General features: G+C 72.1%; 37 protein-coding genes (1 of these 37 cut by a window edge). 17 read left to right on the top strand and 20 right to left on the bottom strand.

Translation table 11 applies throughout. The features are described 5' to 3' along the window. Positions 1-279 precede the first annotated feature (279 nt). From ABZ815_RS34675 to ABZ815_RS34665, 3 genes are all read left to right on the top strand, one after another. Positions 280-474: a hypothetical protein gene (locus tag ABZ815_RS34675; protein WP_357705417.1), complete on the top strand. Its 195-nt coding sequence runs from the start codon at positions 280-282 to the stop codon at positions 472-474. A 48-nt stretch (positions 475-522) separates the two neighbouring features. After that, positions 523-1,524, top strand: coding sequence for a non-homologous end-joining DNA ligase (gene ligD / locus ABZ815_RS34670; protein ID WP_357705416.1), 1,002 nt, complete (start codon positions 523-525; stop codon positions 1,522-1,524). Between the two features lie 87 nt (positions 1,525-1,611). Beyond that, the gene (locus ABZ815_RS34665; protein WP_357705415.1) at positions 1,612-3,075 is read left to right on the top strand and encodes a hypothetical protein; all 1,464 of its coding nucleotides are present in this window, start codon (positions 1,612-1,614) and stop codon (positions 3,073-3,075) included. Here ABZ815_RS34665 and ABZ815_RS34660 read toward each other — a convergent pair. Continuing rightward, on the bottom strand, positions 3,072-3,266 hold the full coding sequence (locus ABZ815_RS34660) for a hypothetical protein (protein WP_357705414.1): 195 nt from the start codon (positions 3,264-3,266) through the stop codon (positions 3,072-3,074). The genes ABZ815_RS34665 and ABZ815_RS34660 overlap by 4 nt on opposite strands. Positions 3,267-3,274: 8 nt before the next feature. Here ABZ815_RS34660 and ABZ815_RS34655 point away from each other — a divergent pair, with 8 nt between their 5' ends. The 3 genes from ABZ815_RS34655 (at position 3,275) to ybaK (ending at position 4,974) form a co-directional block, all read left to right on the top strand. Continuing rightward, positions 3,275-3,613, top strand: coding sequence for a hypothetical protein (locus tag ABZ815_RS34655; RefSeq protein ID WP_357705413.1), 339 nt, complete (start codon positions 3,275-3,277; stop codon positions 3,611-3,613). A 105-nt stretch (positions 3,614-3,718) separates the two neighbouring features. Continuing rightward, positions 3,719-4,456 (top strand): helix-turn-helix transcriptional regulator, encoded by a 738-nt coding sequence (locus ABZ815_RS34650; RefSeq protein ID WP_357705412.1) that lies wholly within the window; start codon positions 3,719-3,721, stop codon positions 4,454-4,456. A 62-nt stretch (positions 4,457-4,518) separates the two neighbouring features. Then, entirely contained in the window at positions 4,519-4,974 is a 456-nt protein-coding gene (ybaK, locus tag ABZ815_RS34645) for a Cys-tRNA(Pro) deacylase (RefSeq protein ID WP_357705423.1), read from the top strand. A 42-nt stretch (positions 4,975-5,016) separates the two neighbouring features. On the opposite strand, the gene ABZ815_RS34640 is transcribed toward ybaK, so the two are convergent. Both ABZ815_RS34640 and murA read right to left on the bottom strand, forming a co-directional pair. Next, on the bottom strand, positions 5,017-7,269 hold the full coding sequence (locus ABZ815_RS34640) for a transglycosylase domain-containing protein (RefSeq protein WP_357705411.1): 2,253 nt from the start codon (positions 7,267-7,269) through the stop codon (positions 5,017-5,019). A gap of 25 nt (positions 7,270-7,294) precedes the next feature. Beyond that, the gene (gene murA / locus ABZ815_RS34635) at positions 7,295-8,605 is read right to left on the bottom strand and encodes a UDP-N-acetylglucosamine 1-carboxyvinyltransferase (protein WP_357705410.1); all 1,311 of its coding nucleotides are present in this window, start codon (positions 8,603-8,605) and stop codon (positions 7,295-7,297) included. A 189-nt stretch (positions 8,606-8,794) separates the two neighbouring features. On the opposite strand from murA, the gene ABZ815_RS34630 reads away from it, so the two are divergent. After that, on the top strand, positions 8,795-9,181 hold the full coding sequence (locus tag ABZ815_RS34630; RefSeq protein ID WP_357705409.1) for a hypothetical protein: 387 nt from the start codon (positions 8,795-8,797) through the stop codon (positions 9,179-9,181). 13 nt (positions 9,182-9,194) lie between these two features. Here the strand turns inward: ABZ815_RS34630 and ABZ815_RS34625 are convergent, their stop codons facing one another. After that, positions 9,195-10,565 carry an amidase gene (locus tag ABZ815_RS34625; protein WP_357705408.1) on the bottom strand — a complete coding sequence of 457 codons (1,371 nt, stop codon included), beginning with the start codon at positions 10,563-10,565 and terminating at the stop codon, positions 9,195-9,197. Positions 10,566-10,672: 107 nt separating this feature from the next. Beyond that, complete coding sequence (gene dnaE / locus ABZ815_RS34620) at positions 10,673-14,200, bottom strand: DNA polymerase III subunit alpha (RefSeq protein WP_357705407.1); 3,528 nt, start codon at positions 14,198-14,200, stop codon at positions 10,673-10,675. A gap of 169 nt (positions 14,201-14,369) precedes the next feature. Here dnaE and ABZ815_RS34615 point away from each other — a divergent pair, with 169 nt between their 5' ends. Both ABZ815_RS34615 and ABZ815_RS34610 read left to right on the top strand, forming a co-directional pair. Continuing rightward, the gene (locus tag ABZ815_RS34615; RefSeq protein WP_357705406.1) at positions 14,370-15,734 is read left to right on the top strand and encodes an amino acid permease; all 1,365 of its coding nucleotides are present in this window, start codon (positions 14,370-14,372) and stop codon (positions 15,732-15,734) included. Between the two features lie 159 nt (positions 15,735-15,893). Then, the gene (locus ABZ815_RS34610; protein WP_357705405.1) at positions 15,894-16,976 is read left to right on the top strand and encodes an SGNH/GDSL hydrolase family protein; all 1,083 of its coding nucleotides are present in this window, start codon (positions 15,894-15,896) and stop codon (positions 16,974-16,976) included. 27 nt (positions 16,977-17,003) lie between these two features. Here the strand turns inward: ABZ815_RS34610 and ABZ815_RS34605 are convergent, their stop codons facing one another. Continuing rightward, positions 17,004-17,897 carry a chorismate mutase gene (locus tag ABZ815_RS34605; protein ID WP_357705404.1) on the bottom strand — a complete coding sequence of 298 codons (894 nt, stop codon included), beginning with the start codon at positions 17,895-17,897 and terminating at the stop codon, positions 17,004-17,006. 286 nt (positions 17,898-18,183) lie between these two features. Between ABZ815_RS34605 and ABZ815_RS34600 the strand changes: the two genes are divergently transcribed. The 6 genes from ABZ815_RS34600 to ABZ815_RS34575 are packed head-to-tail and all read left to right on the top strand — an operon-like array spanning position 18,184 to position 24,822. Further along, on the top strand, positions 18,184-19,968 hold the full coding sequence (locus ABZ815_RS34600; protein WP_357705403.1) for a serine/threonine-protein kinase: 1,785 nt from the start codon (positions 18,184-18,186) through the stop codon (positions 19,966-19,968). Between the two features lie 10 nt (positions 19,969-19,978). Then, entirely contained in the window at positions 19,979-21,703 is a 1,725-nt protein-coding gene (locus ABZ815_RS34595) for a protein kinase (protein WP_357705402.1), read from the top strand. After that, a complete protein-coding gene (locus tag ABZ815_RS34590) occupies positions 21,700-22,563 on the top strand; it encodes an AraC family transcriptional regulator (RefSeq protein WP_357705401.1) in 864 nt (287 codons plus the stop codon). The genes ABZ815_RS34595 and ABZ815_RS34590 overlap by 4 nt, the downstream gene beginning before the upstream one ends. Positions 22,564-22,573: 10 nt before the next feature. Then, on the top strand, positions 22,574-23,236 hold the full coding sequence (locus tag ABZ815_RS34585) for an AzlC family ABC transporter permease (RefSeq protein ID WP_357705400.1): 663 nt from the start codon (positions 22,574-22,576) through the stop codon (positions 23,234-23,236). Further along, positions 23,233-23,544, top strand: coding sequence for an AzlD domain-containing protein (locus ABZ815_RS34580; RefSeq protein ID WP_357705399.1), 312 nt, complete (start codon positions 23,233-23,235; stop codon positions 23,542-23,544). The genes ABZ815_RS34585 and ABZ815_RS34580 overlap by 4 nt, the downstream gene beginning before the upstream one ends. A gap of 9 nt (positions 23,545-23,553) precedes the next feature. Further along, positions 23,554-24,822 (top strand): protein kinase, encoded by a 1,269-nt coding sequence (locus ABZ815_RS34575; RefSeq protein WP_357705398.1) that lies wholly within the window; start codon positions 23,554-23,556, stop codon positions 24,820-24,822. 11 nt (positions 24,823-24,833) lie between these two features. Here ABZ815_RS34575 and ABZ815_RS34570 read toward each other — a convergent pair whose 3' ends face one another. From ABZ815_RS34570 to ABZ815_RS34560, 3 genes are read right to left on the bottom strand one after another with little or no spacing between them, the layout of a single operon-like run. Further along, complete coding sequence (locus tag ABZ815_RS34570; protein ID WP_357705397.1) at positions 24,834-25,763, bottom strand: RluA family pseudouridine synthase; 930 nt, start codon at positions 25,761-25,763, stop codon at positions 24,834-24,836. After that, the gene (lspA, locus tag ABZ815_RS34565) at positions 25,756-26,289 is read right to left on the bottom strand and encodes a signal peptidase II (protein WP_357705422.1); all 534 of its coding nucleotides are present in this window, start codon (positions 26,287-26,289) and stop codon (positions 25,756-25,758) included. The genes ABZ815_RS34570 and lspA overlap by 8 nt, the downstream gene beginning before the upstream one ends. Before the next feature lie 26 nt (positions 26,290-26,315). After that, positions 26,316-26,705 (bottom strand): TraR/DksA C4-type zinc finger protein, encoded by a 390-nt coding sequence (locus ABZ815_RS34560; protein WP_357705396.1) that lies wholly within the window; start codon positions 26,703-26,705, stop codon positions 26,316-26,318. Between the two features lie 437 nt (positions 26,706-27,142). Between ABZ815_RS34560 and ileS the strand changes: the two genes are divergently transcribed. After that, complete coding sequence (ileS, locus tag ABZ815_RS34555; RefSeq protein ID WP_357705395.1) at positions 27,143-30,283, top strand: isoleucine--tRNA ligase; 3,141 nt, start codon at positions 27,143-27,145, stop codon at positions 30,281-30,283. A 75-nt stretch (positions 30,284-30,358) separates the two neighbouring features. Next, a complete protein-coding gene (locus ABZ815_RS34550) occupies positions 30,359-31,042 on the top strand; it encodes an amino acid transporter (RefSeq protein ID WP_357705394.1) in 684 nt (227 codons plus the stop codon). Positions 31,043-31,178: 136 nt separating this feature from the next. On the opposite strand, the gene ABZ815_RS34545 is transcribed toward ABZ815_RS34550, so the two are convergent. The 11 genes from ABZ815_RS34545 to murD all read right to left on the bottom strand — a co-directional run. Then, the gene (locus ABZ815_RS34545; RefSeq protein ID WP_357705393.1) at positions 31,179-33,014 is read right to left on the bottom strand and encodes a hypothetical protein; all 1,836 of its coding nucleotides are present in this window, start codon (positions 33,012-33,014) and stop codon (positions 31,179-31,181) included. A gap of 41 nt (positions 33,015-33,055) precedes the next feature. Next, a complete protein-coding gene (locus ABZ815_RS34540) occupies positions 33,056-33,931 on the bottom strand; it encodes a DivIVA domain-containing protein (RefSeq protein ID WP_357705392.1) in 876 nt (291 codons plus the stop codon). Between the two features lie 107 nt (positions 33,932-34,038). Then, positions 34,039-34,332: a YggT family protein gene (locus ABZ815_RS34535; protein ID WP_125630468.1), complete on the bottom strand. Its 294-nt coding sequence runs from the start codon at positions 34,330-34,332 to the stop codon at positions 34,039-34,041. Positions 34,333-34,412: 80 nt separating this feature from the next. Continuing rightward, complete coding sequence (gene sepF / locus ABZ815_RS34530; RefSeq protein ID WP_357705391.1) at positions 34,413-34,913, bottom strand: cell division protein SepF; 501 nt, start codon at positions 34,911-34,913, stop codon at positions 34,413-34,415. A gap of 138 nt (positions 34,914-35,051) precedes the next feature. Beyond that, positions 35,052-35,744, bottom strand: coding sequence for a YggS family pyridoxal phosphate-dependent enzyme (locus ABZ815_RS34525; RefSeq protein ID WP_357705390.1), 693 nt, complete (start codon positions 35,742-35,744; stop codon positions 35,052-35,054). Between the two features lie 151 nt (positions 35,745-35,895). Continuing rightward, complete coding sequence (ftsZ, locus tag ABZ815_RS34520) at positions 35,896-37,404, bottom strand: cell division protein FtsZ (protein WP_357705389.1); 1,509 nt, start codon at positions 37,402-37,404, stop codon at positions 35,896-35,898. Between the two features lie 335 nt (positions 37,405-37,739). Further along, positions 37,740-38,402, bottom strand: a complete 663-nt coding sequence (locus ABZ815_RS34515; RefSeq protein WP_357705388.1) for an FtsQ-type POTRA domain-containing protein — start codon at positions 38,400-38,402, stop codon at positions 37,740-37,742. Positions 38,403-38,474: 72 nt separating this feature from the next. Further along, the gene (murC, locus tag ABZ815_RS34510; RefSeq protein WP_357705387.1) at positions 38,475-39,872 is read right to left on the bottom strand and encodes a UDP-N-acetylmuramate--L-alanine ligase; all 1,398 of its coding nucleotides are present in this window, start codon (positions 39,870-39,872) and stop codon (positions 38,475-38,477) included. After that, entirely contained in the window at positions 39,869-40,945 is a 1,077-nt protein-coding gene (murG, locus tag ABZ815_RS34505; RefSeq protein ID WP_357705386.1) for an undecaprenyldiphospho-muramoylpentapeptide beta-N-acetylglucosaminyltransferase, read from the bottom strand. The genes murC and murG overlap by 4 nt, the downstream gene beginning before the upstream one ends. Positions 40,946-40,957: 12 nt before the next feature. Then, positions 40,958-42,163, bottom strand: a complete 1,206-nt coding sequence (ftsW, locus tag ABZ815_RS34500; protein WP_357705421.1) for a putative lipid II flippase FtsW — start codon at positions 42,161-42,163, stop codon at positions 40,958-40,960. An 85-nt stretch (positions 42,164-42,248) separates the two neighbouring features. Continuing rightward, on the bottom strand, positions 42,249-43,183 hold the 3' portion of the coding sequence (gene murD / locus ABZ815_RS34495) for a UDP-N-acetylmuramoyl-L-alanine--D-glutamate ligase (protein ID WP_357705385.1). 436 nt of this gene lie beyond the right edge of the window; 935 of the gene's 1,371 nt are visible here — the last part of the coding sequence; the start codon falls outside the window, past its right edge; the stop codon is at positions 42,249-42,251.

Raw genomic sequence — 43,183 nt, 5'->3', positions numbered from 1 at the left:
GGCGTTCGCCGACGCCGCGCTCGCGGCCGCCAGAGCCCCGGACCGGGCCAAGCCGGGGCCGAGAGGCCGTGACCGCCACGGGGGCGCGACCACGGCCAGGGGAATGGCTTGGCCCCCTTCTGCCCGGATCGCCCGGTGTCTAACACGCTGCGGCAAAGAAAACTCTGGGTGAGTTAAAAATAATCTTGCGACTGTTTGCCCCGCTCGGCGCGGCGAAGGCTCATCGTCACGCCTTTCGCATTACATGTCCATTATGTCCACTCGCTTACGCTGGGCGGCATGGGACAGTGGCGAGCCCCCGGCGGCATCCTGGTGGAGGCGATCATTCTCGACGATCGTCCACTGCTGCGCGTCTCGCACCGCGTCAACGGCCGGACGTACCTGCGCGGCTACTGCAAGACCGTCTCCGAACTGGGCGAACACGGCGTGGACCTCGGCGAACTGGTGGAAGACACCGCGCTTGACCATTTGTAGACCCCGGTCCGCCACTGTCGATCAACCCCCCGGGGTACGGCAGAGTCCATGGTGCGGCTGCCGGCCTACGCGCCGATGATGGCCCAGCTGGGCACCCTGACCTCCGTCCAGGGCCCCGGGTGGGCGGTGGAGATGAAGTGGGACGGCGTCCGCGCGCTCGCCTACGTCGAAGGCGGCTCGGTCCGCCTGATGTCGCGCAACAACAAGGACATCACCCCCGCCTACCCCGAACTCCAGCTCATGGCCGGCTCCACCGGCCGGCACGCGGCCGTGATCGACGGCGAGATCGTCGCCTTCGACGAGACCGGACGGCCCAGCTTCGCCGCCCTCCAGCCCCGCATGCACCAGCGCAACCCCGCCACCGTCGCCGAGCTGACCCGCGCGGTGCCGGTGACGTTCATGGCCTTCGACATCCTGCACCTCGACGACGACAGCGTGATCGGCCGCCCCTACAGCGAACGCCGCGAGCTGCTGGAGAGCACCCTGCGGCCCGGCTTCCGCTGGGAGGTGCCCGTCTGGTTCGCCGACCACGCCGAGCGCGCCTTCGACTCCTCCCGCCAGCTCGGGCTCGAAGGCGTGGTGTGCAAGCGGCTCGGCTCCCCGTACCGGCCCGGCCGGCGCAGCGGCGAATGGACCAAGATCAAGAATGTCAGCGCCGCCGAGGTCGTGATCGGCGGCTGGCACCCCGGCGGCGGACGACGGTCGGGCATGATCGGCTCACTCCTGCTCGGCGCCCACGACCCACGCGGCCGCCTGCTCTACGTCGGCCACGTCGGCACCGGCTTCACCCAGCAGATGCTGCGCGACCTCCAGGACCTCCTCACCCCCCTGGAACGCCCCGACCCGCCCTTCGACGAGCCCGTCCCGCGCGAGCACGCCCGCCACGCGCACTGGGTCGAGCCCCGCGTCGTCGGCGAGGTCCAGTACGCCGAGGTCACCGGCGACGGCCGGCTGCGCCACCCCTCCTGGCGCGGCCTGCGCCCCGACCGCGATCCCGGAGAGGCGAGCACCGCCGAGTTCCTCCCCCCGGGGGACGCGGCGGCGGGCTGACCGCGACACGTCCCGCTTCACCACGGTAAGCGATGAAGTCGTGACTTACAGTGATCAGAATCGCTTCGGACTGATCAAGGGGACATCGTGTCGAAGACTCTGGTCACCACCCTGGCCACGCTCGCCGGCCTCTCGCTCACCGCCGCCCCCGCCACCGCCGAACCCCCGCCGCTCAAGGCCCACCCCCAAAGTCCCGGAGCGGCATCCTCCCCACTCATGCGTCCCGGACGCGCCGCCCGCTACTGGACGCCCGGCAAACAGGCCGGCGCCAACTCCGCCCCCCTCCCCCTCGGCGCCGACTCCCCCGGCACGTTCCCCGTCGACACCGGGGCCGCCGAGCGGCGCAGTGTGCCCGGCGCCAAACGCCTCACCCCCGGCGGCGACACCAACGGCTACGCCCGCGTGCGCCGGCCGTACACCGCCGGCGACAACAGCCGCGTCACCGGACGGCTGTTCTTCGTCAACGCCACCGGCCGCGACGACTCCTGCAGCGCCTCCGTCGTCCGCTCGGCCAGCAGGCTCCTCGTCATCACCGCCGCCCACTGCGTCTACAGCAGCCCCGACGGCTCGGCGACGGGCCACTGGCACACCAACTTCGCCTTCGTCCCCGCCTACGACGGCCGCGCCGCCACCACCGAGCAGCGCGAACCGTACGGCAGATGGGGCGGCCGGCGCGCCTGGAAGCCCGACGCCTACACCGGGCGGACCGGCGGCGACTGGAACTCCGTCTACGACGTCGCGCTCGTCGAGGTCGGCGGCAGGAAGCGCACCCTCCAGGACACCGTCGGCGCCCTCACCCCGCTGCGCAACGAGGGCGGCCGCTTCACCATCGCCACCTCCGGCTACCCCGGCGTGCTCGGCCGCCGCCCCTACGACGGCCGCGACCAGCTCTGGTGCCTGGGCCGCACCCGGCAGGCCCACGGCGAGGACACCGCCGGCGACATGCTCGCCGCCCGGCTGGCCGGACCCGGCGACCGCGCCGGGCGGATGGAGACCGACAACTGCCACATGGCCAAGGGCCACAGCGGCGGGCCATGGGTCGTGCGCGGCAGCAGCGACCTGGTCGGCGTCCTGTCGTCCGGCAAGGAGGACGGCGAGCCCGACGGCAACTCCGTCGCCACCGCGCTCAACGCGGAGGGCTACGGCGCCATCGTCGGCGAGGCCGACCCCCAGGGCGTCTACGACTCCCTCTCCCTCGACGCCGCCGGCCCCGCCGCGCCCGTCCGCCGGGGCGGCACCGCCACCGTCACCGCGACCGTCACCATGCGCGGGCTCATGGCCGCCGCCCAGGTGCCCGTCACCCTCACGCTCCCGGACGGCGCCACCCTGACCGCCGTCGCCGGCGCCTCCTGCCGCCACGGCGACCACCGGGCCGACTGCACGATCGACGTCATCCACCCCGGCCGCCCGGTGCGCATCACCGCCAAGGTCGCCGTCGACCGCGACGCCGACGCCGCCCTCCCGGTCACCATGCACGTCACCTCGACCCGCCTCGACCCCGCCCAGCGCGACAACTCCGCCGTCCTGCGCCTGCGCACCGCCACCGATTAGACGGGCTCCCGCAGCGTCCGCGCCAGCAGCCAGGCCAGCACCGGGAAGGCGACCAGGCAGGCCAGCGCCGTCCTGAGCGTGGTGGCCTCGGCGACCACGCCCACCAGCGGGCTCGTGGCGCCAGCACCACCCCGGCCACGGCGGGCACCGCCGCCGCGTACGCCACCCGCATCGGCCCGCCAGCCGGCCACCCAGCACCGTGCCCGCCGCCCCGCCCGCGAACAGCACGAACAACGCCACCGCGCCCGCCGCGCCGCCACCCACGTACAGGGCCACGAACGCGCTCAGGCCGACGTACACCACCGAACGGAAGACGATCACCAGCGTCAGCCGCGCGAACCCCGGCCAGTCGTCACGGCCCGCCACCCGCGACGCCACCCGCGCCCCGCCACCGCCGCCCGCCGGCGCCCGCACCGCCGGGAGCGTCAGCACCGCCCCCGCCACCGCCGGCGCCGCCAGCACGATCCCCGACACCGCCACGAAGCCGTACCCCCGCCCGGCCACCAGGAACGGCACCAGCGCCGGCACCGCGCCCTGATAGAAGTCCACGCACGCGTGCCCCGCCGCCAGCGACCGGATCCTGTTCACGCCTCCGATGATTTCCCGGGCCCGATCTGGCCTGCTTCCGATAAAATGCCAATCTATGCCGAATATCCGCCACACCCCCGTGGCGCCCACCGGCCGCCGCCCCCTGGCCCCCGGCACGGGCATCGACGCCCACCGGCACGACACCCACCAGATCGCCTACGCATGCGCCGGCATGGTCACCGTCACCACCGACGCCGGCACCTGGGTCGCCCCCGCCAACCGCGCGATCTGGATCCCCGCCGGCACCGTGCACGAACACCGCGCCCACGGCACCACCGACCTGCGCCTCATCGGCCTCACCGGCGACCCGGCCGGGCTGGCCCGGCCCGCCGTGCTCGCCGTCGGCCCGCTGCTGCGCGAGCTCATCATCGCCTGCACCGACGACGACGCCCCCGAGGGCGACGAACGCGAACGCCTGACGGCCGTCCTGCTCGACCGGCTCAGACGCGCCCCCGAGCAGCCCTTCCACGTGCCCGCCGCCCGCGACCCGCGCCTGGCCGCCGTATGCGCGGCCCTGCACGACGACCCCGCCGACGGGCGCACCCTGGCCACCCTCGCCGCCCGGGCCGGCACCAGCGAGCGCACCCTCGCCCGGCTGTGCCGCCGCGAGCTCGGCATGAGCTTCCCCCAGTGGCGCACCCAGCTCCGCCTGCACCACGCCCTGCTGCTGCTCGCCGACGGCCTGCCGGTGACCGTGGTCGCCCATCGCTGCGGCTGGGCCTCGGCCAGCGCGTTCATCGACGTCTTCCGGCGGGCGCTCGGGTACACGCCGGGCCGCGCCTTTACATTGTAGATTCGCTACAATCGTTCGACGTGAGCAAAACCAAAGGCAAGGGCGGCGGCACCCCGGCCACCATGGCGCTGACCAAGGCCAAGGCCGACTTCACGCTCCACCCCTACGATCACGACCCCAACGCCCAGGCCTACGGCGAGGAGGCGGCCGACGCGCTCGGCGTGCCCTACGAGCGCATCTTCAAGACGCTCGTCGCCGAGGTCGAGAGCGGCCTCGCGGTGGCGGTCGTGCCCGTGTCGGGCAAGCTCGACCTCAAGGCCCTGGCCTCGGCGCTGGGCGGCAAGCGGGCCGCCATGGCCGACGCGGCCAAGGTCGAGCGGGTGACCGGCTACGTGGTGGGCGGCATCAGCCCGCTCGGCCAGCGCAAACAGCTCCCGACCGTGGTCGACTCCTCGGCGCTCGACTTCGAGACGATCTACTTCTCGGCCGGCCGGCGCGGGCTCCAGATCGAGACCGCCCCCGACAACCTGATCACCCTCACCCGCGCGGCCACCGCCCCCATCGGCAAGACGGGCTGAGCGCCCCGCCGGCGGGGCACCGGGTGCGGTGGCGCGTACGGGCTACCGGGTGCGGTGGCGGGGACGGCGGAACGCCGGCTCGGGCGGGCCCTGCCCGAGCAGCCACTCGAACAGGCGACGGTGGTGCCGGAAGAACGCGCGCTCGCCCTGCCGCCTGTTCTTCTTCTTGTCCTCCTCCTGCGCCTCGGCCTCCTTCAGGCCCGGCGTGAACCCGCCGCCGAAGCGGCCCATGTCCGGCCCCGGGAAGCCTCTCGGCTCGGTGTTGCCGAGGGCCTGCTGCATCGACTCGACCCAGATCGGGCCCGGCAGCGACGCCCCCTGCACCGCGCCGTAGTACTGGTCGCCGATCTGCACCCCTTGCAGCGGGTAGCGGTAGGAGCCCCGGATGTCCCCCAGGCTCACCGCCGCCGCCAGGTCGGGCGTGTACCCGGCGAACCAGGCCGAGGTGTAGCCGTTGTTGGTGCCGGTCTTGCCGGCGGCCGGGCGGCCGATGCTCTGCCCCTGCATGGTGCCCTTGTCGAACACCCCGGACAGGACGTAGTTGACGGCGTCCGCGACCGGCCGCTCCATGACCTGCTCGCAGGACGGCGGCACGTGCGCCCGCCGGCCGCTGCGGTCGGTGATCTCCACGATCGCCAGCGGCCGGCAGTGCACGCCGCGCGCCGCGAACGTGGCGAAGGCCCCCGCGACCGTCACCGGGTCCATCTCGTTGACGCCCAGCGTGAACGTCGGCACCTCGCGCAGCGGCCCGCCGTCGGCCCGGACCGCGCCGAGGGCCCTGGCCGTCTTGACCACGTTGCAGAGCCCGACCTTGCGCTCCAGCATCATGTAGAAGATGTTGACCGACTTCCAGGTGCCGGTCTCGATGCTGTGCGGGCCGCCCGCGCCCTCGCCGCTGGCGTTGAGTATGCGCGTCTCGGGGTCGTTGACCGGGCGTCCGGCGCAGTTGCGGTAGCCCTGCGCGGGCACCAGCTCCCCGGGCGTCTGGAAGCCGTCGCCGAAGCGCCAGCCCTGCTGCAACGCCGTGGCCAGGGTGAAGACCTTGAACGTCGATCCCGCCTGGAAGCCCTGGCCGCCGCCGTGCGCGACGTCGGCGGCCAGGTTGAAGGTGGTCCTGGGCCCGTTCTTCTTGTTGCCGCGGTTGCGGCCGAACTGCTTGCTGGCCGCCATCGCCCTGATCCGGCCGGTGCCGGGCTCGACCATGGCCTCGGCGGCGACCTCGGTGTCCTCCGGCGAGACGTGCCGCTGGATCGCGTGCTCGGCCGCGCGCTGCGCGACCGGGTCCAGGCCGGTCCTGATCACCAAGCCGCCCCTGGCCATCCTGGTCCGCCGCTCGGCCGGGGTGTTGCCGAACGCCGGGTTCGACAGCAGCTCGTACTGGACGTACAGGCAGTAGTAGGGGTACGCGCTCTGCCCGCAGCCGCCCGGCTCGGGCCGCAGCCGCAGGTCCAGCGGCGCGTTCTTGGCGGCGTTCGCCTGGGCCTGCGTGATCAGCTTGAGCCCGGCCATGCGGTCCAGGACGAGGTCGCGCCGCTCCTTCAGCCGCGTCTCGTGCGAGCGGCCGAGCGAGGGGTCGGTCGAGTACGGCATCCGCACCGCCCCGGCCAGCGTGGCCGCCTGGGTCAGCGTCAGCTTGGAGGCGCTGGTGGAGAAGAAGCGCCGGGCCGCCGCCTCGACGCCGTGCGCGCCCGCGCCGAAGTAGGCGATGTTCAGGTAGCGCTCAAGGATCTCGTCCTTGCGGTACTTGCGTTCCAGGGCCAGCGCGTACCGCAGTTCGGTGATCTTGCGGGCCAGGTTGGGCGCCCGCGCTTTGTCCCGTTCGGCGTCAGTACGGGCGCTCTCGACCAGGATGTTCTTGACGAGCTGCTGCGTCAGCGACGAGCCGCCCTGCCGGATGCCGCCCGCCTGCGTGTTGGTGAGCAGCGCCCGCAGCGTGCCCCGGACGTCGAGGCCGCCGTGCTCGTAGAAGCGGGCGTCCTCGATGGCGACGATGGCCTTGCGCATCAGGGGCGCCACGGCCGCGAGCGGCACGGTCGTCCTGTTGGCCTCGTAGAACTGGGCGAACTGCCTGCCGTCCTTGTCCAGCAGCCTGGTCACCTGCGCCAGGGGCTCCTCGCGCGGCGCGGGCGGCAGGTCGACGAAGGTGTCGGCGACGTTCTTGGCGGCCAGGCCGCCACCGCTCACCACGGGAACGGCCAGTGCCGCCGCCAGCACCCCGCCGAGCGCCCCCGCCATGGCGAGGCCACCGATGGATCTGAGTACGGTCACGCAGATGATCTGCAACCAGCAGATCATCGGCAAACGCCCACTTCCTCGGTCTTTACCGTTCTCTTCGGATGTTCAGACCAAGCGAGACGAACTGCTCGTACGGCCGGTGGTACCCCCGCTCGATGTGGTGCACGCCGCGCAGCGTGGACGTCCCGTCGGCCACAGCGGCGGCCAGGACGGCCGAGAACCCGGCCCTGATGTCGGGCAGCGTCACGTCGGCGCCCCTGAGCTTGGAGACCCCGCGCACCACGGCGGAGTGCCGGGCGTTGGTGTCGTGGTAGCGGCAGGCCGGACCGCCCAGGCACTGGTCGAACACCTCGATCTCGCAGCCCATCCGCTGAAGCGCGGGCACGTAGACCAGGCGGTTCTCGAAGACCGTCTCGTGCAGCACCGACATGCCCTGGCTCTGCGTGAACAGCACCATGAGCGGCGTCTGCCAGTCGGTCATGAACCCGGGGTGGGTGTCGGTCTGCACGGCCGCCGAGCGCAGCCCCTCGGGCGGGGCGGTGGCGCACAGGTACTCGTCGTTGATGTCGAACTGGGCGCCCATCCTGGCCAGCGTGGTGATCGCGGTGACCAGGCGGTCCTGGGGACAGCCGTGCACGCGGACCTCTCCCCCGGTGACCAGCCCGGCCGCCAGGTAGGAGAACGCCTCGATGCGGTCGCCGGTCAGCCAGGTCGAGGCGCCGCGCAGGTGGTCGACGCCCTCGATGACGATCCGGCGGTCGGGCGACAGCTCGATCCGGGCGCCCATGCGCTGCAGGAACAGCGCCAGCTCCACCACCTCGGGCTCCATGGCCGCGTTCTTCAGCACGGTCTTGCCCTCGGCCAGCACCGCCGACATGAGGATCGTCTCCGTCGCCCCCACGCTGGGGTACGGCAGTTCGAGCCGGGCCCCGTTGAGCCGTTTGGCCTTGGCGGAGATGCCGTTGTCCCCCACCTCCACCTCGGCCCCCATCGCGCGCAGCGCCTCCACGTGGAAGTTCACCGGCCGCCGGCCGATCGGGTCGCCGCCGACCAGCGGGACGAACGCCTCCCCCGCCAGGTGCAGCAACGGGCCGAGCATCAGGATGGGGATGCGGTTGAGCCCGGTGAACGCGTCGGGCACCCGCGGCCTGATCTCCGCGCCGCGCTCGATGCGGATCTCGGAGCCGGCGATCTCGACGTGGATGCCGAGCGCCTCCAGCATCGCGGCGGTGATGCCCACCTCGCCCACGTCCGGGGCATTGTGGATACTGCTCTCGCCGTTGCCGAGCATGGCGGCGACCATGTGCTTGGACACACCGTTCTTGGAGCCCCGTACGACGACGTCCCCGCGGAGGGGGCCGGAGGGCTCGATCATCCAGACCTCTTCTGCAATCACGAAGCGAGCCTAACCGGGAGATACCATCAAGCAGGTTCGGATGCAGTTGCGAGGGGGAATGGCGTGACGAGGGAAGTACGCGCTTTTGCGGTAACTGTCCTCATACTCGCCACTCTCGGAGTCGCCGCCGGGCTGAGCTGGTCCGCGATCTCGCCGCGGGCTCCGTACCAGGTGACCGATCATGGCCTCGTGCTGGCCGACCTCACCACGCAGGCGCTGATCGCGGCCGACGGCTGGTTCGCGGTGATCACGGGCGCTCTTGGGCTGCTCTGCGGCGGTCTGGCGTGGTTCGGCGGGCGGCGGTGGATGCTGCCGGTGCTGCTCGGGCTGTGCGCGGGCGGGGTGGCGGGCAGCTTCCTCACGTTGTGGGCCGGGTCCACGTTCACGATCGGCGCGGTGGTGGTGGAGGCCGCGGCCGAGCCCGGGGTGCGGATCGTCCCCGGGGCGCTGAAGCTGACCGCCCAAGGGGTGCTGGTGGCCTGGCCGCTGCTCTCGGTCGGCCTGTTCGGGCTGCTCGAAGGCATGCACGGCTACCGCGAGTCGCCGTTGCGGCAGCCGTACGGGATCGAGCCCTAGACCTGCCCTGGACCTACAGCGGCGGGCGGCGCAGGCCGTGGCCGGTGGCCTGCTCGAACGCGCGGGCCACGCGCAGCACCCTGGCGTCGGCGAACGGCCGCCCGACGATCTGCACCCCGACCGGCAGCCCCTCGGGCGTGAACCCGGCCGGCACCGACGCCGCCGGCGCGTGCAGCACGCTGATCCAGTACGCCGAACGCATCCAGGCCAGGTAGTCGGGCAGCCGCTCGCCGTTGATCTCGCTCACGTGCGGCTGCTCCACCGGGAACGGCGGCACCTGGCTGACCGGCGCGATCAGCACGTCGTAGGTGTCGAAGAAGGCGGCCATGCGCTGGTAGAGGCCGCTGCGCAGCCGTTCGGCGCGGGCCAGGTCGGCGCCGGTGACCGTGCGGCCCTGCTCGACGTTCCAGCTCGTGTTGGGGCCGAGGCCGGTCAGGTCGCCGAAGGACAGGGCGTAGTACCAGGCGCGGTAGATCCGGAAGGCGTCCTCGGCGTCGGACAGGTCCAGCGCGACCTCCTCCACGTGAGCCCCCAGCTCCTCGAACACGGCCGGCGCCGTCGCGGTCACCGCGGCCGTGCGCGGGTCCACCGGCAGCCCGCCCAGGTCGGGGCTCCACGCCACCCGCAACCCGCGCACCCCCTGCTCGGGCTCGGGCGCGAACCTCTCCTTGATCGCGAACGGCGAACGCGCGTCGAACCCGGCGACGGCCTCCAGCATCAGCGTGAGGTCGTCGACCGTGCGCGCCATCGGCCCCGGCACGGCCAGCGTGTACCAGGCGGCCGTGTCGGAGGGATCGGGGACGCGGCCCGGCGTGGGCCGCAGCCCGACGACGTTGCAGAAGGAGGCCGGGTTGCGCAGCGAACCGCCCATGTCGGAGCCGTCGGCCAGCGGGACCATGCCGGTGGCCAGCGCCGCCGCGGCCCCGCCGCTGCTGCCGCCGGCGGACCTGCCGAGGTCGTAGGGGTTCCTGGTGGCGCCGAAGACCTCGTTGACCGTGTGCGAGCCGGTGCCGAACTCGGGCGTGTTGGTCTTGCCGACCGTGATCGCCCCGGCCGCGCGCAGGCGGCGCACGATCAGATCGTCCCGCTCCGGGACGTTCCCCGCGAACAGCGGCGACCCGTACGTCGTGCGGATGCCCGCGGTGTCCACCAGATCCTTGTGCGCGACCGGTACGCCGTGCAGCGGCCCCTCGGGCTCGGCCGCGTCAGCCTCCCGGGCCGCCGCCAGAGCCCGCTCGGCCACCAGCGTCACGATCGCGTTGACCTGGGGGTTGACCTGCTCGATCCGGTCGAGGTGAGCCTGGAGCAGCTCCACGGCGCTCACCTGCCCGGTCTTGACCAGGTGGGCCATCTCGGTCGCGGTCAGGTAGTGCAGTTCGCTCACCCTGCGATCCTGCCCCACCTCCCGGCCGGGACACGACGGCGACCTTTGCCCACCTCCCCCGCCCGGCTTGGCACCCACCCACAAGCCGGGCGGGGAGGCCCTGCGGGTCAGGCGCCCAGGCAGGCCGGGCCGAGGAGTTGCTTGAGGTCGCCCATTAGCGCCGGGGACGGCGACACCCGGAGGCGGTCGTCGACCCGCATGACGGTCGTCTTCGGCCCGTTGTGCACCTGGAGGTGCACCTCCGAGGTGCCCGGATGCGTGGTGAGGATCTCCTTCAGCCGCCCGACCACCGGCGGCGTGCACCGGGTCAGCGGCAGGCTCACCAGCAGCGGCCCGCCCGCCTCCTGGCTCAGGTCGGGCGCGGTCACCTCCATGGCGATGATCTTCGCGACGTCCTCGCGCTTGTCGATGCGCCCCTTGACGAAGACGATCGCGTCCTCGGCCAGGATCGTCGAGCACAGCTGGTACGACGACGGGAAGATCATCACCTCGATCGCGCCTTCGAGGTCCTCAAGCTGGGTGAGCACCCACGTGTCACCCTTCTTGGTGACCTTGCGCTGCACCCCGCTCAGGATGCCGCCCAGCGTCACGACCTGCCCGTCGGCCCGGCTCTCGTCCTGGACGGCGGCGATCGAGCAGTCGGCCCCCGCGGCCAGGATGTGCTCCACGCCGAACAGCGGATGGTCGGAGACGTAGAGCCCGAGCATCTCCCGCTCGAACTGCAGCAGCGTGTTCTTGTCCCACTCCCCCACCGGGATCTGCACGTCGAAGGTCTGGTCCTCGCCGCCGTCGATCGCGCCGAACAGGGAGTCCTGGCCGATGGCCTCGTTCTTCTTGATGTCGATGATCGCGTCGACGGCCTGCTCGTGCACCATGACCAGGCCCTTGCGCACGTGGCCCAGCGAGTCGAAGGCCCCGGCCTTGACCAGCGACTCGATCACGCGCTTGTTGCACACGATCGCGGGCACCTTGCGCAGGAACTCCTTGAAGTCGGCGAAGCGGCCCTTGGACTTGCGCGCCGAGATGATGCCGTCGACGACGTTGCCGCCGACGTTGCGCACCGCCGACAGGCCGAAGCGGATGTCGGTGCCGCGCGGGGTGAAGTCGAAGTCGGAGTCGTTGACGTCCGGCGGGAACACCTTGATGCCCATGCGGCGGCACTCGTTGAGGTAGAGGGCCGACTTGTCCTTGTCGTCCTTCACGCTCGACAGCAGCGCCGCCATGTACGCGGCCGGGTGGTTGGCCTTGAGGTAGGCCGTCCAGTAGGAGATCAGGCCGTAGGCCGCCGAGTGGGCCTTGTTGAAGGCGTAGTCGGAGAAGGGCAGCAGGATGTCCCAGAGCGTCTTGACGGCGGCGGCCGAGTAGCCGTTGTCCTTCATGCCGCTCTCGAAGGACTCGAACTGTTTGTCCAGCTCGGCCTTCTTCTTCTTGCCCATCGCGCGGCGCAGCAGGTCGGCCTTGCCGAGCGAGAACCCGGCGACCTTCTGCGCGATGGCCATGACCTGCTCCTGGTAGACGATCAGGCCGTAGGTCGTGTCGAGGATCTCGGCCAGCGACTCCTTGAACTCGGGATGGATCGGGGTGATCTCCTGCTGGCCGTTCTTGCGCAGGGCGTAGTTGGTGTGGGAGTTGGCGCCCATCGGGCCGGGACGGTAGAGGGCGCCGACGGCCGAGATGTCCTCGAAGTTGTCGGGCCTCATCAGCCGCAGCAGCGAGCGCATGCCGCCGCCGTCGAGCTGGAACACGCCCAGCGTGTCGCCCCTGCCCAGCAGCTCGTACGTCTTGCGGTCGTCGAGCGGCAGCTTCAGCAGGTCGATCTGCTCGCCGGTGGTGGACTCGATCATCTTCAGGCAGTCGTCGATGATCGTGAGGTTGCGCAGGCCCAGGAAGTCCATCTTCAACAGGCCGAGCGTCTCGCAGGTCGGGTAGTCGAACTGCGTGATGATCGCGCCGTCGGAGTCGCGGCGCATGATCGGGATGTGGTCGGTGATGACCTCGCGGGACATGATCACGCCGGCGGCGTGCACGCCCGTCTGCCTGATCAGGCCCTCCAGGCCCTTGCCGAGGTCCATCGTCGCCTTGACGTCGACGTCTTCCTCGTAGAGCCTGCGCAGCTCGCCGGCCTCGTTGTAGCGCGGGTGGTCCTTGTCGAAGATGCCCGACAGCGGGATGTCCTTGCCCATCACGGCCGGCGGGAACGCCTTGGACACCTTGTCGCCCAGCGCGTAGGGATAGCCCAGGACGCGACCGGCGTCCTTGATGGCGGCCTTCGCCTTGATGGTGCCGAACGTGGCGATCATGGCGACCTTGTCGGCGCCCCACTTCTCGGTCACGTAGCGGATCACGTCGCCGCGCCTGCGCTCGTCGAAGTCGATGTCGACGTCGGGCATGGAGACGCGGTCGGGGTTGAGGAAGCGCTCGAAGATCAGGCCGTGCGGGAGCGGGTCGAGGTCGGTGATGCCCATCGCGTACGCCACCAGCGAGCCGGCCGCCGAGCCACGGCCCGGGCCGACCGGGATGCCGTTCTCCTTGGCCCACATGATGAAGTCGGCGACCACGAGGAAGTAGCTCGGGAAGCCCATCTGCTCGATGATGCCGATCTCGTAGTCGGCCTGCCGCTTGTGCTCGGCGTCGTAGCCCTCGGGCCAGCGCCGGTCCATGCCCTCCCAGACGGTCTTGCGGAAGAACTCGCTCTCCGTCAGCCCGTCGGGGATGGGGTAGGTGGGCATGAGGTTCTTGAACTCGAAGAACCCTGCCGGGTCGACCTTCTCGGCCACCAGGAGCGTGTTGCGGCAGCCCTCGGCCCACAGGTCGGAGGAGTCGACCGCGCGCATCTCGTCGGCGGTCTTGATGTAGTAGCCGGAGCCGTCGAAGCGGAAGCGGTCGGGGTCGGACAGCTGCTTGCCGGTCTGGATGCACAGGAGGGCGTCGTGGGAGGCGGCGTCGGACTCGTAGGTGTAGTGGGAGTCGTTGGTGACCAGCGGCGGGATGGCGAGCTCTTTGCTGATGCGGGTCAGGCCGTCGCGGACCCGGCGCTCGATGTCGAGGCCGTGGTCCATGATCTCCAGGAAGAAATTGTCCTTGCCGAAGATTTCCTGATATTTCGCGGCGGCCTTGAGCGCCTCGTCGTACTGGCCGAGCCGCAGCCTCGTCTGCACCTCGCCCGACGGGCAGCCCGTGGTGGCCATCAGGCCGTCGGCGTGCTCGGCCAGGATGTCGGCGTCCATGCGGGCCCACTTGCGCACGAAGCCCTCGGTGTAGGCGCGCGAGCTGAGCTTCATCAGGTTGTGCAGGCCGGTCTTGTTGCGCGCCCAGATCGTCATGTGGGTGTAGTAGCCACCCGCCGAGACGTCGTCCTTCTTCTGGTGCGGCTCGCCCCACAGCACGGGCTTCTTGTTGTGCCGCAGCTCCGGCGCGACGTAGGCCTCGATGCCGATGACCGGCTTGATGCCGGCGGCGGTGGCCTGCCGGTAGAAGTCGTACGCGCCGTGCATGTTGCCGTGGTCGGTGATCGCGATGGCGGGCATGCCCAGGTCGCCGACCTGTTTGAACATCTGCTTGAGCCGGGCGGCCCCGTCGAGCATGGAGTATTCGGTGTGCACATGCAGATGGACGAACGAGTCGCTGGACGACATGGAGCGGCGCCTCCCCGGGTCTGGATGCGATGGTGCGCTCCGACTCTAGTGGCCCGGACCGACATCCCGGAGCCGCCTCGCGCGCCCCGCGGAACCGGCGCGCCGGAAGCGTCGCGGCCACCGGCCTCGATATCGTCTCCCTCACGCAAAGTAATGAAGGAGACACCGGGTGCGCACGCAGTCCGACGAGGGATACAGCCACGCGCTGGGCAACCGCCAGATCCAGATGATCGCGATCGGCGGCGCGATCGGCGTCGGCCTCTTCCTCGGCGCGGGCGGCCGCCTGGCCGCCGCCGGGCCCGCGCTCGTGCTCTCCTACGCCACCGCCGGGCTGGCCGCCTTCTTCGTCATGCGGGCGCTCGGCGAGCTGGTGCTCTACCGCCCGGCCTCGGGCTCCTTCGTCGAGTACGCGGGCGAGTTCATCGGCCCGTGGGCCGCCTTCGCCAGCGGCTGGATGTACTGGGTCAACTGGGCCTTCACCGGCATCGCCGAGCTGACCGCCATCGCCACGTACATCCATTACTGGGCCGGCGGCTTCCCCCAATGGCTGACGGCGCTGCTCGCGCTGGGGTTCGTGCTGGTGGTCAACCTGCTGTCGGTCAGGCTGTTCGGCGAGCTGGAGTTCTGGTTCGCGATGCTGAAGGTGCTGGCCATCGTGATCTTCCTGGTGGTCGCGCTGGTGCTGGTGGTGTTCGCCGTCGGCGACGCCGGGCCGCGCAACCTGGTCGCGCACGGCGGCTTCCTCCCCACCGGCTTCCCCCTGGTGCTGATGAGCCTGCAGTCGGTGGTGTTCGCCTACGCCTCGATCGAGCTGGTCGGCATCACCGCCGGCGAGACCGCCCGGCCGCACGAGGTCATGCCGCGGGCGATCAACGGCGTGATCTGGCGCATCGCGATCTTCTACGTCGGCTCGGTGCTGCTGCTGGCCATGGTCCTGCCCTGGACGGCCTACCGCGCCGGCACCTCGCCGTTCGTCACGTTCTTCGCCGGGCTGGGGGTGCCCTGGGCGGCCGACGCGATGAACCTCGTGGTGATCACGGCCGCGCTCTCGTCCTGCAACTCGGGCCTGTACGCCACCGGCCGCATCCTGCGCTCGATGGCCACCAAACGGGAGGCCCCCGCCTTCGCCGCCCAGCTCAGCTCCCGCCACGTGCCGATCGGCGGGATCGTGTTCACCGCCGCCATGTTCCTCGGGGGCGTGGCGCTGTTCTACTACCTGCCCGAGCGCGCCTTCAACATCGCCACGGCGGTCGCCTCGCTGGGGGTGATCACCACCTGGGGGGTGCTGGTCTACTGCCAGATCCGGCTGCGCGCCACGGGGCACCGGTCGTCGTTCCCGATGCCGGGCTCGCCGTACACCAACTGGCTGACGCTGGGCTTCCTGGTGCTGGTGATCCTGCTGATGCCGTTCGCCGACCGCGATCAGCAGGTGGCCTTCTTCCTGATCCCGGCCCTGGTCGCGGGCATCGCGCTCGGCTGGGTGGCCGTGAGCCGCCGCCGGCGGCTGCGGGAGGCCGCGCAGGAGGCGGGTTAGGCTCGTCCGGGCAGGAGTCGCCGCTCGGGGGAGGCCACACTGGACAAGCTGGACGACACACTGGATCCCGCACTCGACGAGACGGCGACGGCCGTCCCCGCCGTCCCCGCCATCGGGCCGCCGGACACCGCCGGGCCCGCCCCCTCCCCCGTGTCCGCCGTGCCCGCTGCCTCGGCCCCGGTCGGGGGCAGCGCGGAGCGGCGGCGACGGCAGGTCTGGCGGGTCGCGGCGGTGGCCGCGGCGGTGGGGGCCGTGCTCGCGCTGGCCGGAGTGCCGCTGGGCGTCTATCCGAAGCTCGCCTGCGCGGTGTTCTCCCCCGGCTGCCCGGAGGAGCCGCTCCAGGAGCCGCGCGGCAGGCTGCCGCGGCTGACCCGGCTGACGCCCGTCCAGGCGGCGCTGAGCGGCACCTACGTCGCGCTCGGCGACTCCTACTCCTCCGGTGAAGGCGTCTACGCGCAGGACGCGACACCGGTCAACGACGGCGCCGACCGCTGCCACCGCTCCCGGGGCTCCTACGTGCCGCTGGTGGCCGGGGCCCATCCCTTCAGCGGCGGCAGCGCCTTCTACGCCTGCAGCGGCGCCACCACCCGCCAGCTCCTGTCCGGCCAGCACGGCCAGCCGCCGCAGATCACCCGTGTCGGCCCGTCGGCCAGCCTGGTGACGCTCAGCATCGGCGGCAACGACGCCGGGTTCACCGACGTCCTGACGGGCTGCATCGTCAAGCTGCCCTGGTCGTCGGCCTGCGTCGACCAGGACGCCGCGGTCGCCCGGCGCATCGCCGAGCTGCGGCCCAGCCTGTCCAGGGTGCTCGGCGAGCTGCGCGCACGCGCGCCGGGGGCCCGGGTGATCGTCCTGGGCTACCCCAGGCCGTTCCCCGCCTCGCCGGTCCGCACGGTCGACAACCTGAGCGTGGCCGACCAGCGCTGGCTCAACACAGTCGCCCGCAGGCTCAACGACACCGTCGGCGCCGTCACCGCCGAGTACGACCGGGGCCTGGCCGGCCTCGGCGCCGCCGGCAGCGTGGAGTACGTCGACGCCTACGAGGCGTTCACGGGCCACGAGGCCGGCACGCCGCAGCCGTACCTCAACAGCCTGGCCGTGGACATGGACCCGCTGACCGTCAACGCCCGCAGCTACCACCCCACCGGCGACGGCTACCGCCGCTTCGCCGAGCTGATCAACCGGCAGATCACCACCGGCCCCGGCCGCCCGTTGCACAACTTCCGGCTCACCGACGGCTGAGCCCCCGGGCGGCCGGCCCGCCGGGGCTCAGCGGCGGGCGCGCTCCTCGGCCAGGTGGAGGCCCGCCTCGATGACCGCGTTCATGACGGCCGCCAGCCGCTCCTCACCCAGCTGCGGCGCCCGCGCCGCCATCCTGGCCACCAGCGCCCGCTCCCGCGCCAGATCCCGCCCGGCGAACCCGCCGACGGGCTTGAGCCGCTGCACGACGCCCGCCAGGGAGGCACGGCGCTCCAGGAGGGTGGCCAGCGCCGCGTCGACCCGGTCGATCGCCTCCCGGCACTCGGCCAGCGTGGCGGGCGACTCGGGCCGCAGCAGCGCACCGACCAGCGTCACGGCCTCCTCCGCGGCCCTCACGTCCGCCTCCGCGCCCCCCGGACCGCCGTCCTGGACGGACGCGCCGGAGCCGCCGGGCCCGGCCACCACGAGACCGTCGGCGCCCGCCGCCACGGCCGCCGCCGCCAGCCCCGGGTCGTGCGAGACGTCGGCCAGCACCGGACGCCCCGACGCGGCCCGCGCCGCCCGCAGCACCCCGAGGTCCAGCCGGCCTCCCTCGCACAGGACCACCTGCTCGTTGCCCTCGGCGGCGCAGTAGCCGGCCAGCCCCACCCATTCCTCCACCGACGCCGACGGCCGCCGCTCGACCACCACCGGCAGCCCGAGCCCGGCGGCGGCCCGCACCAGCGGGATGTCCCGCGTCCACGCGGACCCCACCACGACGGCGTCGGCCAACGCCGCGATCGCCGGCAGGTCCGCCGCCGAGTACGGCTCCACCAGCGTGGCCCCCTCCCGCAGCGCCTCACGCGCGTCGAGCTGCCCCCGATGCGGGCGCAGGCTCACCCGCCCGCCGATCACCACGGCCGGGCCGTCACCCACGCGCAGCCCGCCTATCGTCACCATGTGCCGCTCCAAGGTCGATGTCATCTCGACTCCCCACTCGGGCCGGCCCAGCGAAGCCGGCAGGAAAACCAAAAAGGCAGAGACGGGGCGTCTCTGCCTTGTGCCGACTCCAGGTGGTCGCTAGCTGACGACCGGCCCTCCCGGAGCCGGCTCGGTAAAGGTGTAGCGACAAGTCATGTCTGAAACCTTACACCCGCCTCCACCTGCTGGACGTTCCTTCTCATATGCCGGACTGACCTTCTGGCGAGTCGCCGATGATCCCTCGCTATGGGAGTATTTCTTGGCCGAGAGGGAGGGTTTGAGGCCGTTGATGTCGGATCGCAAGCAGGACGGACGCCGCATCGCCGGCCGGTACGAGCTGCTGGAGCCCATCGGCAAGGGCGGCATGGGCATCGTCTGGCGAGCCCACGACGAGCTCCTCGACCGCACTGTCGCGGTCAAGGAGGTCCGCTACGCCGCCGCCTTGGGCGACGAGGTGCAGTTGCTCAACCGGCGCACGATGCGCGAGGCGCGGGCCGCGGCCAGGTTCGAGCACCCCAATGTGATCGTCGTCCACGACGTGATCGAGGAGGACGGCCGGCCCTGGATCGTCATGCAGCTGGTCCAGTCGCGCTCCCTGGGGGCGGTGATCAAGCAGGAGGGGCCGCTGTCGCCCGAGCGGGTGGCCGGGATCGGCATCGCCGTGCTCGACGCGCTGCACCGGGCGCACGAGTCCGGCGTGCTCCACCGCGACGTCAAGCCCGAGAACGTGCTGCTGGCCGACGACGGCAGGGTCGTGCTCACCGACTTCGGCATCGCCACGCTGGAGACCGAGACGCAGCTCACCGTGACGGGCCTGGCGGGCACGCCCGCGTTCATCGCGCCCGAGCGGCTCAAGGGGCTGCCGGCGCGCCGCGAGTCCGACCTGTGGTCGCTGGGCGCGACGCTCTACACGGCCGTAGAGGGCCGCTCGCCGCACGAGCGCGGCATGGCGCTGGCCACGATGCACGCCGTCCTGACCGACGAGCCCGACCCCGCGACGCACGCGGGCCCGCTGGCCGCGGTGATCAGCGGGCTGCTGGTCAAGGAGCCGGTGCAGCGCCTGTCGTACGAGGAGGCCGCGCGGATGCTGCGCGAGGCCGCCACCGCGTCGAGCGCGCCGGAGACCAGGCGCTTCCCCAGCCGGAAGCTGCGCGTCCCCCCTCCTGCGCCCGCCCCCGTCGAGGACGAGGACGAGGACGACACCCCGACCGACCCCGACCTGCCCATCCCCGCCCCCCTGCCCACGCCCAGGAGCAGGGCCACCGGCACGCCGCCGCCTCCCGAGACCGGCCGGCGTCCCACGGTCTCGACCAGGGACGCCGCGCCCACGGGCGAGCCGACGATGAGCGCCCGCCAGGAGGGCCGCAGGTACGGGCCGATCGCGCTGGCGGCCGGGGCCGTCGTGCTGGTCGCCGGGATCGGCGGCTACCTCGGGCTGAGCTCGGCCCCCGAGAACCAGTCGTCCAGCTCGCCGCAGGCCAGGCAGTCCGCCAAGGTCCACCACTCGCCCTCCGCGTCCGCCTCGGCCACCGAGCCGAAGCCCACGGCCACCGCCACCGTCGCGCCCACCGTCACGCCGTCCTCCTCGCCCTCGTCCACGCCGGACAAGACGGAGGAGTCCGACCCGCTGCCCAGCGGCTGGAAGATGTACAAGGACAAGCAGCTCGGCTTCTCCATCGGGCTGCCCAAGGGCTGGGACGTCTGGACCCGCGGCGGCCGGCAGGTCAAGTTCAAGGGCCCGGGCGGCGCCCCGAACGCCTACCTCATGATCGAGGAGGCGGCCAAGCCCGGCAAGGACCCGTACAAGGACTGGAAGAGGCAGGAGCCGTCGCTCAAGAACAACTTCGGCGGCTACAAGAAGCTCGGCATCAAGAAGGTCGACTACATGAAGGCCGCCGCCGACTGGGACTTCACCTGGAACACCGACACGGGCAAGACACGGGTGCGCGACCGGGGCTTCGTCACCGACAACGGCAGGGCGTACGCCATCTACTGGCACACCCTCAACAGCCACTGGAAGAAGGACTACCACTTCTTCGAGGGCTTCGCCGCGACCTTCAAACCCGCGAAGTAGGCTTCCCTGCGTGGAAAGGCAGGTCAGCAACCGGTATCGCCTCATCGAGCCCCTCGGCGAGGGCGGCATGGGGGTGGTCTGGCGTGCCTACGACGAGCTGCTCGACCGTACGGTGGCGATCAAGGAGGTCCGCTACACGGGCGTCGGTGACGCCCAGCGGGCCGACCTCAACCGCAGGACCATCAGGGAGGCCAGGGCGGCGGGCCGCCTCGACCACCCGTCGGTGATCGTCATCCACGACGTCGTCGAGGAGGACGGCCGGCCGTGGATCGTCATGCAGCTCGTCCGGTCCCGTTCCCTGGCCGAGGTGATCGGCGAGCGCGGCCCGCTCCCGGCGGCGCTGGTGGCGATGGTCGGCGGCCGGGTGCTCGACGCGCTGCGGGCCGCCCACGCCACCGGGGTGCTCCACCGTGACGTCAAACCCGAGAACGTGCTGCTGGCCGACGACGGCAGGGTCGTGCTCACCGACTTCGGCATCGCCGCCCTGGAGGCCGAGTCCGGGCTGACGGCGACCGGCGGGCTGGTGGGCACCCCGGCGTACATGCCGCCGGAGCGGCTCAACGGCGAGCCCGCCCGCCCCGAGTCCGACCTGTGGGCGCTGGGCGCCACCCTGTACGCGGCGGTGGAGGGGCGGCCGCCGTTCAAGCGCGACTCGTGGGCCGCGACGGTGGCGGCGGTGCTGCGCGACGAGCCCGAGCCGCCCGTGCGTTCGGCGGCGTTGCGGCCGGTCATCATGGGGCTGCTGCAGCGTGACCCGGCGGCCAGGATGCCCGCGGGAGAGGCCGCACGCCTGCTCCACCAGGTGGCGACCGGGCAACCCCTGATGGCCGACCAGACCCCGATGTGGTCGACCCCCTTCGCGCCCCCGGCCCCCGCCCCGCACAACCCCCACACCACCCCGGACAACCCCCACGCCGCTCCGAGCGGCCCCCAGCCCATGCCGGGCGGCCCCTACCCCGCGCCGCAGGGCTCAAGGCCCGTCACCGATGACGGGCGCCCGCCGCACCGGACGGTCCCCGGAGCCCCGCGGCGGCGCGGCCGGGCGGCGTGGGTCGCGGTGCCGGCCGCGGTGGCCGTCCTGGCGCTCCTGGGCGGCGGCGGCGTGCTGCTCTACCAGCAGTTGTCGGGCCCCTCCACGCCCACCCCGACGATCGGCGCCCAGCCGCCCGCCACCGACGTCCCCACCCCCTCGACGCCGCCGTCGAAGGAACCGACGCCCACCCCCTCCGGTGACCCCACCGAGAAGCCGACGGACGAGCCCACCACCACAGCCCCGCACGTCCCCGCCGGCTGGCGCCCCCTCACCAGCGCCACCGGCCACTTCTCCATGGCCGTCCCCAGGACCTGGCAGGCCGCCAAGAACCCGACCAGGGACAGCATCCGCATCTCCGGCCCCGGCACCCCGGGCGTGCTGATCGTCGAGTGGACCGTCCCCGACATCCCCTGGAAGGACCCGGAGCAGCACTGGATCGGCCTGGAGAAGGAGATCAAGGCCAAGGGCGAGTTCGACCGCTACACCCGGATCGGCATCACCCCCACCGACTACCTCGGCCTGCGCGCCGCCGACTGGGAGTTCACCCGCATGCGCGAGGGCGAGCTCATCCACGTGATCAACCGCGGCTTCCACACCGCCGCCGGCCGCCCGTACGCCCTGTACTGGGAGACCCTCGACTCCCGCTGGGCCACCGACCGGCGCTGGTTCGACACCTTCGCCAAGACCTTCCGCCCGGAATGACGCCGGAGCACGACGGCGCGCGCGAACGGGCCCGGTTCTGGCGGCATCCGGCGGTCCCCGGGACCGACCTGCTCAAGGCCCGCTACGTCACCCATCGTTTCTCCCGGCACGTCCACGACGGGTACGCCATCGGGCTGATCGTGGCGGGCGTGGAGGAGTTCGACTACCGCGGCACGCTGCACCGGGCGGGCGCGGGCGAGCTGGTGCTGGTCAACCCGGACTCGGTGCACACCGGTCAGGCGGGCACGCCGGGCGGGTGGGCGTACCGGATGCTCTATCCGTCGGTGGAGGCGGTGGCCGGGATCGCGGCCGAGCTCGACGCGCCGCTCGCCACCCCGTACTTCCCCGAGCAGGTGGTGCGCGACCCGGAGATGGCGGCGCTGCTCGAACGGGCGCACCAGGCGGCCGAGCGCGGCGACGCGCTGGCCGCCTCCACGCTGTCGCGCACGCTGTTCGCCCGGCTGCTGACCAGGCACGCCGCCCCCAGGCCGGACGCGGCACCGCCGGGCGCCGGCCGGCAGGCGGTGCGCGAGGCCATGGCGCTGCTGCACGAGAGCCTGCTCGACCCGCCGACGCTGGAGGCGCTGGCGGAGGCGGTGGGGGTGCGGCCGTTCCCGCTGCTGCGCGCGTTCAAGGCCGTGACGGGCCTGCCGCCGCACGCCTACCTCACCTCGCTGCGCATCCGGCAGGCGCGCCGGCTGCTCCTGGCGGGGATACGCCCGGCGCAGGTGGCCGCGGACGTCGGCTTCACCGACCAGGCCCACCTGAACCGGCATTTCAAACGCGTCGTGGGCGTGCCGCCCGCCGCCTACCAACGGGCCGCAGGAACGTACAAGACCGGACATTTGCCCAGTTCATAAACTTTTCTTCATGGAACAGACAACTCGCCGGTCCGCCGCGGTGCGGGACGGCCTGGGTGTGGGGCTGGCCGTGGGGCTGTCCGGCCTCGCGTTCGGCGCGGCGGCGGTCACCGCCGGGCTCAGCGTGCCCCAGGCGTGCGTGCTGAGCCTGCTGGCCTTCACCGGGGCCTCCCAGTTCGCGCTGGCCGGGGCCATCGGCGCGGGCGGGGACCTGGTGGCGGCGTCGGCGGGCGCGCTGCTGCTCGGCGGCCGCAACACCCTCTACGGCCTGCGCCTGGCCGACCTGCTGAACGTCCGCGGCCCGCGCCGCCTGCTGGCCGCCCACGGCGTGATCGACGAGACCACGGCCGTCACGCTCGCCCAGCCGGACGAGCCGTCGGCGCGCACCGGATTCCTCACCACCTTCGCCAGCCTGTACGTCGCCTGGAATCTCACCACCCTCGCCGGCGCGGTCGGCACGTCCTTCCTGGGCGACCCGCGCGTCCTCGGGCTCGACGCCGTGGGCCCGGCCACGTTCCTGGCCATCCTGTGGCCGCGGCTGGCCGCCAGCGGGCGGCTGCGGGTGCTGGCCGTGGCCGGGGCCGCGGTCGCGCTGGCGGCCAGCCCGTTCTTCCCGCCCGGCGTGCCGGTGCTGCTGTCGGCGGTGGCCGTGCTGGTGGTGATGGTGCGATGACGGTGTGGTGGGCGGTCGTCGCGGTCGGCCTCGGCTGCTACGCGCTCAAGCTGGCCGGGCTGGCCGCGCCGCGCCGGGTGCTGGACCATCCGGCGGTGCGCAGGTTCGCCGAACTCGTGCCGGTGGCGCTGCTGGCGGCCCTGATCGCGGTGCAGATGTTCACCGAGGACGGCAGGCCCGCCTTCGACCCGGCGCGCACGGCCGGGCTGGCGGCGGCCGTGGTCGCCCTGCTGCTGCGGGCGCCGTTCCTCGTCATCCTGGCGGCGGCGGCCGTCGTCACCGCGCTTGCCCGGATGTTTCTCGGGTAGTCGGCGTGCATGTCCGATTCTGCGGGGATGGTCGGGGGCCGCTACCGGCTGCTCAGGACGATCGGCCAGGGCGGTATGGGAACCGTGTGGCAGGCCCACGACGAGGTGCTCGGCCGTGACGTGGCCGTCAAAGAGGTGCTCCCGCCTCCCGACCTGAGCGGCCCCGAACGCGAGGTGTTCGCCGTACGCACGTTCCGCGAGGCGCGGGCGGCCGGCCGGGTGGCGCACCCGGGGGTGGCGGCCGTCTACGACGTGCTGGAGGAAGGCGGGCACCCGTGGATCGTCATGCAGCTCGTGCACTCCCGCACCCTGGGCGAGATCATCCGTACCGACGGCCCGCTGCCGCCGGGCAAGGTCGCCGCCATCGGGATGCAACTGCTGGAGGCGCTGCGCGCCGCGCACGCGGCGGGCGTGCTGCACCGTGACGTCAAGCCCGACAACGTGCTGCTGACCGAGGACGGACGGGCGGTGCTCACCGACTTCGGCATCGCCACCACCGAGGACGAGGCCCCCGTCACCAGGACCGGCATCCTCATCGGCACCCCCGCCTTCATGGCCCCCGAACGGGCGGCCGGCGGCCAGGCCAGGCCCGCCTCGGACCTGTGGTCGCTGGGCGTGACGCTGTACATGGCGGTCGAGGGCCATTCCCCCTTCCACCGGGACAACGCGCTGGCCACGCTCGGCGCGGTCATGCACGCCGAGCCCGAACCGCTGGCCCGCGCGGGCGTGCTGGCCCCCGTGCTCCTCGGGCTGCTGCGCAAGAACCCCTCGCAACGCATGTCGCTGGAGGAGGCCGAGCAACGGCTGAGGCTGATCCTGACCGGCGGGCCGCTGGAGCAGACCGGCCCGGTCCCGGTGCCCCCGATGGCCGTGCGCCGCCCCCGCAGGACGCCGATCCTGGCCGTCGCGGCGGGCGCGCTGCTGGTGGGCCTGGTCACCGGCGGCGCGGCCTGGTGGACGAAGCAGTCGGACCGGCCGGTGCAGGGCCGCGCCCCGACGATCCCGGCGCTCGTCACCCCACCCGTCAGCGACGCGCCCAAGGACACGCCGAAGACCACGCCGAAGGACACGGTCACCGGCTCGCAGCCGCCCCCCGCCACCTCGCATCCCGCGCGGTCGGCCGACCCCTCGCCGCGCGGCGAACGGACCAGCGCCCCCGCGAAGAGGCCGACGCCCACCAGGTCCGCGACCGAGAAGGACGAGCAGCGGCAGAAGCAGGACGACGCCCCCTCCAGGTCCCCGGGCCAGATCGACCCGTCACAGGACGGCGAGGAGTAGCGCGGGTCCGCTCAGGAGTCGGCGGCGACGGCGTCGAGCGCCTTCTGCAGGTCCTCGGGGTAGTCGGTGCTGAAGGACATCCAGTCGCCGGTGGCCGGGTGCTCGAAGCCGAGCGCGACCGCGTGCAGCCACTGCCGGGTGACGCCCAGCCGGGCCGCGAGCGTGGGGTCGGCGCCGTAGAGCATGTCGCCGACGCAGGGGTGGCGCAGGGCCGACATGTGCACGCGGATCTGGTGCGTACGGCCGGTCTCCAGCTTGATGTCGAGCAGCGAGGCCGCCCGGAACGCCTCGATCGTGTCGTAGTGGGTGACCGACGGCTTGCCGCCCGCGACGACGGCGAACTTGCCCTCGCCCGAGGGATGGCGGTCGATGGGCGCGTCGACGGTGCCCCTGAACGGGTCGGGGTGGCCCTGGACCAGCGCGTGGTAGCGCTTGTCGACCGTGCGCTCCTTGAAGGCCCGCTTCAGCGCCGAGTACGCGTGCTCGCTCTTGGCCACGACCATCGCGCCCGTGGTGTTGGCGTCGAGCCGGTGGACGATGCCCTGCCGCTCGGCCGCGCCGCTGGTGGCGATCGTGTGCCCGGCGCCGAGCAGGCCGCCGATCACGGTCGGGCCGGTCCAGCCGACGGTCGGGTGGGCGGCCACCCCGATCGGCTTGTTGACCACGATGATGTCGTCGTCCTCGTAGACGATCGTCATGCCCGGCACCGGCTCTGCCACCGGCATCGGCGTGGTGACCGGCGGCGGCAGCGTCACCTCCAGCCAGGCGCCGGCGTGCACGCGGTCGGACTTGGCCGGCTGCCCGCCGTCGACCTGCACCTCGCCGGCGGCGATCAGCTCGGCCGCGCGGGTGCGGGAGAAGCCGAACAGCCGCGAGATGGCCGCGTCGACCCGCTCGCCCTCCAGCCCGTCGGGAACGGGCAGGCTGCGCCGCTCAGTCATCCTGGGCCTCCTTCCCGGTCGTGGTCTCCCTGGTGCCGTCGATCTGCACGTTGCGCCAGGCCAGCAGCACCGCCAGGATGCCGCCGCAGACGATCGCCGAGTCGGCGACGTTGAACACCGGGAAGTAGTCGATCACCGGGAAGTGGCCGGGCAGCACCTCGATGAAGTCGACGACGTGCCCCTGCAGCTGCGACGACCGGCCGAACCCCGACGGGTAGCGCAGCAGCCTGTCGGTCAGGTTGCCGAGCGCCCCGCCGAGGAGCAGCCCGAGGGTGATCGCCCACGGCAGGCTGCGGAGCTTGCGCGCGGTGCGCACGATCGCCACCACCACGCCCGCCGCGATGAACGTGAACACGAACGTCATCCCCGTGCCGATGCTGAACGCGGCGCCCGAGTTGAAGATCACCCGGAACTGCAGGACGTCCTGGAGGACGACGAGGGGTGCCTTGCCTTCGAGCGTGCGCAACACGATCGTCTTGCTGATCAGGTCGGCCGCGTACACGACGACCGCCAGCGCGGTGAGGATCGCGAGGAGACGTCCGCGCGGTCTGCCTACCGGCGTTCCTCCTTCTGCTTGCAGGCCACGCACAGCGTCGCCCTCGGGAACGCCTGAAGGCGTTCCTTGCCGATCGGCTTGTGGCACGATTCGCACACTCCATAGGTCCCCGCGTCGATCCTGGCGATCGCACGTTCGTTCTGCGCGACCAGATCGCGCGCATTCAGGGTAAGGGCGATCTCGCGTTCGCGCTCGTACGTCTTGGCGCCGGCGTCCGCCTGGTCGTCGCCCGCGCCCTGGGTGACATCACCCGAGGCTATCTCCGACTCGTGGCGGAGGATGTCGGCCTCCAGCTCGTCGATCTCGGTCCGCAGCCTGCCGCGTACCTCGGCCAGCTCCTCTTCCGACCACATCGACGGTGTAGCGGTCTGCGTGACTGCCGCCATGGCTGCCTCCATGCTGATCAAGGCCGTGAATGGTGCGGGCAGCTTAGGATCCTCATAACGGAACGGCAAACGACCCGCCGGATGGTTTACCTCACCCGTACTATCCCGCCTCGCCCGTTCAACTCCTGCCCAGGCACGTCCATTCCCACAAATTTCCTCGCTGCGTACCAACGCGACGGGCGCTTCAGGGGCTCTGGAAGCCTTCGGCCCCACTCTGCGTTATGGTTTGAGACTGCAAGGCGTTGATGGGGCCCGCTGTGAGGGATATCACCCCGGAGCCGCCGGAAGAACGGCTCGGCAGAGCTCACTAGACCCGGCAGCAGGCGAATGAAGAGGGCCTCTCCCGAGGCCAAGAAGGGTGGTACCGCGGAGCCGCGAGGCTTCGTCCCTTCACGCAAGCCACAACCGGCCGCTGACGCGTGGAGGTCCTGCCCGACATGTCTTCCCCATCTTTCCGCTCTCTTCCCGCGCAGGTCGACCTGCCCGCGCTCGAGCGCGAGGTCCTCGACCGCTGGCGGGACGGGAAGATCTTCGAGCGGTCCGTCGAGCAGAACGCCGGCAACCCCTCCTGGGTCTTCTACGAGGGCCCGCCCACCGCCAACGGCCTGCCCGGCGTGCACCACGTCGAGGCCCGGGTGTTCAAGGACCTGTTCCCGCGCTACAAGTCGATGCGCGGCTTCAGCGTCCCGCGCAAGGCCGGCTGGGACTGCCACGGCCTGCCCGTCGAGGTCGGCATCGAGCGTGAGCTGGGCCTGACCGGCAAGAAGGACATCGAGGAATACGGCATCGCCGAGTTCAACGCCAAGTGCCGCGAGTCGGTGCTGCGGCACGTCGACGCGTTCGAGCAGATGACCGAGCGCATGGGCTACTGGATCGACCTGTCACAGGCGTACCGGACGATGGACCCGTCCTACATCGAGTCGGTCTGGTGGTCGCTGAAGGTCGTCTTCGACAAGGGGCTGCTGTTCCGCGACTTCCGCATCACGCCGTACTGCCCGCGCTGCGGCACCGGCCTGTCCGACCACGAGCTGGGCCAGCCCGGCGGCTACGAGAACGTCTCCAGCCCGTCGGTCTACGTGCGCATGCCCGTCACGTCCGGGCCGCTGGCCGAGCTGGGCGCCGCGCTGCTCATCTGGACGACCACGCCCTGGACGCTGGTGTCCAACACGGCCGTCGCCGTGCACCCCGACGTCACCTACGTCGCGGCCAGGACCGCCGACGGCGAGGTACTGGTGGTGGCCGAGCCGCTGCTGTCCGTCCTCGGCGAGGACGTCACCGAGGTGGCCCGCTGCACCGGCCGCGAGCTGGAGCGCACCCGCTACAGCCGCCCCTTCGACCTGGTCGACATCCCCGGCGCCCACTACGTCGTGCTCGGCGACTACGTCACCGTCGAGGACGGCACCGGCCTGGTCCACCAGGCCCCCGCCTTCGGCGCCGACGACATGGCCGTCATCAAGCGGTACGACATGCCCATCGTCAACCCGATCGGCCCCGACGGCCGCTTCCTCGACGACGTGCCCATGGTCGGCGGCCGCTTCTTCAAGGACGCCGACGAGGAGCTCACCGAGGACCTGCGCCGGCGCGGCCTGCTGTTCCGCGGCAGCCACTTCGAGCACTCCTACCCCCACTGCTGGCGCTGCCACACCGCGCTGCTGTACTACGCGCTGCCGTCCTGGTACATCCGCACCACCGCGGTCAAGGACCAGATGTTGTCGGAGAACGCCGGCACCAACTGGTTCCCCGAGACCATCAAGTGGGGCCGGTTCGGCGAGTGGCTGCGCAACAACGTCGACTGGTCGCTGTCGCGCTCGCGCTACTGGGGCACGCCGCTGCCGCTGTGGGTGTGCTCGGAGGACGAGAGCCACGTCACGTGCGTCGGCTCGCTCGAAGAGCTGGGCACCCTGGCCGGCCAGGACGTCTCCGCGCTCGACCCCCACCGCCCGTACGTCGACGACGTGACCTTCGACTGCCCCTCCTGCGGCGCGCCGGCGACCCGCGTGCCCGACGTCATCGACGCCTGGTACGACTCGGGCTCGATGCCGTTCGCGCAGTGGGGCGCGCGCGGCAAGCCCGAGGGCGTCTACCCCGCGCAGTTCATCTGCGAGGCCACCGACCAGACCCGCGGCTGGTTCTACTCGCTGATGGCGGTCGGCACGCTGGTCTTCGGCCAGTCCTCCTACGAGAACGTGCTCTGCCTCGGCCTCATCCTGGCCGAGGACGGCCGCAAGATGAGCAAGCACCTGGGCAACATCCTGGAGCCGATCCCGCTGATGGACCAGCACGGCGCCGACGCCCTGCGCTGGTTCATGGCCTGCTCCGGATCACCGTGGTCGGCCCGCCGGGTGGGGCACAACACCCTGGAGGAGATCGTCCGCAAGGTCCTGCTGACCCTGTGGAACACCTCCTCCTTCTTCACCCTGTACGCCAACGCCGAGTCCTGGACGCCGGCCGAGCCCGCTCCCCCGGCCGCCGAGCGTCCGCTGCTGGACCGCTGGGTGCTGGCCGAGCTGCACCGGACGGTCGCCGAGGTCACCGCGTCCCTGGACGAGTACGACACCCAGCGCGCCGGCCGCCGCCTGGCCGACTTCCTCGACGACCTGTCCAACTGGTACGTCCGCCGCTCCCGCCGCCGCTTCTGGCAGGGCTCGCGCGACGCGTTCGCCACCCTGTACGAGTGCCTGGAGACGGTCACCCGGCTGATGGCGCCGATCACGCCGTTCGTCACCGACTACCTCTGGGACGTGCTGCGCGCGCCCGGCGCGCCCTCCTCCGTCCACCTGGCCTCCTGGCCGCAGGTGCGCGAGGACCTGCTCAACCCGGCGCTGTCGGACCAGATGGCGCTGGTCCGCCGCCTGGTCGAGCTGGGCCGCTCGGCCCGTGCCTCCTCCAGTGTGAAGACGCGGCAGCCGCTGCGCCGGGCGCTGGTGGGCGCGCACGGGTGGCCGTCGCTGCCCGCCGAGCTGCGCGGGCTGGTGGCGGACGAGCTGAACGTCCAGGCTCTTGAGGACATGTCCGGATTCGACTCCGATCTCGTGTCGTACACGGTGAAGCCGAACTTCCGGGCGCTCGGCAAGCGGTTCGGGTCGCGTACCAAGCTGGTGGCCGCCGCGGTGACCGCCGCCGACGCCACCCGCGTGGCCCGTACGCTGCGTGGCGGCACCCCCGTCATGATCGAGGCGGACGAGCTCGGCGAGATCATGCTCGGCCCCGACGAGGTGATCGTCACCGAGCAGCCGCGCGCGGGCTGGGCCGTGGAGAGCGGCGCCATCGGCACCGGCACCGGCGAGACCGTCGCCCTCGACCTGGAGCTGTCCGACGAGCTGCGCCGCGCGGGCCTGCTGCGCGAGGTGATCCGCCTGGTCCAGGAGGCCCGCAAGTCCTCCGGCCTGTCGATCACCGACCGCATCGACCTGTGGTGGACCGCCTCCTCCCCCGACCTGGCCGCCGCCCTGCGCGCCGACGGCGGAACGGTCGCCGACGAGGTGCTGGCCACGTCCCTCACCGAGGGGCCCGGGGAAGACCTCCCGGCCCACCACGACGAGGACCTGGGCCTGACCTTCCACCTCCGCCGCGCCTGACACCGCGCCGCCCTGGCCCCCGCTCCGACGCGGGGGCCCTCCGGGCCTCCCCCTGAAACGGCGACAATCGGTCGTATGACGAGGATCGAGACCCCGTGGGGCCCGTGGGAGGCCCTGCCCCTGGACGAGGTCGTCGCGCTGATGCGCGGACTGGCCGCGCCCTGGTGGGTGGCCGGCGGCCACGCGCTGGAACTGACCGCCGGACGCGCCTACCGCGAGCACGCGGACGTCGACATCGCCCTCCTGCGCCGCGACCAGCTCGCCGCCCGGCGCCTCCTGACCGGCTGGGACGTCCACGCCGCGATCACCCCCGGCACCCTCAGCCCCTGGCCCGTGGACGAACCGCTCCCCGGCTCCGCCCACGACATCTGGGTACGCGAACACCCCGGCGGCCCCTGGCGTTTCCAGCTCATGCTCGACGAGTCCGCGGAAGACGAATGGATCTACCGGCGCGACCCGCGCATCCACCGTCCCTTGACAGACCTGACCATCGGGCGGGACGGCTTCCGGTACGTCGTCCCGGAAGTGCAACTGCTCTACAAGTCCAAGGATCGCCGCCCGAAGGACGAGATCGACTTCGCCACCGTCCTGCCCCTAATGAACGACACCCAACGTCACTGGCTGGCCACAGCCCTCCGAACCGACCACACCCTCCACCCCTGGCTCCCCCACCTACTCCCCCTGACCTCCGGGCGCCCTGACCAGGAGCCCCTCACCAGAGCCCCTGCCCCCTGGACCCCTGACCTCCGGGGCTCCTAGCCGCCGGCTCCCCTGGCCTCTGGGGCCCCTGACCTCGCGGACGGCCCCTTCGCCAGTCACCCCCGACCCCGGTCTCCTGGAGAGCCTTCCGGGCCGGGAGCGGGGCCGGGGCCGGGGCCGGGAGCGGCGGAGTTCTTTAGTCGGTCGTTTCGCGATCGGTCCGGCACACCGAGCAGCTGGTGAGACCGGCGGCCTCGGCCTCGGCGACCGTCATGGTCTCCACGCCCGTGTCCCCCGCGCCTCTGATCAGCGGGCAGGCGGTGCCGTGGTAGCGGCGCGTGCCGACGATGACCTTGACCGTCGCGGAACGCTCACCCGCTCGCGCGGGCCCGTCTCCGGAGCCGCCCTCCGGCGCCTCGCCCTTCTTGCCGGCGTCGGCCGAGCCGCCCTTCGCAGGGGCGGTGGGCGGCTTGGCGCCCTCCGCCTTCGGGGCCGCAGGGCCACCAGAAGAGGCCGGCGCAGCCCCAGAAGGCCGCTCGGACGCCCCAGCAGCCCCACCCGAGGGTTCCGCCTGAACGGGCAGCCCGGAGGCCGTCACCCGAGGCTGCGGAGCCGTGTCGGGATCCGAGGAATCGTCCTCATCGGCAGGCCGCGCGGCCGGTTCGGCAGGCTTTGCGGGCCGTACGGGCGAATCGGCAGGCCGTGCAGGCCCGTCGGCGGGCCGTGCGGGTGAACCGGCGGGCCGTGCGGGTGAATCGGCGGGTCGTGCGGGCTGGTCGGTGGGCGACGACCGGGCCGCGGTAGACGGCTTGCCCGGCGCGCTCTCGACCGACTTGCCCGAAGTCGCCGCATCGGCGCCCGTCCCGCCCGAGGAAGCCGCACCGGCTCCCGGCTTGCCCGCCGACGCGGGCCGCTCGACGGACGCCGCAGCCGCGCCCTTGGACGCCGGCCCTGCACCCTTCGATGCCGGCGCCGCGCCCTTGGACGCCGAGACCGCGCCTTCGCCCTCGGCCGAAGCCGAACCCGAGGATCCCTTGGCGGGCCCAGACACCTCCTTGGCCGGAGCCGAAGGGCTCTTGGCCGGAGCCGAAGGGCTCTTCGACGAGGCGGAAGCGCTCTGAGCGGCGGCCGACGCCCCCTTGGCGTCGTCCTCGGAGGAGGGACGCGCGGGCCGCTCGCGCTCCGACGGCGGCCGGAAGTACGAAGTCTGGATGTCCCCCTGCTCGTCATCGGCGTCAGGCGCGACAGCGGAGGAGGAAGAAGAGGGGTTGGCCTGGTCGCCCGCCTGCGCGGCGGCGGCCGGACGGCCGAACCACCCGGTGGTGCCCTCCTCGCGGGAGGCGGCGGGCTCCGGGGTGGGGGTGGAAGCCTTCGCGTCGGGCTTCGGCGGTGCGACCGGCGGGCGCAGGTCCCGGGTCTCCGCGGAGGCCTCGGCCCGGTTGTCCGCCACTTTGGAGGGGGTGGCGCCGGGGCCGGGCGTGACGACGGGCTCGGGGTCGGCGGCAGGCGGCAACTGCCGTCCGCCGAGCGCTGCGTCTGGAAGGCACGTCGTGCAGGGCGTGAAGCCCTCCTCGCGTGCCTCCTCGTGGGTGAGCTCCTCGTGATCCCGTCCGGCCAGCTGGCGGCAGCCTGGCACGTGGTATCTCCTGCGGCCCGGGATCACCAGCACGATCGCGTCCGGCGAGATGCCGCTCGCCGCGGGGCGGCGAGGCGCGGAGGCCGGAACGGCGGTCCGCTGAGGCGTCTGCGGGTGCGGGTGGGGCTGTGGCCGCGGCTGGGGCCCGGCAGGACCGGTCTGGTTGTACGGCAGGCCAGGCGGCGGGAGCGGGGCCGGAGGGGTGGCCGGCGCAGCGGCCCGCCCACCACCGGGAAACAGCTCGTGACGCCGCAGCAGCGCCCCGATCACCAGGAACAGCGCGGACAGCACGCTGACCACGATGGACCACATGATCAGGAACGGCTTAGCCAGTACGAAGCCCGCGATCAGCAGCACGACCGCCGCGAGCACCAAACCAGCACTGATAAGGATCACAGGGGGCTCTTTCGAGTGACAGGTCCTAGTGACCCGTTACTTTACCGGCGGTCGTTGTGCGGGCCGTCGCTGCCGGGGAAGGCGCCCTGCGGAGCCTCGCCGCCGAACGGGTTGGGACCACCGGGAAGAGGCTGCTGGCCACCCTGGGGAACCGCGTGCGACATGGCGGGAGCCTGCCCCTGCGGACCGGACATGACCGGGAACCCACCGCTGCCCTCGGCGGAGACGTTGAGCTCGGCGAGCTGGTTCTCCAGGTAGAGCTTGAGGCGGCTGCGGTACTCGCGCTCGAAGCTGCGCAGTTCCTCGACCTTGCGCTCGAGCTCGTCGCGGGTCTGCACCAGCGAGCCCATCGCCTGGCGGTGGCGCTCCTGCGCGTCGCGCTCAAGCGTCTCGGCGCGGGCACGGGCGTCGCCGATGACCTGCTCGGCCTGGCGGCGGGCCTTGGTGAGGATCTCGTCGGCCTCACGGCGGGCGCGGGTCACCGTCTCGTCCGCCTCCCGGCGGGCGTCGGAGATCGCCTGGTCGGCGGTCTGCTGGGCGAGGGCCAGCACGCGGGCCGCGGTGTCCATGTTGTCCTCGGCGGGAGGCATGCTCATGGCCACGGGCTGCGGCTCGGGGGCTCGCATCGGCTGCGGCTCGGGGGCCCGCATGGGCTCCGGCTGCGGCGGCGCCATCATCTCCGGCTTGGGCTGCTCCTGGACGGGGGCGGAGGCCATGGGCATGCCCATGCCGCCCGGCACCTTCCCACGCAGGCACTCGGCCAGTTTGGCGCGTAGCTCCTCGTTCTCTTGGATCAGGCGGTCGAGCTCAGCCTCCACCTCGTCGAGGAAGGCATCGACCTCCTCCTCGTCGTAGCCCGGCCGCAGCCGGGTGGTACTGAACTGCTTGTTCCGCACATCAGCGGGCGTCAGCGGCATTTTTTGGTCTCCTTGGCGCGCTTGGAGTCTGTCCGGAGGGACGGTGAACCCGAATCACTTCAGCGCGGACACGAGTTGGATCACGACCGGCACCCCACCAGCCCGCCTCACCGGCCGCCCAGTGACCCAGCGATCTGGATCAAGATCAGGACGACGATGAACAGGACAGTGAAGCTTAGGTCAAAGGCCACCGTACCCAACCGGAGCGGGGGAATGAAACGGCGGAGGAACTTGAGAGGCGGGTCGGTCGCGGTGTATGTCGCCTCCGCCAGCACCAGCACGACCCCGGAAGGCCGCCACTGCCGGGCGAACGCCTGTACCGTCTCAAAGATCATCCTGCCGATGAGCAGAACCAAATACAGAGACAGGACTACGACCAAGATCCCACTCACGATCTCCACGGCCCGGCCGCGCCTCCACTTCTGGTGTGCCCTCCCGGCCGCGCGTGGACCCGGTTGGGTGCGATGGACATACAGAGACTCTAACTCTGATTGAAGAACCCGCGTTCCGCGATTCGGGCCTTGTCCTCGGCGGTCACCTCGACATTGGCAGGGGACAACAGGAACACCTTGTTGGTAACACGTTCAATGCTTCCATGTAGCCCGAAGACCAGACCTGCCGCGAAATCCACGAGCCGCTTCGCGTCGCTGTCAACCATTTCGGTCAGATTCATGATGACCGGGGTGCCGTCGCGGAAGTGCTCTCCGATGGTTCGGGCCTCGTTGTAGGTCCGGGGATGGAGGGTCGTGATGCGCGCCAGGTCGGTCGTACGGCGCTCCAGGATCGTCGTGGCGGGCCTGGGCGCGGGGACCCCGGATTCGGCCTCCTCGTCGCGGTCCTGGACCGCCACGGGCCGTTCCTCGCCGGTCCGCTGGACATCGTCGTCGTAGGCGTACTCGTCGGTGTAGGTCTCGTACCTCTCGTAGCGGTCGTCCTCCACGAGACCGAGGTAGACCGCCATCTTGCGCATCGCGCCGGCCATCGCTAAGTCGTCCTCCTGCTCATGGTCGCACTCGCTCGGACCCGTCGCCGGGGCCGAGGCGGCAGCCGTACCCCCTTGGAGCTCACCGCGGATCGACCTCTACTTGATCATGGGCCTGAAGACCCACTTGAGGGGACATTACCTGACGAAGGGCCTGCGACGACCGAGCAACGCCGTACCGATCCGCACGTGTGTCGCACCGTACGCGACCGCTTCGTCGAGGTCCTGGCTCATGCCCGCGGAGACCATCGTGGCCCGCGGATGCTGCTCCTGGACGCGGGTGGCGACATCGCGCAGGACGGCGAAGGCCCGGGCGGGCTCCTCCCCCAGCGGGGCGACCGCCATGACGCCGCCCAGCCACACGCCCTCGGCCAGCGCCACCTCGTCGGCCAGCGCGAGCACGTCGGCGGGCCGGGCGCCGCCCCTGCTGGGGTCGTCGTCGAGCGCCACCTGGATCAGGCAGCCGACGTTGCGGCCCTGCCGCACGGCCTCCTTGCTGATCGCCTCCAGCAGCCGGAGGCGGTCGAGCGAGTGGATCACGTCGGCGTACCCGACGACGGACCGCACCTTGTTGGTCTGCAGCTGGCCCACGAAGTGCCAGGTGAGCGGCAGGCCGGCCAGCTCGTGCGCCTTGGACGCGGCCTCCTGGTCACGGTTCTCGCCGACGTCGCGCACGCCCAGCTCGCACAGGATGCGCACGTCGTCGGCCGGTCTGGTCTTGGTGACCGCGATCATGGTGACCTCGCCGCGGTCGCGGCCCACCGCGTGGCAGGCCTCGCCGATGCGGGTCTCGACCTCGGCGAGGCCGGCCGCGATCTCGTCCCTTCGCACGCCTGTCTCCCTCTCCCTGCCTCCATCGTCCCGCAGTTCGGCCTGTACGCCGTACGCCACGATGGCCCCCTTTCCGTGCCGCGGGTCGGTTCCCGGCACACACGACGGCGCCGCTCCCGTATGCCTGCGGGGAGCGGCGGTGGGTGGTGAGCTACTTGAGGAAGTCGGGGACGTCGAGCTCCTCCTCCTGCTCCTCGAAGATCACCCGAGGACGTTTGGGAGGCTCCGACATGCGGGAGGTGATGGGCGTGGGCGGATTGGCCGGTTCGGGCGTGGGCCTCGGGATCGAGACGGGGGCCTGCGGCTCGTCGTCGCCGAGTGCGGCGGCGACGGGCTCGGCGGGCTGGACCGGCTCCACCGGGCGCACGGGCTCCGGACGCGCCTCAAGGCGAGGCTCAGGACGCGGCTCCGGCCTGAACTCGCGCGGCTCGGGCCGCGCCTCCGGCCGGAACTCCTGCCGGGGCTCCGGCCTGAACTCCTGGCGCGGCTCGGGACGCGCCTCCGGCCTGGGCTCGGCGCGGAACTCCTGGCGGGGCTCCGACCGAAGCTCGGCACGCGGCTCGGGACGCGGCTCAGGACGCGGCGCGGGCGGCTCCGACTTCACGCTGGGCGAGGCCGGGACGCCGGGCCGCAGGGCCGAGGAGGACACCGGCGCCGCGGGCTGCGCGGCCGGACGGGCCGCGGGCCTGGGCAGCGGCTTCTCCACCGGCGGCGGCACGTCGTCGAAGCCCGCCGCGATCACCGTGACCCGCACCTCGTCGCCGAGGGCGTCGTCGATGACCGTGCCGAAGATGATGTTGGCGTCGGGCGCGGCGGCCATCGACACGAGCTGGGCCGCCTCGTTGATCTCGAACAGGCCGAGGTCGGAGCCGCCCGCGATCGACAGCAGCACGCCGTGGGCGCCGTCGATGCTCGCCTCCAGCAGCGGGCTTGAGACCGCCATCTCGGCGGCGGCGACCGACCGGTCGTCGCCGCGCGCGTGGCCGATGCCCATGAGCGCCGAGCCCGCGCCCGACATGACCGACTTGACGTCGGCGAAGTCGAGGTTGATCAGGCCGGGCGTGGTGATCAGGTCGGTGATGCCCTGGACACCGGACAGCAGCACCTGGTCGGCCGCCTTGAACGCGTCGAGCACGCTCACCTGCCGGTCGGAGATCGACAGCAGACGGTCGTTGGGGATCACGATGAGGGTGTCGACCTCGTCGCGCAGTGTCTCTATGCCGGCCTCTGCCTGCGAGGCGCGACGCCGCCCCTCGAAGCTGAAGGGCCGGGTCACCACGCCGATCGTCAGCGCGCCGAGCGACCGGGCGATGTTGGCCACGACCGGCGCGCCGCCGGTGCCCGTGCCACCGCCCTCGCCGGCCGTGACGAAGACCATGTCGGCCCCCTTGAGGACCTCCTCGATCTCCTCACGGTGGTCTTCGGCCGCCTTGCGCCCCACGTCGGGGTTGGCTCCGGCGCCCAGTCCGCGCGTGAGCTCGCGGCCCACGTCGAGTTTCACATCGGCGTCACTCATCAGCAGCGCCTGGGCGTCGGTGTTTATGGCGATGAACTCGACGCCCTTGAGTCCCTCTTCGATCATCCGGTTGACGGCGTTCACTCCGCCGCCGCCGATGCCGACGACCTTGATGACCGCGAGGTAGTTCTGCGGTGCTGCCACGACGAGGGGCCTTTCCGCTCGTTGACTTGCCATTTCGGTGCGGATCGTCTCCGCTTTTTCTCAGTTTTCGTAACTCTCAACCTCAGGTTGAGATTTAGATTTATGTCAACCTGAGGATTGATACGGACAGTAGGAGTCCCCTACCAGGCGGGTCAACTAACCGCGCCGCAAGCGCGTCCGGCGTGTCGCGGGCTGTCCGATTCGCTCCGAAGTCGCGCCTGGTCGGGGCCTTCCTCTTCCGAAGGTCCGATCTACAGGCTCTCACGCCGCGACCCCCACCTCGCACAGGCACGCGATGCCCTTGCCACGGAGTTGCCAGACCCTGACACTCGTGATCACTTCAAGGTGACGACGTCGGGAGAGCTGACGTCGTACAGGGTGGCCTTGCGGCCCAGGAGCGAGACCAGGATGCGGCCTTTCTCCTCCGGCCTGTCGGCGCCGCCCCACAGGACGGTCCGGCCGTCGGACAGCTCCAGCGTCACGCCCTCGGCCGAGGCGGCGCGCACCTGCCGGACCTTGCCCGCCACCACCGGCGGCAGCGCCTGGACGACCTGGAGCGCCGCCATGGTGGCCGGATCGCCCGCCGCCGGCCGGTCGACCTTGAGCAACGGCAGCATGAACGGCAACGTGTCCTTGACCTCGATCACCACGCCCTGCTTGTCGACGACCGCGAACCGGCCGCCCGCGGGGATCGCGGCGACGGGCTCGCGCTCGACCACCTCGATCTTGAGCGTGCCGGGCCACACCCGGTCGACCTTCGCCGTGGCGAGCTGCCGGATGCCGAGCACCCGCGTCTGGACGTCGGCCAGGTCGACCGTGGCCAGCGGGTGCAGGTCGGGCACGGCCGCCTGCTGCTTGATGTGCTCGCTGGTGACTGTGAGATTTCCCACGATCTCGATCGACCGCACGCCCAGCACCGGCGAGAAGAACACCAGCCAGGCGGCCGAGCCGACCACCCCGGCCGTCAACAGCACCAGGAACGCGTTACGCGCCTTCATCGCCCTCCTCGCACGCCGGCTACGAACGTACGCCACGGGCCGCCCGGCACCCGCCCGCCACGCCCGTACGGCTCAGGACAGGCGCGCCACGAGCTGCGGCCCGAGCTCGGTCACGTCGCCCGCGCCCATCGTGAGCACGATGTCGCCGGGACGCGCCCGCCCGGCCACCAGGTCGGGCACCGCCGCCCGGTCGGGGGCGTAGGCCACCCGCTCGGCCGGCAGCGGCACGCGCCCGGCCACCATCGCGCCGGACACGCCGGGCTCGGGATCCTCCCGCGCGCCGTAGACGTCGAGCACGATGACCTCGTCGGCCAGCGCGAGCGCGGCGCCGAAGTCGTCGGCGAAGAAGCGGGTGCGCGAGTAGAGGTGGGGCTGGAAGATCGCGATGACCCGGCCCGTGCCCGAGTAGGAGGCCACGACGTCGCGCGCGGCCCGCAGGTCGGCGGCCAGCTCGGTCGGGTGGTGGGCGTAGCTGTCGAACACCGCGACGCCGCCCGCCTCGCCCTTGGCCTCGAAGCGCCGCTTGGCCCCCGTGAAGGCCGCCAGGCCGTCTCTGATGTCCTCGAAGGCCAGCCCCAGCTCGTCGGCCACGGCGATGGCGGCGGTGGCGTTGAGGGCGTTGTGCGCCCCGGGGACGGCCAGCCGCACGTCTCCCCTGCCCTCGATGGAGAAGACCGTGCCGAAGCCGTCGGGCCGCACGCCGGTCACCCGGTAGTCGTCGCCGCTCTCGCCGTAGGTCCTGACCCGCAGCCCGCGCTCGCGCGCCCGCCCGGCCAGCTCGGCGGCCCCCGGGTCGTCGGCGCACAGGATGAGCAGCGAGCCCACCCGGTCGGCGAAGCGGGCGAAGCTGTCGTGCACCGCGCGCGGGTCGCCGTAGTTGTCGAGGTGGTCGGCCTCGACGTTGGTCACCACGGCGATGTCGGGGGCCAGCATGAGGAAGGAGCCGTCGCTCTCGTCGGCCTCGGCCACGAACACCCCGCCCGTGCCCTCGTCGGCGCCGAGCCCGGTGGTGACGAGCTGGCCGCCCACGCAGTAGGACGGCTCGGCGCCGCACTTCTGCAGCGCCACGGTCAGCATGGAGGTGGTGGTGGTCTTGCCGTGGGTGCCGGCGATGGCCACGCCGGTGCGGCCGGCCATCACCGAGGCCAGCGCGGCGGCCCGCGGGATGATCCGCAGGCCCTGCTTGAGCGCCTCGCCCAGCTCGGGGTTGGAGTCGCGGATGGCGGTGGAGACGACCACGGTGTCGACGTCGCGGATGTGGGAGGCGGCGTGCCCGATGTGCACGGTCGCGCCCAGCTCGCGCAGCTCGGTCACCAGCTCGGAGCTGCGCGCGTCGCTTCCGGTGACGCGGACGCCGCGCTTGAGCAGGATGCGGGCGATGCCCGACATGCCCGCACCGCCGATGCCGATGAAGTGCACGCGGCCGAGCTCTTCGACGGCTACGGGATCGACCAGCTTGACGAGACTCATCGGGCTATCTCCAACACTTTCCTGGCAAGCATGATATCGGCGTCCTTGCGCCCCAGTCGGGAGGCGGCCTCCGACATGACGACGACCCGCTCGGGGTCGCGGAGGATGGGCAGCACGTTCTGGATGATCCAATCGGGTGACAGGTCGGAGTCGTCGACCATCAGGCCGCCGCCGCCCCGCACGACGCGCTCGGCGTTGACGGTCTGCTCGCCGTTGCCGTGGGGCAGCGGCACGTACGCGGCCGGCAGCCCCACGGCCGTCAGCTCGGCGCAGGTGAGCGCCCCGCTGCGGCACAGCGCGACGTCGGCGGCGGCGTAGGCGAGGTCCATGCGGTCGACGTAGGGCAGCAGCACGTATTGAGGGTCGCCGGGCGGCGGCTCGTGCTCGACGGTGTTCTTCAGTCCGAGCACGTGGAGCACCTGGATGCCGGCCCCGCGCAGCACCGGCGCGGCGGCCAGCGCGGCCTCGTTGAGCGACCTGGCGCCCTGGGAGCCGCCGAACACCAGCAGCGTGGGCCGGTCGTTCTCCAGCCCGAACCAGGAGCGCGCCTTGTCGCCGGTGGACAGCCGGTCGAGCGTGACGATCTCGCGGCGCAGCGGGGTGCCGATGAACTCGGCCTTGGGCAGGGAGGCGTCGGGGAAGCCGGTGAAGACGTGGTCGGTCAGCCGGGCGCCCAGCCGGTTGGCCAGGCCGGGACGGGGGTTGGCCTCGTGGACGACGATCGGCAGGCCCTTGCGCTTGGCCGCCAGGTAGGCCGGCGTGGCGACGTAGCCGCCGAAGCCGACCAGGATGTCGGCGCCGACCCGGTCGAGCACGCCGGAGACGGCGTTGATCGCCCCGGCCAGCCGGCCCGGCACGGTCAGCAGGCTGGGAGTGATCGCCCTGGGCAGCGGCACGGCCGGCACCAGTTCGAGATCGTAGCCCCTGGCGGGCACGAGCCGCGTCTCCAGGCCGCGCTCGGTGCCCACGCAGGTGATGCCGACGCTCCGGTCAAGATGGCGCAGCGCGTCCGCAAGGGCGAGCGCGGGCTCGATGTGCCCGGCCGTCCCCCCACCGGCGAGGACCACCCTCATCTCGGTCACTCCCTAACGTCTCACTCGGCCTCTGGACGTACCCCCCAGGCCAAGCCAGCTTAGGCCCCGTGCGGCGGGTCCGGGGCCACGCGCGGCCAAGGCTTCGCGCGCGCCGGGCTCGCGTTTGGCGAACGACAGCAGGATGCCCAGCGCCGCGAGCGTGGGGAGCAGGGACGATCCGCCGTAGGAGACCAGCGGCAGCGGGATTCCGGTGATGGGCAGGACGCCGAGCACCGCGCCCATGTTGACGGTCGCCTGCCCGACGATCCAGGCCACCATGGCGGCCGCGGCCAGGCGTACGAAGCCGTCGTTGACCCGGACCGCCACCCGCAGCCCCGCGTAGCCGAGCAGGCCGAACAGCGCCACCACGATCAGCGTGCCCATCAGCCCCAGCTCCTCGCCGAGGATGGCGAAGATGAAGTCGCTCTCGCCGTGGGGCAGCCAGCTCCACTTCTGGCGGCTGCTGCCGAGCCCGAGCCCGAACCAGCCGCCCGAGCCCATCGCGATCTGCCCCTGGACGGCCTGGTAGCCGGCGCCCTGGGCGTCGGCCCACGGGTCGAGGAAGGCCCCGATGCGCTTCATCCGGTAGGGCTCGACCTTGATCATGATGACCGCGGCCAGCACCGCCAGCGCGAGGATGCCGCCGAACAGCTTGACCGGCGCCCCCACCACCCACAGCAGCGCCAGGAAGATCATGAAGAGCACGAGGGTGGTGCCGAGGTCGCGGCCGAGCAGGACCATGACGACCAGGATCGCGGTGCCGGGCATGAGCGGGATCAGCATCTGCCGCCACTCGATCCGGCCCTGCCTGGCCCGTCTGGCCAGCAGGTCGGCCCCCCACAGCACGAGCGCCAGCTTGGCCGGCTCGGACGGCTGGAGGGTGAACGGGCCGAGGTAGATCCACCGCTGCGCGCCCAGCTCGGACTCGCCGATGAACAGCACCATGACCAGTGCCAGCACCGCCAGCGCCATGAGCGGGTAGCCCGCCCAGCGGAAGAACTTCGGCGGCAGGCGCGAGCAGGCGTACATCACCGGCACGCCGACGCCGGCCGACAGCGACTGCTTGATGAACCACGAGAACGGGTTGCCGGTCTTCTGCTGCGCCTCGATCGCGGAGGCCGACAGCACCATCATCAGCCCGAGCGCGAGCAGCAGCGCGCTGCACATGATGATCAGGTAGTAGGTCGTCAGGGGCTTGTCGAGCAGTTCCTTCAGCACGGCGCGCTGCTCGCGGAACCAGCTCGCCGGGCTCTCCTGCGCCTTGCCCTGACCCGCGGCCGGACGGGTGCCGGCGGTCCCGGTGCTACTGCTCACGCCGCCGCCTCAGCTCGTGGACGGCACGGGCGAAGGCCTCCCCTCGCGCCGGGTAGCCGGGGAACATGTCGAGTGAGGCGCCCGCGGGGGAGAGCAGCACGGTGTCCCCCGGCGAGGCCAGGCGCGCGGCTTCGGTGACGACGGTGTCCATCACACCAGTGTCTTGGCCCGGGATGTCCACGACGGGGACATTCGGCGCGTGTCGCGCGAGTGCTTCGGCGATCGCCGCGCGGTCGGCGCCCAGCAGCACCGCGCCGCGCAACCGGGGCGCGGCCCGCCGGACCAGGTCGTCGACGTCGGCGCCCTTGAGCTGACCGCCGGCCACCCACACGATCGACGGGTAGGCGCTCAGCGCGGCGGCGGCGGCGTGCGGGTTGGTGGCCTTGGAGTCGTCGACGTAGTCGACGTCGCCGACCCGGTCGACGTGGGACAGGCGGTGGGGGTCGGGCTTGAAGGCGCGCAGCCCCAGGCGTACGGCCTCCGACGGGACGCCGAGCGAGCGGGCCAGGGCGGCGGCGGCCAGGGCGTCGGCCACGTTGTGGGGGGCCAGGGGCCGGATGTCGGCCAGCGTGGCCAGCTCTTCGGCCGCCTCCACCGGGTCGTCCACGAACGCCCGGTCGACCAGCAGGTCCTCGACCACGCCGATCTGGCCGCTGCGCGGCACCCGCAGCGTGAAGCCGACGGCGCCCTCGTAGGGCTCGGCCAGGCGGGCGCACTCGGGGTCGTCGGCGTTGTAGATCACGGTGCCGGCGCGTTCGTAGATGCGGCCCTTGGCGGCGGCGTACTCGGCCATCGAGCCGTGCCAGTCGAGGTGGTCGGGGGCGATGTTGAGGATCGCCGCCGCGTGCGGGGCCAGGGTGCTGGACCAGTGGAGCTGGAAGCTGGACAGCTCGACGGCCAGGGCGTCGTACGGCTCGGCGACGG

Origin of the sequence: Nonomuraea sp. NPDC047529, from assembly GCF_040642995.1 — a bacterium.
In the GTDB taxonomy this organism is placed as follows: Bacteria; Actinomycetota; Actinomycetes; order Streptosporangiales; family Streptosporangiaceae; genus Nonomuraea.
The sequence above is the reverse complement of the archived record's forward strand: the minus strand, read 5'-3'. Positions and strand labels throughout refer to the sequence as shown.

Excerpts from the sequence above, each read along its gene's own strand:
- ABZ815_RS34570 (WP_357705397.1), bottom strand. The coding sequence starts at position 25,763 with ATGACTGAGCGGCGCAGCCTGCCCGTTCCCGACGGGCTGGAGGGCGAG.
- ABZ815_RS34575 (WP_357705398.1), top strand. The coding sequence starts at position 23,554 with ATGTCCGATTCTGCGGGGATGGTCGGGGGCCGCTACCGGCTGCTCAGG.
- ABZ815_RS34675 (WP_357705417.1), top strand. The coding sequence starts at position 280 with ATGGGACAGTGGCGAGCCCCCGGCGGCATCCTGGTGGAGGCGATCATT.
- sepF (WP_357705391.1), bottom strand. The coding sequence starts at position 34,913 with ATGGCCGGCGCGATGCGCAAGATGGCGGTCTACCTCGGTCTCGTGGAG.
- ABZ815_RS34590 (WP_357705401.1), top strand. The coding sequence starts at position 21,700 with ATGACGCCGGAGCACGACGGCGCGCGCGAACGGGCCCGGTTCTGGCGG.
- ABZ815_RS34605 (WP_357705404.1), bottom strand. The coding sequence starts at position 17,897 with ATGACATCGACCTTGGAGCGGCACATGGTGACGATAGGCGGGCTGCGC.
- ligD (WP_357705416.1), top strand. The coding sequence starts at position 523 with ATGGTGCGGCTGCCGGCCTACGCGCCGATGATGGCCCAGCTGGGCACC.
- ABZ815_RS34600 (WP_357705403.1), top strand. The coding sequence starts at position 18,184 with ATGTCGGATCGCAAGCAGGACGGACGCCGCATCGCCGGCCGGTACGAG.
- ABZ815_RS34640 (WP_357705411.1), bottom strand. The coding sequence starts at position 7,269 with ATGATCTGCTGGTTGCAGATCATCTGCGTGACCGTACTCAGATCCATC.
- ABZ815_RS34515 (WP_357705388.1), bottom strand. The coding sequence starts at position 38,402 with ATGAAGGCGCGTAACGCGTTCCTGGTGCTGTTGACGGCCGGGGTGGTC.
- ileS (WP_357705395.1), top strand. The coding sequence starts at position 27,143 with ATGTCTTCCCCATCTTTCCGCTCTCTTCCCGCGCAGGTCGACCTGCCC.
- ABZ815_RS34585 (WP_357705400.1), top strand. The coding sequence starts at position 22,574 with ATGGAACAGACAACTCGCCGGTCCGCCGCGGTGCGGGACGGCCTGGGT.
- dnaE (WP_357705407.1), bottom strand. The coding sequence starts at position 14,200 with ATGTCGTCCAGCGACTCGTTCGTCCATCTGCATGTGCACACCGAATAC.
- ABZ815_RS34650 (WP_357705412.1), top strand. The coding sequence starts at position 3,719 with ATGCCGAATATCCGCCACACCCCCGTGGCGCCCACCGGCCGCCGCCCC.
- ABZ815_RS34580 (WP_357705399.1), top strand. The coding sequence starts at position 23,233 with ATGACGGTGTGGTGGGCGGTCGTCGCGGTCGGCCTCGGCTGCTACGCG.
- ABZ815_RS34550 (WP_357705394.1), top strand. The coding sequence starts at position 30,359 with ATGACGAGGATCGAGACCCCGTGGGGCCCGTGGGAGGCCCTGCCCCTG.
- ABZ815_RS34540 (WP_357705392.1), bottom strand. The coding sequence starts at position 33,931 with ATGCCGCTGACGCCCGCTGATGTGCGGAACAAGCAGTTCAGTACCACC.
- murC (WP_357705387.1), bottom strand. The coding sequence starts at position 39,872 with ATGAGTCTCGTCAAGCTGGTCGATCCCGTAGCCGTCGAAGAGCTCGGC.
- ybaK (WP_357705423.1), top strand. The coding sequence starts at position 4,519 with ATGGCGCTGACCAAGGCCAAGGCCGACTTCACGCTCCACCCCTACGAT.
- ABZ815_RS34560 (WP_357705396.1), bottom strand. The coding sequence starts at position 26,705 with ATGGCGGCAGTCACGCAGACCGCTACACCGTCGATGTGGTCGGAAGAG.
- murG (WP_357705386.1), bottom strand. The coding sequence starts at position 40,945 with ATGAGGGTGGTCCTCGCCGGTGGGGGGACGGCCGGGCACATCGAGCCC.